Origin of the sequence: Pseudidiomarina atlantica, from assembly GCF_000753735.1 — a bacterium.
Taxonomy (GTDB): domain Bacteria; phylum Pseudomonadota; class Gammaproteobacteria; order Enterobacterales; family Alteromonadaceae; genus Pseudidiomarina; species Pseudidiomarina atlantica.
On the sequence record NZ_JPIN01000009.1, the window covers coordinates 1 to 57,671 of the forward strand.

A 57,671-nucleotide genomic window follows, 5' to 3' on the forward strand; every position below is an offset into this window, starting at 1 on the left:
TTCCTATCAACGTATATTATTGTTAATAGGTTGATAACAAGATGTGGCGCGAGCGTCAATTTATTTTACAAGCTTTACATTTATAATCGTTATGAAGCACATAAAAAAGCTGAGACGTTACCGCCTCAGCTTTTTTCATGGTCGCAAAGCACGTGTGTTAGTCGAGGTTTGCGAAGAATGAATCCGGCAACCAGCGTGGACGCTCAGCATCGTTGGCGATAGTTTGGCCGATTTCGTAGTTGATGTTGGTAAAGACAACGCCGGCTTCGTAATTGATTGGTAAGCTGGGTTGATCGCTTGGGCGATGGTAGTGCTCAGCAAAGAACTGGCCCCAAATTTCACCACCATTCTCATCTTCACCTTTGGCGGTGAAGCCGGTCATCAGGAATACCGCCGGTACGCCTTTTTTCACGAATGGATAATGGTCTGAACGGGTGAAAATAGCTTGTTCTGGCATTGGATCTTCACTCAGCTCGATGCCGTACTGGCCAGCGGCTTCAGCAACCGATTCACCCAGCGTCGAATGCGTTGAGCCAAAGGCTATCACATCGGCAAAATCATACAGCAACACCGGCATATCAAGGTTCACGTTCGCAACAATTTGCTGCAACGGCACGGTGGGGTAGTGTGCGAAATAATCAGCACCCAACAAACCACGTTCTTCGGCTGTCACTGACAAGAATAAAATCGAGCGTTTTGGCTGCGTATCGGCTTCGACAAACATCCGTGCGGTTTCAAGTAACACGCTGACACCACTGGCATTATCCATCGCGCCATTATTAATGTGGTCGTCTTGGCTTAAATCTTGGGTCATGCCGATGTGATCGGAGTGGGCGGTATACAGCACATACTCGTCGCGCAGTTCTGGGTCACTGCCAGGCAAAATCGCTGCTACGTTAGGGCTGGTAATTTCTTCGTGTTCAGAAGCCCGCTTTAAAGTCACCGATACGCCTAATTCGAATGGCTTCGGCTGCTCGCCTTTTTCCAACTGGGCAAAAACTTCATCCATGCTAATCGCAGCGTTCACAAACAACGGCTCTGCTGCGGCAAAATCGACATAAGCACTACCCGTTAAGTTCTTATACGCCAAATTCGGTTCACCATCGGCATTCACCCAGGTAACGCTCGGTGCACGTTGATACATAGCACTGACTTTGAACGGCCGTACTTCTTCACGCATTGGCGTGTGCAAGTTAATAATGCCTACTGCGCCGCGCTCTGCTGCAAATTTTGTTTTGCTGCTGTTGAGGTGCGCGCCCTCTTCGCTCGGCAAATCAGCCGGACGACCGCTGACCATCATGACAATTTTGCCATCGACGTCGACATTCGCGTAATCATTCAAACCGAACTCTTCTGAAACCAAGCCGTAGCCGACAAATACCACAGGTGCGGTGACTTCGGTTTGTTCAGCGTAGGCACTTGGCCCAGTTAAGAATTCTTTACCGTATTCAAGTTCAACTTGGTTGTCGCCGGTATCCACCACCATGGTCGCGCTACCTTCGACCAAGCTGCTGCGACGAAAGCGAATACGCTGATAGTAGGTGTCATCGTCGCCCGCAGGCTCAAGTCCCAGCTTCTTAAATTCAGAGGCAATGTATTGCGCGGCAATTTCATGTCCACGACTGCCCGTATCGCGCCCTTCAAGTGCATCGCTGGCGAGAAATTCGAGGTGAGCGCGCAAGGTTTGCGCATCGGCCGAGACCACTTGTGGTGCTGCTGATGTTGCCTCGCCACCACAGGCTGCGAGACCTGCTGCCAATACGGTAGCGCCAACAAGGCTTAGAATTCGCATAGTTCTTCCCATCGTTGTTTTTGTAAAAACAGCATTCTAACCAGATGCGCCAAGAGAAACGAGTTTTTGTTGCAGGGCTTTGTAATGGATTGTTTCAAATCTTAAAAAAGACTTGAATTGTTATAGTATAACATTACAATCAATTACACTCAGATGAACCACAGCTTCGAAACCTACCATCATTAGAGGACCTTAACATGTTGAAGTACAGTCCTGTTGCCCTGTTAGTTGCTCAAGTCTTGGCCTTGCCAGTTGCTGCGCAAGACACTCAAGAAACCAGCAAAGCGCAGCATGAGCATGACAACACCGAGGTAATCGTCATCACCGCATCGCCACTGGCCCGCACTGAGCTTAATTCAGCGCAACCGATTTCAGTGATTAGCGGCGACGAACTCCGCGAAAAGCAAGCACACACCCTAGGTGAGACCTTAGCGCAAGAGCCCGGCATTAATGCGACGCACTTTGCTCGTGTGGCCTCAAGTCCAGTGATTCGTGGCCTCGATGGCCCACGCGTGAAAATCACTCAAAATGGCCTCGATACTGGTGACGTATCGCGCGGCAGTCCAGACCATGCGGTCACCACCGAAACTTCTGTCGCTGAACAAATCGAGATTTTACGCGGTCCAGCCACCCTACTTTATGGTAGCGGTGCCATTGGCGGTGTCGTCAACGTGGTCGACGAACGTATTGCACAGGACTTTGTCGGCGGTACGCGAGGCTTTTTTGGCGGCAATCTAGCGACCGTTGATGATTTGCGTGATGCAACTTTTGGTATCACCAGCGATGTCGGCAATACGGTCTGGCATTTTGACGGTTTTACCCGCAGTAGTGACGACTACAGCACCCCGACCTTCCTCAATGAAGAAGGCGAAGCCGTCGACAGCGTCGAGAACTCTTTTGTTGACGCTATGGGCGGTACTGTTGGTGTTAGCTATATTCTCGATAACGGCTTTATTGGGGCTTCTTACGCGCGTCTCGAGCAAGAATATGGCATTCCTGGTCACGCGCATCATGAAGAAGAACATGAAGATGAGCACGGGCACGAAGAAGAACACGCCGATGAACATGACGACCACGAGGGTGAAGTACTGCCCTACGCTGACCTTGTGCAAGATCGCGTGCAGTTACATGCGGGCTTTGATCAGCCCTTCTCGGGCATCGAAAAACTCGATATTCGCTATGCGTTTACCGATTATCAACACCAAGAAATTGAAGGTGACGTCGCCGGTACAACCTTCACTAATGAACAGCATGAACTGCGCGTCACAGCGAATCATCACCTGACTGGCAACTGGTACGGCGCCATTGGTTACCACGGTTTTGACCAACAGCAGGCGGCCTTTGGCGAGGAAGCCTATACGCCAGCCAGCGATACCACGCGTCACGGTTTCTTTTGGCTCGCCGAAACGCGGGATGATGCCCTCAACTGGCAGACCGGTATTCGCTACGAGCTGGTCGATATCAGCGCACCCGGTCTTGAAGTCGGCGCGAGTGATTATGAATTCAAGCCGTTTTCAGCCTCATTTGGGGTGAGCTATCAGTGGCATCCGCTGGTGCGTTTTAATGCCAACCTGAGCCATGCCGAGCGCGCTCCTTCAGCCAATGAATTGTTTGCTAACGGTCAGCATTTGGCGACGCGTACCTACGAGCTGGGCTTAAACTATGAGTTACACGAAGAGGGCGACCACGCTTACGTCATTGAAGCAGCTGACCGTGCTCCAGCACTCGAAAAGTCAAACACGCTCGACCTTGGTACACACATCGAGTATGGCGACAATCACCTTGATATCACTCTGTTCGTGAGCCAAATCGATAACTTTATTTTCGAAAATGTGACCTCGGTCAATAGCGTCGATTTAATCCAAGACCATGGTCATGAAGATGAACATGAGGGAGAGCACGAAGGCGAGCACGAAGAGCATGCCGAGGAAGACGCACACGACCATAGCGAAGGCTTACCAGTCGTGCATTACCAACAAGTTGATGCGCTGTTGTTTGGTTACGAAATCAGTGGTTTGTGGCAGCTTACCGATGAGTGGAAACTGACCGCATTTAGCGACTACACCCGCGCCTACACGGAAGATTCACGCAGTAACTTGCCGCGTATTCCACAGCAACGCTTGGGTAGTGAAATTACCTATAACCAAGGCACTTGGGAAGCACGGGTGGGTTATATTTGGCACGCCGAGCAAAATCGGGTGGCCATTAACGAGACACCAACACCAAGTTTTGGTTTGCTTAACGCACAGTTTAACTACTTCCCGCAAACGTTTGCGGCGAACAACTTAAGCATTTACGTAAAAGCAGACAACTTGACTGACAAACTGGGCTATGTGCACACCTCTTTCTTGAAAGAACAAGCACCGCTAGCGGGTCGTAACTTTAGTATCGGTATTCGCGGCGAATTCTAGCGCATTGTCGCCGCGACTTATCGCACTCAGCGCAAGCATTGGCTCTGCTTTGGTAGACTTAGACAAGATTTCATCTCGTCGACAAGGAAACAGGCATGCGAATGTTCGCGCTGAGTTTTATTTTGGGTTTGATGATCACTGCACCTTGTGCCGCACAAGCGGTTACCAGTGCGGAAAACTTTGCCCAACAAGAACTCACCATTGAGCGCATTTTTTCTGCACCTGCGCTCACGCCTCCAGCACCTCAACAACTGCAATTTGCTCCCGATGGCAACCTACTGAGCTACGTCAAAGGCTCCAGCGAGACGCCCAACATCAATGACCTGTGGGTGTACGACATTCGCCAGCAACAGCATCGCCAGTTGCTAGCCGCCGCGCAACTTGTGGCAGACCCAACGGCCATGTCAGCCACCGAACAAGCACGCCGTGAACGGCTGCGTATTCGCGCTGGTGGCATCGTTGAATACCATTGGTCACCAGATGGCCAGCAGTTGTTGATCCCCCTCGCTGGACAACTTTTTCTGGTCAACGTCAGTGATGGGGCAGTAAAAGAATTAACCCCTGCTGACAGCGCAGTGACCGATGCACGCTTTTCGCCACGCGGAAACTACGTCAGCTATCTGGATGCGCAGGGTGCCTTACAGTTAATCCATCTTGCTGATGACAAACGCGTGCAAGTCACCCCAGCAAGCACTGCCACCACCAGCTATGCCGTTGCCGAATTCGTCGCGCAAGAAGAGATGAAACGCATGACGGGTTATTGGTGGAGCCCAGATGAATCAAGTATCGCCCTCACCCGAGTCGATACTAGCCCGGTCGAAGTCAGCGCACGCACCGACGTTTACGCTGATCGCACCGAATTGGTCGAGCAACGCTATCCGTTTACCGGCACGGCAAATGCTAAAGTGGATTTAGGCATTTATGAGCTCGACTCGACCCTGACGCGCTGGTTAGGACTCGAAAATCGACATCAAGCCGGCTACCTCGCGCGGGTGAACTGGCTACCGAACAGTTCGCAGCTCAGTTATCAGTGGCAAACTCGTGACCAGCAACAGTTGACGCTGTATTTACAGCCACGTAACCAAGCCGATGCGACGGCTGTGTTGAGCGAAACTGCCACTACGTGGATCAATCTGCATGACGACTTGGTATTTTTGAATGACTCGCGGCACTTTATCTGGGCCTCAGAGCGCAGTGGGTTCAAACATTTATACCTCTACCGTATTGACGGCAGCCTGATCCGCCAACTGAGCAGTGGTGATTGGCAAGTCGATGCAGTGAGCGCGGTCGATGACACCACCGGCTTCGTGTATTTTACTGGGCGCAAGGAAACCCCGCTCGAACGACATTTGTATCGCGTCAGTTTGAACACCACCACGCCAAGTCAACCAACCCGCTTAAGCCAACGCGCAGGTATGCACGAGATTACCTTCGCCAGTAATTATCGTAGTTACCTCGATAGCTTTTCCAGCAGTACCCAACCGCCGCAGGTGAGTCTGCACGGCCCGACCGGCGAACGCATTACCTGGCTGCATGAAAATGTGATTGATGCTAGTCATCCACTGGCGAACTATCTCCGCGACTGGGTCTACCCAGAATTTGGCCAACTGGCTGCTGCCGATGAGCAAACCTTGTACTACCAACTGTACAAACCCGCCAATATGGTCGATAACCAGCCTTATCCGGCCGTGGTGATGGTCTATGGCGGCCCACGTGCGCAGCGCGTCACCAATAGTTGGGGTGACTATTTTAGTCAGTATTTGGCGCAGCAAGGCTATGTGGTTTTCAAACTCGATAATCGTGGTAGTGGTCATCGCGGCAAAGCTTTTGAGAACGTGATCTATCGCCAGCTTGCGCAAGCCGAAGTGGCTGACCAAGTGTTGGGCGCTGAATTCTTGCAGTCGCTGCCGTATATCGATGACAAGCGGATTGGCGTATTTGGACATAGCTACGGTGGTTACATGGCGTTGCATTTAATTTTACGCGCGCCCGAACAGTTTGCCGCCGCGGTAGCCGGTGCACCGGTCACCGATTGGCGTCTCTACGACACCCATTACACCGAACGCTATATGGGTACGCCGCAAGATAATCCTGACGGTTACCGTGCGGCTGATGTGTTGACCTATGCCGAACAACTGCAACAGCCGCTGTTGATCTACCACGGCATGGCCGATGACAACGTGCTCTATACCCATACCGCCAAGTTATCCTATGCCCTGCAGCAGGCGATGAAACCGTTTGAGTTAATGGCTTACCCTGGCAAGCAACATGGTTTACGCGGACGTGAAACCTCTATTCATCGCTACCAGCTGATTGCAGACTTTTTTGCGCGGCACTTGCAATAAGATATACTGAGCGCATCAACCTAACGCCAAGGAGATTTTCAGGTGATGCGCTTTCTTTCCCGTCGTTTGGTCATGCCAAACGATCTCAATTTTGCTGGCTCATTGTTCGGTGGGCGGATCCTCGAATGGATCGATGAAGAATCTTATATTTTTGCCGCCTGTCAGCTGGATGCCAAAAGCCTAGTGACCAAACACATCGGCGCTATTAGCTTCGAAACCTCAGCGTATCAAGGCGATGTCGTTGAGTTTGGCCTCGGTGTACAAAAAGTTGGCCGCACGTCTATTACGGTGACCTGTGTGGTGCGCAACAAGCAAACCAAACAAAATATTTGTGTCGCTGACGATATTGTTTTTGTGCACATTGACCCGGCGACTCGCACCCCACAACCGCATCATAAGACCAAAGCGGAATTGGACATGCTGAAAATAGAAACGCCGGAATAATTCCGGCGTTTTTGACTCTGTTTCCGTTTATTTCGGGCTTATTTATGTAAATAAGCACCGGCAAAACAGGTAACCGGCGTAGCGGTCGGCTTACCATGCTGCCAATCGCCGTTTTCAACACCACTGCCAGCAATATCGACATGCACATAGGGCAATGGGTGGTCACTGTCATTTCCATGCTTATCCAAGCCAGACGCTATCGCCAAAAAGGCCATTGGGAACTGATGCCCGCGACGGGTTGTAGCGGACGGCCCGTTGTTGCTCGATAACACGTCGTCTGATTTGGTGCGCGGTGCGACGAAACTAAAGTCTTCGCGACGTGACCAGCTCACCTCAGTTGGATCGCCGTACACCTCACCCGCTTGCCAAAGTTTGTCATGCAAACCTTGCGCCACCGCTGCGCCATTCGGCACTAACGCCGTATACGGGCCCTTGGCTAATGCTGCGTGCCCCGTCAACGTTGCCACACTGAACAACTGCGGACGCGGATAATTCCCTGCTTGCACGCGCAAGTGCGAGAGCAAATCAGCTAACAGTAAGCGACCTTCGGCATCGGTATTGCCGATCCGCACGCGCACACCACTGTGGGCGGTGATAATTTCGTCAGCCACAAAGGCATCACTGCCAATGCTGTTACGTACGAGGCCTAGCTCGGCCACCGCACTGACTGTATCTGGACGCATTTCTGCCAGCGTCTTCATAAAGCCAGCTACACCTGCGGCGCCACCTTTATCGCGGCTCATGCCCGCCATATGGCCGCCTGTCTTCACATCGGCACCGCCGGTATCGTAAACAATGCCTTTACCGGCAAACATCAGGGTTTGTTCTGCCGCTGGTGCGTTGTACTCCAAGCGCACCACCACCGGCCAATGCCGCTCAACTTTGAGCGATGCCCGCGCTACCGACATCAACAACGGATACTCGTGCTGTAATTGCTGAATATCATCAATCACGGTGACTTTCACCGGCGTGTGCGCGAAGGTTTGCTGCAAGTACTCGGCAAACTTCGGCGGCGCCATGCGCTCGGGCTCGGTGCCACATAAGTCGCGTGCCACGCGCTTGCCAGATTCAACTGCGGTTAACCATTCGTTATCGAGCGTACCGACCACACCGATACTACGAATGGTTTCAAGTTCTTCTTCACCGAGCGCTTCCCGTGCTTCTAATGGCTCGTACAGTTCTTGGCAGGCGCCCCAATAAGCAACGGCTTCAGCTTGTCCGTAACGTGCATCATCGGCAGTACCAAACACCACCAATAATGGCATTTTAGCGCCAGCTTGTTGGGCGATACGGGCGCCCACCCCGGCGGCATCGGCGATACTGCGCACGTCATCGTAATCGCGCGTCAATGGCCCCGTTGGCGCCGTGATTAAACGTCCGCCAAAGACATCGGCGGTCAATAACAAAGGGTGCTTGCCGACGCGCTGATCAAGCTGTTGCGCACGTTCGACATAATCCGCAAATTCTGCAGGTAACTGTTGTGCAAAATCACCCACCAAAATCACTGCGTCGTAATCCTCATGCGCAGTGCTGTAACTTTCTACTACTTCAACTGTTGGAAATGCCATAGCTATCCTCGTTGGTTTAAGTGAAATTCAGGTGGAACGCTTACAATCGACGCCAGCGTGTTCCTTGTGGGGTATCTTCGAGTTCTATCCCCATCGCTGTTAAAGCGTCGCGCGCGGCATCTGCCGCCGCCCAGTCTTTGTTCGCGCGCGCAGTGCGGCGCGCTTCAATCAACTCTTCAATTTTCGCGGTATCCAGATCATCATTGCTAGCACCACCTTGTAAAAAAGCTTCTGGCGTTTGTTGCAACAGCCCAAGGATGCCGGCCAAATGTTTGAGTACGGCCCCTAGCGCATCGCATGTCGCAGCGCTATCGGCGCGATTGATTTCACGTGCCAAATCAAACAATACCGGAAGTGCTTCGGGCACGTTAAAGTCATCGTCCATCGCTTGGTTAAAGCGCGCAACATAAGGCGCTGCGACGCTATCATCAAAGTCGACGGCCTGGCACTCACGCAGTGCGGTGTACAAACGCTCCAGCCCTGCCCGCGCTTGTTCTAGGTTTTCGGTCGAGTAATTCAACTGCGAACGATAGTGACTCGAAAGCAGGAAGAAGCGCACTGTTTCAGCATCGTATTGCTTAAGCACTTCGCGAATGGTGAAAAAGTTGCCCAGTGACTTCGACATTTTTACTGCGTCGACCTGCACCATGCCGCTGTGCATCCAATAGTTCACATAGTCGTGATCGTTGGCGCAGCAACTTTGCGCAACTTCGTTTTCATGGTGCGGGAAGATCAAATCTGATCCGCCGCCATGAATATCAAAATTTTCACCTAAATGGCGTTTGTTCATGGCCGAGCACTCAATGTGCCAACCTGGGCGTCCTGCGCCCCAAGGTGATGGCCAACTCGGCTCACCTGCTTTGGCTTGCTTCCACAACACAAAATCGAGCGGGTCGGTTTTGTTCTGCGCTACGTCAACCCGCGCACCGGCTAGCAATTGTTCAAGATTCTGGCGGCTCAATTGACCGTATTTATCGAAGCTACTGACGTCGAACAACACATCACCATCGTCGGCAACATAGGCATGCCCACGCGCGATCAAGGTTTCAATCATGCTGATGATATCGCCCATATGCCCAGTTACGGTTGGCTCAATGTCTGGGCGCAGCAAATTCAAGGCGTCAAAATCATCATGCATGGCCTTGGTATAACGTTCGGTAACCGCATCGATCGCCTCGCCATTTTCGTGGGCACGACGAATGATTTTATCGTCGACGTCAGTAATATTGCGCACATAGGTCACTTTAAAACCTTTCGCCCGCAAATAGCGCACCACGACATCAAACGCGACATAAGTACGCGCATGACCAATATGACAGTAATCGTAAATGGTAACGCCACAGACATAGAGCTTCACCTCACCGGGGGTGATGGGTTGAAAGGCTTCTTTACTGCGACGCAAAGTATCATAAATGGTCAACATGCGAGATTAAGCTCCAGTTACGTGGGTCGTTTTACAAAATTTAGAGGCTAATGATACCGCATGGTGCCGCCTTGTCACAAACAATGCTAAACTGTGCGCAGCTAATTGAATTGTTAACCTTTATGATGGAGTCAGACTTATGCAAGTAACGTTGCACACCAACCATGGCAAGATTCGCCTTGAACTTTTTCCAGAACAAGCGCCGAAAACCGTCGAAAACTTTTTGAACTATGTGCGCGAAGGTTTTTACGATGAAACGTTATTTCATCGCGTCATCAAAGGATTCATGATTCAAGGTGGTGGTTTTAATAGTGAAATGGTACAAAAAACACCTACCCACGACGCCATCGAAAACGAAGCAGATAACGGCCTGAAGAATCTTAAAGGCACAGTGGCGATGGCGCGCACGCAAGATCCACACTCAGCGACCTGCCAGTTCTTCATTAACGTTGCGGATAACGAGTTTTTGAACTTCAAAAACGAAAGTGTCGGTGGCTGGGGCTACTGTGTGTTCGGTAAAGTGATTGAAGGTATGGATGTGGTCAGCGACATCGAGCAAGTCTACACCACACACGCTGGCTTCCATCAAGACGTGCCAAAAGACGATGTGGTGATCGAAAGCGCCACTATCGACAGCGAGTAATTAAACGTTATGGCGACATGGTTTATCGCAGATTTACATCTGTCGCCAGCGCGGCCCGACATCGTGCAGTTATTTTGCGATTTTTTGCGCGATGAGGCTCGGGCCGCCGACCAACTCTTTATTCTCGGCGATTTGTTTGACGCTTGGATTGGCGACGACGACAACAGTAGTTTTGCCCAACAAATTCAAGCCGAGCTAAAGCGTTACACCGAGCATGGTATTCCGACGTACTTTATTGCGGGTAATCGCGATTTTGCCATTGGCGAGCGCTTTGCTAAGCAAACCGGTATTGAAATCCTACCAGACCCTGCAGTGATAGAGCTCTACGGTACACCGACACTGATTCTGCATGGTGATTTGCTCTGCACTGACGACCACAGCTATCAGCGTTTGCGGCGCTGGATCCGCAAGCCCTGGTTGCTGCGCGGCTTGCTGGCCTTACCGCTCAGTTGGCGTATGCGGATTGCCAAAAAGTTACGGCAATCGAGCAAAACCCAAAAACCGTTAAGCGAACAAGAGCTGCGCATCATGGATGCCAATCCGCAAACGGTGCAGGATTATTTCGCGCAATATGGCGTGCAACGCATGATTCACGGACATACCCATCGCCCTGCAGTGCATCAATTAAGTGACCAAAGTGGTCAGTCCCTCACGCGCATCGTGCTCGGTGACTGGTACACGCAAGGCAGTATGCTCAAGGTTACCCATGAACAGCAGCAGCTAATGCAACGTCCGTTGCCAGCGGCCGTCCCGAGTGAAATTTAAAGTCGCTGTCAGGAGCTAAAATCAACGCTGCTTCAAGCTCCGCAAATTGCGCCACTCGCGCACTGATGTCCTGCCCTGCAATAGCTTCAGCCAAACTCAGATAATCTTGATAATGGCGTGCTTCTGAGCGCAACAAAGAGACATAGAACTGACTTAAACGCGCAGGCAAGTGTGGGGCCAACTTGGCAAAACGCTCACACGAGCGCGCTTCAATAAAAGCACCACAAATTAATTTGTCGACCAAAGTCGCCGGCTCATGGGTACGCACCTCGCGCAGCAGCTCACGCGCATAACGACTCGAAGTGATCTTGTCGTACGCAATGCCAAATTCATCAGCAACCTCTAAGACCTGATAGAAGTGATGCAGCTCTTCTTTAATCAGCATCACCATTTTGTCGATCAAATCCTGACTGTAAGGCTTATCGGCACGCCCCATCATGGTTTTGCGCAAACTCGTGGGTTGCGCCAGCGCGCGCCAATCCCCTTGCAAGCGATAGGTGTAGTCTTCATAAGGCGCCAACCATTGCAACAATGCTTCACCACTGGCGGTATCCACTGCATAACGACGTAACAGCAACATTGCGCTCTGTGCGGCTTTCAGCTCGCAGACCATGTGGTCGCGCAACAACACCGGCAACTGCTCCGGTTGGCACGCCATAGCGACCCATTCGGCAGGCGTTTCGCACAGTAAGAAGTTGCGGATGGGAGTAAGTAATCGATCGATTTCAGCAGACTGCATAGGAAATTTTGCGTGGCTTGTAAAAAGCCTATTTTACGCATCCCTTTAACTTAGAACAAGGTTGGAAGAAAAACCTCAGTTGTCACCGAAAAAGCCTTGACTATGGCGAAAATCCGACCATTATTGAATGTAAGTCGAATAAAAAATCGACGTAGCAAAAACAATAATAATATTTTACAAAACAACGAGAAGTAGAGGTTCATTATGATCTTGAATCATATTTGGGGACTGTACGCACACCCGCGGGAAGAATGGAAAACCATCGACGAGCGTCACGAGAGCATGACCTTTGCCTTAAGTCATATTCTTATTGTCGCTTTGATCCCCTGTGCGGCAGCATATTACGCATCAGCTCATTTAGGTTGGAGCATCGGCGCGCGTGAAGAAACCTTTTTAACGCAATCAAGCGCAACGATTTTGGCGGTGGCAATGTACATCGGTATTCTCGGCGCCGCATTTGCCTTGGGTTACCTCATTCATTGGATGGCGAAAACCTTTGGCGCACAACCCACATTTACGCAATCAATGGAGCTTGCCGCTTACACTGCGACGCCGGTGATCATGTCGGGTGTCAGTGCACTCTATCCGGAACTCTGGTTTGTCACCTGCGTGTTCCTAGCTGGTGTTGCCTACTCGGTCTATTTGCTTTATTCCGGGGTACCGATTCTGATGCATATTCCGGAAGAGCGCGGTTTTATTTACGCTAGTTCGGTGGTAACCGCAGGACTCATTATGATGGTCGTATTGATGGTAACCTGTGCGATTCTCTGGACCAACGGATTTGGCCCGCAGTACATGTAACGAAAGTAACCGCTCACCGAAAACGCCGACCCTGTCGGCGTTTTTTTATGGTAGTCTTTGCGGGTTCATTCTCATTCTTGTTTCATAACTTCAGGAAAACGTATGCGTGACAACAACAAAAAGCTCAGCTTAACAACGCGTATTGTGATTGGCATGTTCGCCGGGATCATCGTTGGCTTTCTACTAAAACTTTTATTCCCTGAAAGTGTTTTGGTCGAAGGCTACCTTACCAAAGGCTTGTTCCATGTCGTGGGTCAGATCTTTATCAGCTCGCTGCAAATGCTGGTTGTGCCCTTGGTTTTCGTTTCACTGGTGGTCGGCACGTGTTCGATTAGCGATCCGAGTAAGTTAGGCCGTCTGGGTGGCAAAGCGGTCAGTCTGTATATGGTCACGACTGCCATCGCCATTACCTTTGCGATTTTTGCGGCGGTTGTCATTCAACCGGGTGCCGGCGTCGCCATGCAATCGGATGCCACATTTGAACCGTCACAAGCACCATCGCTAGCTCAAGTCATTATCGACCTGTTCCCGAAAAATCCATTCTCAGCAATGGCGGATGGCAACATGCTGCAAATCATCGTGTTTGCCCTGTTGTTTGGTATTTCGATGGCCTTGATCGGCAAATCGGGCGACCGTTTGAAGGGGTTCTTTGATGACTTCAACGAAGTCATCATGAAGTTAGTCGTGATTTTGATGAACCTTGCTCCTTACGGCGTATTTGCGCTCATGGCAAAGCTGTTCAGCGAAACCGAATTCGAGACCATTTTCAGCCTTGGTAAATACTTCCTGCTGGTATTTGTCGTATTGATTTTGCATGGTGTGGTTACCTACTCACTCATCCTCAAAGGCATGACGGGTTTGAGCCCGTGGATGTTCTTGAAGAAAATGCGTGAAGTACAAATTTTTGGCTTTACCATTTCTAGCAGTAACGCCACCATCCCGGTGACCCTTGAAACCGTCACCAAACGCTTAGGTGTAAGCAACAAAATCGGCTCATTCACCGTACCTCTTGGCGCCACCATTAACATGGACGGCACCGCCATCATGCAAGGTGTCGCGACGGTGTTTATCGCCCAGGTGTACTTGGTCGATTTATCCATTGCTGATTACGCTATGGTAGTGCTCACCGCCACGCTCGCCAGTATAGGTACCGCAGGTGTGCCAGGCGTTGGCTTGATCATGCTTGCTATGGTGCTCGGCCAAGTCGGGCTGCCCGTTGAAGGTATTGGTTTGATTATCGGTGTTGACCGCTTATTGGATATGACGCGTACGGCGGTGAATGTCACCGGTGACGCAATGGTCAGTCTCATCGTCGCGAAAAGCGAGGGTGAACTTGATTACGCGATCTATAACGATGAAAACGCTGATATCGAAGAACGTGATGTCGGCGAACAGATCGATGAGAAAATGCACAAAAAAGAAAGTCAGTAATAAACAGTTGGGGGCGTTAGAACGCCCCCATTTCCCGCCACACAAATTGCGTCAAACCCTGCATATCGACCGTAACGGCATCCGTGTTGCCACGCATCGTCTGTTGAATAAGCTCGTTGAGTAACGGTCCCAACACACTGGTAACCCATTCGTCTGCAGTCTGCCCAGCTTTGATCTGCGGCAATTCTAATCGTGCTAAACGCACACTTAACAACGGCCGCCCGCGGTCAAACAAGTTCACCACTACATCTTCAAGCAGCACCTCATCGACTTGCCACAAAATATTTTGCTTGGCGCGTTGTACTGGCAAACGCGACTGCACACGCTCAATCACAGTATGCAAGTTCGATTGACCGGTACCATAGTAGGCAATGGTCAGCTGCGCATTCCGAATTGCAGCGCTGGCGAGCTGTAAGTTATCTTGCTGCTGCGATAACCAGTCTCCTTCTAAGCGCACTTGTTCAGCCCAGAGTAATTGGTTCAAGCCGGCATCGAGTTGCTCGACTTGGGTCGCTACCCCTAGTGCACTAGCGTTCAGTTCGGCGGTTAAGGTATTCAGCTCGAAACTGTCGTAACTAACAGTGACGCCCAACTGCTTATCGGCTCGTGCGACCAAGTCGCTGGCGACACGTTCCGATAGGGTTTGCTCTGGAACGGCTTCAGCGCAGCCAGACAGCAAAAGTGCAGTCAATGCCGTGGCGAGAATAGATTGCTTCATAATAACTCCTTGCGCAGGCTCTCAGCGCTTTTGGTGACGTTCGCGATTTTCCAACTTTTGCTCAGCGTTCTTGCGCAACATCACATACACCGAACCAGCCCCGCCATGCTGACGTTGTGCACTGTGAAATGCCATCACTGGCTCCAATTGCTTCAGCCACTTCACCACATAACTCTTTAACAGCGCTGGGTGCGGTTTTGAGTGGCGCCCCATGCCATGCACCACAATCGCACTGCGCACGCCGCGACGATGGCATAGCTGAATAAAATCAAATAATGCCTGCCGCGCTTGGCGCAGGGTGTGATGGTGTAAATCAAGACTCGCCTCGATACCGTAATGGCCCTGCTTCAAGCGCTTGTACACGCCGTGCTGCACACCATCACGACGGTACTCGACACTCTCCTCGGGTTCCACCAAGTCGACAAATTCCATCGACAAATAATTGATGTCATCTTCAAGCGCTTTTTCAGCAGCGGCGCGGCGCGCCTCAACATTGCCAATATGGGTCTTCTTTGGCAAAACTACTGTATCGTCTGGTGCTAACGGTTTGACATCCGCCATTTGTTGGCGAAACTCGTTCACATCATCGCTCATGCTGACTCCGCTATTGCTTCACTTAGGCTCTAATCGTTTAGGCTTTGCTCAAGAACGTCTTAATACTCTCTAATACGGCCGTAACGTTCTTTCCGATCCGTTCGCCGAGTGGACGTTTCTCACTGTAGTGTACCCGCAACAACGTATGGTCCTCAGCGCGTTGCTGCAACCACGCATCTCCGGTCGTGATTTCATCGACGAGTTGCAGATCGAGCGCTTGTTGCGCGGTCCAATATTCGCCGGTAGCTACTTTTTCGAGTACCAATTGCGGTCGATAGTTCGCTACGTGTTGTTTAAATTGCTGATGGATCTGCTCTAAGTCTTCTTTAAATTTATGCCGTCCTTCATCGGTATTCTCACCAAATACACTCAACGTACGCTTATATTCACCAGCGGTGATTTGTTCAAAATCTATGTCATGCTTTTGCAGAAAACGGTAGAAGTTGGGGAGCTGAGCCACTACACCAATCGAACCAATAATTGCGTAGGGTGCCGCAATAATATGTTCCGCCACGGCTGCCATCATGTAGCCACCACTCGCGGCCACTTTATCAACGCTGACAATGAGCTTTAACTGTGCGTCGCGTAAGCGTTGCAACTGGGCCGCACCGAGACCATAACCATGCACAACCCCACCCGGACTCTCCAAACGCACCAGCACCGTATCTCCGGCTTCGGCCGCACCGATAATGGCATTGACTTCACGAGTTAAATGGTCGACCTCGTGGGCGTCGACACTGCCTTTAAAGTCGATGACAAAGATCCGCTTATCACTCGGCTCAGCCTTTTTAGCTGCTTGCTTTTCTTGTTTCTGGGCTTGTTTGCGCTGCTTTTTCGTCAGCAATTCTGCACGTACCGCGCGCCCTGCGTTGCGAAAAACTTTGCTGAGGTTGGTAACCTGCAACTCTCCCTGCTGTTTACGCTGGCGTTGCGCCGCGTTAGCAAGTAGCGCGACCATCAAACCGAACGCCATAACAATAATGGCCGCTTTGATTAAAAAGTCGGCGATATCAAGTAAAAACGTCATCGTTTCCTCACTTTTGCTGTAGGCATAAAAAAGGGCCGACGAGCGGCCCTTTTTAGACTCATCTGAGTACAGTATACAGATTATTGCTGAATCACTGCAGGGTTGCTAATTGGAATTGCGGTCGCATCGGTGGTAAACCAACCTGCTGCTTGTAATTGCATTTCCATAGTTGCTGCAGCTGAGGCCGATGGGTCAACAATTGAACCATGGTCGCCCGCTATAAAGCGCACCGCACCTGAAATCGGCGTGCCATCAGTGCTCGCAGTCGTCTGCGTAATCGCAGGTAATTGCAAAGCGCTGATCAAGGCTTCGGTGCCGGCAAGAGGTTTGCCTTGTACAGTGTTTGGAATCACTTGGTCAGGCAAAACGTCAGCACCATTACCTACCACTTCGATAAGGTGAATTGGGCTTTCGTTGTTCACTGCTTGTGCCGCGAAGTTAATCGGGTCAGCTGAATCAACCACTGACTGTGCAGCAAATGCGAACTGTTCGAACACGCCGTTAATTTGCGCTTGCTCAGCCGCACTTAGGCTCGCCCAGAACTGGGTGTACACTTGCACCAATAAACCTTGGAACTGCGGCGATGTCGGTGACACACCAGCGTTCTGTGCAGCAGCATTGACTGCAGCTGCGAAGTCAGCATTTGCGGCATAAAGCAACTGACCTTTGATAACCGGACCAAATGCATTCGATGCCAACAAGAAGTTCGCAACACTTGCGCCTGGTGCCATCAAGGTACTTGCGTTAACGCTGAACAATGCTGATGCCGGAGCTAATGGGCCGCTCATCGGTTCGTTTGCTAGCGCGGTAAAACCAGTACCGGCAATCGCACCTAATGAGTGTCCAACGAAGAACACGTCTTGACCGTTCAAGTTAGCACCCTGTGCCGCGTTGAGGCTCAAGCGTAAACCTAGCAAGTCAGAAATCGACTGACGTAGGTTATCACGTGCTGTCAGTAAGCTGCCGAGGTTCATGTAGGCCGTCGCGCTACCGGTAGTTGCATTGATTGCACCAAAGCCACGGTCACCGTGCAACGGGTGGTCAATAGCTACGGTGGCAAAACCAGCCACTGCTAACGACCCAGCAATACCGAAGGCATTGGTTTTGTCACCGGTAATGCCGTGCTGGAAAATCACTACTGGCCAACCGTTTGCAGGCTCTTCAAGTGGTGCTAAGCCTTGCGCAGCACGCACCATATTCGCCATTTGTACGTTTGGCACCGTCACCACTGCAGGAATCGTTGCTTGCTGAGCAACCGCAGGAATTGGGTTGTACTTGGTGACATGGCGTTCTTCGTCAACACCAGGGAAGTCATAGCAATTATACGGCGGCAACAAGCGTGAAGGGTCTTCGAGTCCCAATGGATCGATTGCTGCAACTGGAATTAAACCCGCTTGCACGCCACCCAAAATTGATGCCGGGCTGTCGCACTGTGCGCGCCAGCGACCGCTCAATGGTGCCGTTGGATTCTCTGCGGTCGGTACTGGTGAGAAGTAAGGTAACGTCACCTGACCTTGATACAGCGACGCCGATGCGGCGGCTAAATACGCAGTGTTTTGTGGGTCAGCTTGTAACCGACCTGCCGCGACTAAAGCATCACCAACCGTCATGCCAGTTGCTTGTGCCATTAATGCCGGACCACCGCCTTGCGAGAACTGCTGTGCCATCAAGGCTTTGATCGCATTAAAGGCGTCGTTCACTGATTGTGTCGTAAAGCTTGAAGTGTAAATGATGTCTTCGCGATCAAGACCATAAGCCACTAACGCGTCTTCATGGCTGTTGATCAAACGTTGCAAGCCAACACCTGAAGCATCGCCTGATACCGGATCAGTGTCAGCGTCACGCTTCATCAAACCATAAGTTTGCGAAGGCAATACATCACGACCCATCTCGTCCTGAATGTTGCTGGTCAACACCGCAACGTAACCCGTTTTCGCTTTAAGCGGTCGTAATGGAATCACAGCAACACCATTTGGACCAGTGGCACGGACGATAAAATCAACGCCATGGGTGAGTTCACCGACAACTGCACAGGTCGCTGCAGGGCTTGCTGCCGCACAGTCAGGGCTGACCGCAGTACCACCCATAATAGTTTCGAAGACGCGCACACTGCCGGCAGCTTCAAGTGAAGCGGCAGTCACGCCAATCTGGTTGCCATTCTCATCGACAGGCAACGAGAAGCTGAAAGTTAAAGTTGAGTGTGTACCCCAGCCATCAAGACCGTTTAATGCAACCTGCGGGTCAGCATTATCTGTTGGATCGGCTACCGGAATATTTAAGGTACCGTCGACACTACCACTTAACAGAATATTTGAAGGCACAGGCACTGCGCCGCCACTTGGATCAAATACGACCCGTGTCGCATTCACTTGATAATCTTGCGTTGCTGTTGGTGGCGCTTCGTCACCGCTGCCACAGCCGACGAGGGTAAGAGCGCTACTAATCGCCGTTACGAGCAAAAGTTTTTTCATGAGGCTTCCCCAATCCTTGTTCGTGTTGTTATGTTTGGCGCACCTTTCTGATGCTTATATTGTTCTTGCCTATCATCGCCTTTTCTAACTGGTAGGACAAGACACGCACTTAACAAAATTTTATACACCGCTGCGGCTCGGTTTGAAAGTACTTTTCAAGAAATTCTCGTCACAAGCTGAGAATCTGAGCAAAAACCAGTAAACTAGCGGCATTATTAACTAGCTAGTGTAAGCCGAAAATGGAACAGATGCATAACGACGTAAAAAATTATGATTTAAGTGGCAAGGTAATACTGGTCACAGGCGCCGGCGATGGCATTGGCAAGCAAGCAGCTCTGACGTTCGCCGCTGCTGGCGCCACCGTTATCTTGCTGGGACGCACCGTCAGCAAGTTAGAACACACCTATGATGAAATCATTGCCGCCGGTGGTCCAGAACCTGCTATTGTCCCTCTCGACATGAAAGGTGCAACGAAAACCCACTATCAAGGTCTGTGTGCAACCATTGAAGAACAATTCGGACGCCTTGACGGTTTGTTGCAAAATGCCAGTTTATTAGGTGTTTTATCGCCGTTTGAGCACATTGACCACGACAGTTGGAACGACATCATGCAAGTGAATGTCACCGCGCAGTTTATGATGACCCAAGCCCTTATGCCGGCACTTAAAAAAGCGCCCCATGCCAGTATTGTCTTCACCTCTTCAGGTGTTGGCCGTAAAGGTCGAGCATTTTGGGGCCCTTACGCCGTCAGTAAATTCGCCACCGAAGGTCTCGCACAAGTTATGGCTGACGAATACGAAGGTTCAAATGTTCGTGTGAACGTCATTAATCCAGGCGCAACGCGCACCACCATGCGCTCCAAAGCCTATCCGGGCGAAGATCCGATGAAGTTGAAGACGCCGGCAGATCTGATGCCAACCTATTTATACTTGATGAGCGATGACAGCATCGCTATCACTGGTCAGTCACTTGACGCACAGTAACTGCTAAGGAGCCCTCGCCATGACGCAAAAAACAATCCAGTTACAATTAGCCGGAATGAGTTGCGCAGGGTGCGCTCGCAGCATTGAAAAAGCCCTTAACGCGGTTGACGGTGTGGCCTCGGTTAACGTCAATTTTGCTTCGGAGATTGCTACCGTTGAGGGCAGTAAGCTTGACTCTGCTCAGCTGGTTCACGCGGTCAAACAAGCCGGTTACGACGCTAGTGTGGTCAATCATGACGAACCCAACGATGACCCACGCGATCAGGCACAGCAGCTGCAGTTGTACAAATTTATTGCCGCGGCAGTGCTGTCGCTACCACTGCTCTATACCATGTTTGGTCATTTTAGCTGGACCCGCGCGGTGCCGGTACCCGATGTGTTGATGGCGCCATGGTTACAATTGCTCTTAGCTACGCCAGTACAATTCATTATTGGCTGGCAATTCTACCGTGGCAGCTACCATGCCTTGCGTGGCGGTGCCGCCAATATGGATGTACTGGTGGCACTGGGCACTTCGGCCGCTTATTTTTACAGTATCTATTTGGCTTGGTTCGCCGCTGATTATCACCCACATGAAGGACTCTATTTTGAGACCAGTGCGGTGCTCATTACGCTGATTCTCTTGGGTAAGTGGTTTGAAGCGCGCGCTAAAGGACGTTCCTCGACAGCGATTCGACAATTGTTGGAGTTGCAACCGCAACAGGCACTGGTCGAACTTGACGACGACACCACCCAAACCGTAGCTGTCGCCGAGCTCACTGTGGGCACTATTGTGCAAGTGAAGCCGGGACAGCAAATACCTGTCGACGGTGAAGTCATCAGTGGACAGTCAGCGGTCGATGAATCCATGCTCACCGGGGAGAGCATGCCGGTAAGTAAGCAAAGTGGCGACAAAGTCATCGGTGGCACACTGAATAGCACTGGCTTTTTACGCATTAAAGTGGCACACACCGGTAAAGACACCGCTTTAGCGAAGATTGTCGCCGTGGTCGAGCAAGCACAAGCCTCCAAGGCGCCAATTCAGCGGCTAGCCGACCGGGTAGCGGGCATCTTTGTGCCCGTCGTATTAGTGATTGCTGCCCTCACCTTAGTTACTTGGTATTTTTGGCTAGCGCCTGCCGATTGGCGACAAGCCTTTGAGGCCACCGTAGCCGTTTTGGTCATCGCTTGTCCTTGTGCGTTGGGTCTCGCGACCCCTACTTCCATTATGGCGGGTTCCGGTCGCGCTGCGCAGCTTGGCGTGCTCTTCAAGCGCAGCGATGTACTCGAACTCACCCAACAGGTCGATACCATCGTTTTCGATAAAACCGGCACCCTTACCGAGGGTAAACCCAAACTCACTGAATTCGAATTGCTGAGCCAGGTCTATCAGCAAGCCGAAGTTGCGGCACTGGTCTTAAGTATCGAGCAACAATCAGAGCATCCGCTCGCCGCAGCGCTGGTCGAAGGCATGCGTGCCCATACCGAAAGCACGCAAAGCATTACCGACTTCAATGCTGAACAAGGTAAAGGCGTGGTCGCAACTGCACAACTGCACGATACGCAGCAAACGGTTGCCCTTGGTAATCAAGCCTTGATGCAGCAACTCGGCGTTACCATCAATGAAAATGTCATTGCACGCACTGAAGAACTGCAACACGCCGGTAAAACCGTCATGTTGATCGCAGTAAGTGGTGAGCTCGTGGCCTTAGTCGCGGTTGCCGATACCCTGCGTAGCACCACTAAAACAGCGCTTGAGCGTTTGCGTCAACGCGGACTCAAGCTCGTTATGCTTACCGGCGATAACGCGCGCACCGCTGCCAGCATCGCCAATGAGCTCGGCATTGACGAAGTCATCGCTGATGTACTCCCCACCGCCAAAGCTGACCAAATCAAGCAACTGCAGCAACAAGGTCGCAAAGTTGCTATGGTCGGTGATGGTGTCAACGATGCACCGGCCTTGGCGACCGCAGATATCGGGGTAGCGATGGGAACGGGCACCGACGTTGCCATCGAAGCCGCTGATATCGCCCTTATGCGCGCCGATTTGGGCAGTTTGGTGGATGCGATCGAAATGAGCGAACTTACCGTAAAAAACATACGACAAAACTTATTCTGGGCGTTCGCATACAACACCCTCGGAATCCCCATTGCAGCCTCTGGACTCCTCGCACCTTGGCTTGCTGGGGGTGCCATGGCGCTAAGTTCGGTGTCCGTAGTGTTGAATGCCCTGCGGTTGCAGCGCGCGAAGCGTTAACGATAAGCGTTGTCGGTATCAAAACAATGGTTTATCGTAGGTAAAGATTCGACAACGGTGAGAAGAAAATGGTGTTAACGAGCGTGGTACTAAGTGCACTGTTAAATACCAGTGCGCTGCAGGTTGAACCTTTGGCGATTCGTCCAGACATCGACTGGATCGGCGTCAGCACGCCCAATACCGATGTGATTTGGGTCAGTGGCACTAAAGCAACCATCGCTCGTAGTATCGATGGCGGCAAAACGTGGCAATACAGCACGCCCACCAAAACAGAGCTTGAATTCCGCGACATCGAAGCACTTGATGCCCAACACGCCTATGCACTGAGTGTGGGTAATGGTGGCGATTCGCGAATCTACTACACCAATAATGGCGGCGCCAGCTGGCAAATGCGCATGCGCGCTGCCGGGAATCAGTTTCTTAACTGCCTAGCGGTAGCGCCACGCAGTAACGAAGCATGGGTCTACGGCGACAGCATCGATGGCAGTTGGGATTCGATGCGCAGCGCCGACGGTCGCAACTGGATACCATCCCGTAACGCTATTACCGGTACCCCTCTTGATGGCGAGGGCGGCCTTGCTGCGAGTGGTGCATGTGTGCGCTACAACAACGGTATATGGGCGATGGGCACGGCCAATGCCAGTACCGCACGTTTGCTGATTAAAGGCGAGTTCGGTATCCGCTTTCGCGCTATCGATACCCCTATCGCTGCGGGTCCTATGGCAGGTATCGCCAGTGTCTGGCCCTTTAGCGAAAAACATGTGCTGCTCGCCGGCGGTGATCTCAACAATCCAGAGCGCGAGCCACGTCTGGTAGAAATGCGTAATAGTAAATTTACCGAATTGGCTTCGCCGCCTATCGCCGGCGCATTATATAGTCTAAGTGTTACCGATAGCGGTGGCTTGATTGTCACTAACCCGAATGGCGCCGCGTGGTTACCCAATACTCAAAGCACCGATTGGCAACTACTGAGCGAAGAGAATATTTGGAATAGTAGTTGCGCGGGAGAATACTGCTACTTAGTCGGAAAAAAAGGCTTTGTTGGCAAGCTTAGCTTGCCAACAGCGCCATCCCGCCAGCCAAATGACTGACGTTACAAAAGCCGAACCGGCTCAGTACTTGGGCCGCAACTGCGCTGCGGTTGCCTGAACGACATAAGCACACAATTGGGCGATCTTTATATTCAGCACGGTGGTCATAAATAAACTGCACCAGCCGTGTAAGTGGCACGTTGACCACTTGCGCTGGCAACTCTAACGGCGTCACTTGATGTTCTTGTTGCTCTCGCACATCGAGCACCAAGGTTTCTGGGCGACGCAACCACTGCTGCTGTTGTTCAGGCGCAATGTCGACCAAAGCACAGCCACAGTCTTGTTGATTCAATTCGTGTAACTGCGTTGCAATTGCAAAGTTCTCGTCCCATTTGCGGCAAATTAAGGTCTGCTCGCCAACGGCTTGATTGAGGAGTGTCGGCGCTTCTTGCTCACCCACAAAAGCAAAATCCACATGTGCCTGGGCACTGGGTGAGATCGGCGAACTAAGCAAGTAAATCGGCTGCCGTGTTCCTACACGATAAAGACGACGATTACCGACCAGTAAGCAACCTTCCGGTGGCAAGTTACAATCTTCTGGAATAGTGCAATCGGCCTGCGCATGACGCGGCCAACCCACATTATCGCGCTCGGCATCACAGCCACTGGCGCAGACTAGTTGTGCTAACATCGCGGCGGTGCTATTTGCGCTTTGCGGTTCGGTTGTGACCACCGCTTTAACGCGATAGTGCTGGCACTCTACCAACTTCTCAATCCGCTCTGACAGTTGCGCAACGGGATCAATCACCACAAGTTCTCGTGCCGCGCGATCGATGATCAAATAGCAACACTGTGCGTCAAAACGTAACTGCACAACGCCATCGAGTTCACTGTCGAAATCTTCGTTGGTATCGCTGAGCAACAAACAAGAGTGCCACAACGCTTGCGCCGCTTCTTTGATACGCTGACAGGCAGCATCGATGGTGGCTTGCTCGGTCGCTGGACCAAAAGATAAACGAATTGCCGACTGCGAACGCCAATCCGCTAGTCCCATGGCATCCAATACAAAACTGCGGGTAACTTTTGAGCTACAGGCTGAGCCTGAGCTAACACGAATATTGGCAGCGTCAAAAACATCCATAATATCGCGCGATGGCACGCCGCGAACGGAAAAGTTAAGCGTAGTCGGTACCGAGTATTCAAACGCGTGATTCAATTCCAAAGTTGGAAATGCGGTGCGTAATGCACCTAATAGCTGCTCGCGATAGCCATTTAACTTCGCTACCGGTTTAAACACTTGCTGTTCGGTGTCGAGCAATAGCTCAAACAAAGTGTGCAAAGCGGCGATTCCGGGCAGATTCTCAGTGCCTGAGCGTAACCCCTGCTCTTGCCCACCACCGATAATCAAGGGTGTAAACGGCGCATGCTCGCGTACATACAAAAAGCCGATGCCCTTAGGACCATAAAGTTTGTGCCCGCTAAATGGCGCATAATCAATGGTGGTCGCAGCCAAGTTCAGCTGCCCTTTACCGAGCATTTGCACGCAATCAACCATCCACGGTACCTGCGATCCGTGCTGGCGAATCACTCGCTCAAGGGTGGCGAGATCTTGTCGGACACCGGTCTCGTTATTCACTGCCATAGTGCAGATCATCAAAGCGTGCGGAAGGTATTCAGTAATGAAATCCAGATCTAGCAAACCATTACCGTCAACCGGAATAGCTTTGAGCTCAGCGCCAATCCCCAGCAATTCATTCCAATGGGCCAGCGCCTGCGGTACTGCTTTATGCTCGGTGGCACCATACAACAAAACTTTCCCTACGGTGGCATGGCCTTGCTTGCGTGCATGACTTAAAGCCGACAGTACGGCAGTTTGAATGCCCTCAGTGGCGCCACTAGTAAACACCAAATGACCGCGCCCAGCACCGATGACTTCACGCCCTAAACGGCGCGTGTTATCTAGAATGTACCGTGCCTGTAGTCCGGTAATATGACTACTACTTGGATTACCAAACACCCGCTCCATGGTATGCGAAACCGCTTGTGCGATTTCCGGTAAGACTGGTGTTGTGGCGTTACAATCTAGATAAATTTCATCGGACTTTGGCCGAATATGTATTGGAGTTACCATGATCCCTGCTTAATGAATTCGATTTTTTTGCCATTCTTGTTCTTTTGCCATGCGCTCTTTTTTATCGTCACATGGTTCATCGCAGTCGCAGGCTTTATCCATGCCCAGCGCGGAAATACCGCCACAACTGCCAGAAATCGATTTCTTTTGCACGATAAACCCAACCGACATGGCTAACACCACCACTAAAAAGATGGCAAATACTAATAAAAATAACCCCATGCGGACCTCCTGAGTTACTGCAAATAAGGTTGAAACGCTGTACTAGTGTACTCTTTAAACGCGTCGTTTTCACGTGTAATGAGCATCACCGCAAGGCCTTTTTGTTCCGCGAATGTCAGCGCTTGCTCAGGCCCCATCACCGTCAATGCGGTCGCATAAGCGTCGGCATCCATACAGTTGTCAGTAATAACTGTCACCGATACCAAGTTATGTTGAATCGGTTTGCCAGTGCGCGGATCGATAATATGCGAATAACGCTGCCCGTCTTCTTCGAAGTAATTGCGATAATCCCCAGAGGTGGCAATTGCAGCATTGTTTATCTCTACGATACGTTGCGCAGCGCGCTGGGTCGCATCAGGCTTTTCTATCGCAATCCGCCAAGGTTGGTTCCCTGGTTTGCTGCCCTTGATTCGCATCTCGCCGCCAATTTCGACCAGATAATTCTGAATTTCCATTTGCTCTAACAAGCGTGCCACGCGGTCCACCGCATAGCCCTTAGCAATCGTTGATAAATCAACATAAAGCTCAGGAATGCTCTTTTGCAATTGGTGATTTTCAACGGTTAAATGCCGATAGCCTGTCATCTTCATAGCCGCTTCGAGCTCAACTGCGGTCGGCACCGATTCTGGGCGTTGTTGTGGACCAAAGCTCCACAAATTCACTAGTGGACCTACCGTCACATCAAGTAAACCATCGGTTTCTTCGGCAATCGCCAACGCACGGGCTACCACGTTCTCGAGCGAGCGCGACACCACCACAGGCTCGGTTGTCAATTTGCTGTTAAAGCGAGACAGTTCCGATTGCGGATCATAAGTAGACATTTGACTGTTGATTTGCGCTAACAAGCCATCCACTCGCTCCTGCAGTTGCTCGCTATCATGGCGAGGATCAGCAGTTACATAGCGAATATGATAGGTCGTCCCCATGGTATCGCCCTGAACAGATAGCTGCTGCGGCGCATGGGTGCATGAAACGAAAAAGGCTAGCCCCACTAGGGCTAGCCAAACAAAACGTAATGATGAGAAGGTCACCTTACTTATCCACCAAAGTCGTCCAACATGATGTTTTCGTCTTCTACGCCCAAGTCTTTGAGCATGTTGATCACAGCGGCGTTCATGACCGGCGGACCACACATGTAGAATTCGCAATCTTCTGGCGCTTCATGGTCTTTCAGATAGCGCTCATAAAGCACGTTGTGAATAAAGCCAGTATCGCCATCCCAATCGTCTTCAGGTTGCGGATCTGACAATGCCACGTGCCATTCAAAGTTCTCATTTTCACGTTGCAACATATCGAAGTCTTCAACGTAGAACATTTCTTTCTTCGAACGTGCACCGTACCAGAAGCTGATCTTGCGCTTCGAGTGCAAGCGACGCAACTGATCGAAAATGTGTGAACGCATTGGCGCCATACCAGCACCACCACCAATAAACACCATTTCCGCGTCAGTATCTTTGGCAAAGAATTCACCGAACGGGCCTGAAATGGTGACTTTATCACCCGGTTTCAAACTAAAGATGTACGATGACATTTTGCCTGGTGGCAGGCTCAAGTTGTTTGGCGGCGGTGTTGCTGCACGCACGTTCAACATAATAATGCCTTTTTCATCTGGGTAGTTCGCCATTGAGTAGGCGCGAACCGTTTCATCATCAACTTTAGACTCGAGATCTAAGAAGCCGAAACGCTCCCAGTCACCACGGAATTTCTCAGCAATATCAAAATCTTTGTATTTGATATGGTGCGGTGGCGCTTCAATCTGAATATAACCACCGGCACGGAAAGGTACTTCTTCGCCTTCAGGCAACTGCACTACGAACTCTTTGATAAAGGTCGCAACGTTGTCATTCGACTTAACAGTACAATCCCATTTACGAATACCGAATACCTCTTCTGGCAATTCGATTTTCATGTTTTGCTTCACGTTTACCTGGCATGACAAACGCACACCTTCACGTGCTTCTTTCTTGTTAATGTGGTCTTTTTCAGTTGGCAGGATATCACCGCCACCTTCTAATACCTTAACGGTACACTGACCACATGAACCACCACCACCACATGCTGATGATACGAAAATACCAGCGTTTGCCAGCGCGCCTAGCAGCTTACCGCCAGGTTGCGTGGTGATTTTTTTATCTTCATCGTCGTTGATCAAAATCTCGACATCACCCTGAGGGACTAATTTTGATTTTGCGAACATAATGACCGCAACCAAAATCAGTACAATCACGGTAAACATGCCTACGCCAAGCGCTATTAACGTCAAATCTTGCCCTTGCATCGACTTTTACCTCTTAATTTAGCGTTACTTGTTGCGTTGTCATTATAGGGATACGCCAGAGAATGACATAAAGCCCAAACCAATCAGACCTACGGCCATGAAGGTGATACCGAGACCACGCAAACCATCCGGCACATCTGAGTATTTCATTTTTTCACGCACTGCTGCCAAAGCAACAATTGCGAGCGCCCAACCAACACCGCCACCGATACCGTAAACGATACTCTCAGTGAAGTTGTAGTCACGCTCAACCATGAAGGATACACCACCGAAAATTGCGCAGTTCACCGTAATCAATGGTAAGAAAATACCCAATGCGTTGTACAACGCAGGCACGTATTTATCGAGCGCCATTTCGAGGATCTGAACCAGAGCCGCAATAACACCGATAAAGGTTAAGAAACGCAAAAAGCTTAAGTCGGCATCTGGAAAGCCAGCCCAACCCAACGCACCCGGAGCCAAGATGTTGTGGTAAACCAAGTTATTCACTGGTACCGAGATGCCCAGTACCACGATAACCGCAACACCTAGACCAAAAGCAGTGCTCACTTTTTTCGATACTGCCAAGAACGTACACATCCCCAAGAAAAACGAGAGGGCGAGGTTCTCAACGAACACCGATTTAATAAATAAACTGATATATGCTTCCATGATCGGCCCCTTAATCCTTCGGTTCTACTTGTTCAGGACGGAAGGTACGCAGTACCCAGATAAACCCGCCAATGATGAAGAATGCGCTTGGTGGCAGAACCAACAAGCCGATCGGTTGATACCAACCGCCTTCAGAAGCGAGTTGTAAGATCTGATAACCAAACAAGCTACCTGAACCAAAGAGTTCCCGGATGAAACCGACGGTCAACAGCACTACTGAGTAGCCTAAACCGTTACCGATACCGTCAAGGAACGACAAGCCCGGAGGACTCTTCATCGCAAACGCTTCGGCACGACCCATCACGATACAGTTGGTAATAATCAAACCAACGAACACCGAGAGTTCTTTCGCGATGCTGTACGCATAGGCACGCAAAACTTGGTCTACAACGATTACCAAACTGGCGATGATGGTCATCTGCACGATGATCCGAACGCTAGATGGAATGTGATTCCGAATCAAAGAGATAAACAGGTTCGAAAAGGCGGTTACCAAGGTAAGTGCGATACACATTACCACGGTGTTTTCCATTTTCGAGGTCACTGCCAATGCCGAACAAATACCAAGGATTTGCAGGGCAATCGGGTTATTCGCGAAAATCGGTCCAAACAGGACTTCTTTCATTTCTTTTGCGCTGCTAGCCATTGTTCAGCTCCCCCTTGCGAATTTTGTCTAATAATGGACCATAGGCCTTATCGCTGAACCAGTAGGCAACGAGATTATCGACCCCGTTACTGGTTAAGGTCGCACCTGAAAGTGCATCAATATCGTGATTCTCTTGTGACGGGTTCTTCATAATGTCGAGCTCGATTGAAGCGTGCTCGTCACCATAAATTTCTTTACCCTGCCACTGTGCAACCCATTTTGGATTCTGGATTTCACCACCGAGTCCAGGTGTTTCGCTGTGTTCATAAAAGTTGATGCCCTTCACTGTGTTCATGTCTGACTCAAGTGCGAGCAATCCATACATGGTGCCCCACAAGCCATAACCACGAACGTAAAGAACAGCTGTTGCGAGTTCACCGTCGGCACCCTTGATCAGATACACCTTAGTGACGTTCTCACGCGTACCAATGCCGGCAATATCTGCAGATTTTTCCAGCTTAGTGCTCCACTCCGGCTTGTTCGCCGCAGCAATCGGGTCATAAGCAACTGGATCTTGACCGTTGGCACTGTCAACAACTTCTAAGGTGTCCAAGTTAACCAGTTTAGTCTCAACCCGCTCGTTGAAAACGGCAACTACGTCGGTATCTGCTTCCAATAAACCTGCTGCATCCAACACGTTACGCTGCATATCAAGCGCTGCATTTTTCTGCTGAATCGGCTTCAAGCCAACTGCCGAGCCGGAAACGACGATCGCGCACACCAAACAGAGTGCAACAACGACAAATAAAGTTTTGCCGAGTGATTCATTTTTCTTAGCCACGAGCTAACCTCCGCTTGATGTTCGCTTGTACTACAAAATGGTCAAACAATGGCGCGAACACGTTAGCAAACAAGATAGCTAACATGATGCCTTCTGGATAAGCTGGGTTTACCACCCGAATCAATACGGTCATCGCACCAATCAAGAAGCCGTAAGCAAATTTACCTTTGTTAGTAAATGATGCTGAGACTGGGTCAGTCGCCATGAACATCATACCAAAAGCAAAACCGCCTACTACAAGGTGCCAGTACCATGGCATAGCAAACATGGTATTGGTGTCACTGCCGATGGCATTGAATAATAACGATAGAGCAACCATGCCGGCGAATACACCGCCAACAATGCGCCAAGATGCGATGCGGAAGTAAATCAGTGCCAAACCACCGATGAGAATCATCAGCGTTGAAACTTCACCCATTGAACCTTGGATATTGCCAAGGAAGGCGTTCCACCACAGGTCCATATCGGCAAAGTAGTTTTCACCGATGGCAGCTTGACCAAGCAAAGTTGCGCCCGAGAAACCATCTACTGCGGTCCAAACTTTATCGCCTGAAATCTGCGCTGGAAAAGCGAAGTACAAGAACGCACGGCCGGTCAGCGCTGGGTTTAAGAAGTTACGCCCAGTACCGCCAAAGATTTCTTTACCGATAACGACACCGAAGGTAATACCTAAGGCGACCTGCCACAATGGGATAGTCGCGGGCAAGGTTAACGCAAACAGTACCGAGGTGACGAAGAAACCTTCGTTGACTTCGTGCTTACGTACGGTTGCAAATAACACTTCCCAGAAGCCGCCAACGATAAAGGTCGTAGCGTATACAGGCAGGAAGAAGCAAGCACCGTACCACATTTTGGTACCCCAACCGGCGTTGGCCATATCGCCACCAAACAGCTGGAACAAACCTACTTGCCAAACGTCCGCTAGTTCATAGCCGTTGCCCAGTGCCAAGAAGGCTTGGTTACCCACGTTGTACATGCCCCAGAACATGGCTGGGAAAGTCATCATCCAAACTAAGATCATGATGCGTTTCAGATCGACGTTATCGCGAACGTGAGTGGTTTTCTTCGTTACTTTGCCAGGGGTGTAGAGAATGGTCGCCACCGCTTCATACAGGGCATACCACTTTTCATACTTGCCACCTTTTTCAAAGTTCGGCTCAATCCGCTCAAGGTAGTTTTTTAAGCTCATGATTAGCCCTCTTTCTCAATCGTGGTCAACACGTTACGTAATACTGGACCGTACTCGTATTTGCCCGGGCAAACATAGGTACATAGCGCCAAATCTTCTTCGTCCAACTCGAGACAGCCAAGTTGCTGTGCTTCGTCGGTGTCACCAGAAAGCAGGTCACGCAGCAAGATAGTCGGCAGAATATCTAACGGCATCACGCGCTCATAGTTACCAATTGGCACCATTGCACGGTCAGAACCGTTGGTCGATGTGGTCATCGCGAACAATTTCTTCGGTGACAAATGGCCAGCGAATGCGCGGGTGATCGAGTGCTGATCCGTACCCGGTTTAATCCAGCCGAAGAGTTCTTTTTGATCACCTTCTAACAACACGCTGACTTGCATGTGGAAGCGACCTAGCCACTGGTGTGCGTCATCAACTTTATGACCATTCAACACCGAGCCTGAAATAATACGTTGCTTACCTTCGGCAAGTTCACCTTTGGTCAGCTCGACCAAGTTGGCGCCCATTTGGGTACGCAACAAACGCGGTTTATTGACGCTAGGACCACCTAGGGCAACCACACGACCGGTGTAGACTTCACCCGTGGTGAACAATTTACCGTAGGCAATAACGTCTTGATAATTAATGTGCCAAACGTGCTTTTTCATGCTCGCAGGCTGCAAGAAGTGAATATGCGTTCCGACCAAGCCAGCTGGGTGTGGGCCTTTAAAGCTCTCCAGTTGAACTTTGGCATCACCGGTCTCAACTTTAGCGTCAGCCGCCTTAGTTACGTAGACCTTGCCTTTGGTTAAGGTGGTGAGTACTTGCAAACCATCGACGAACGCTTGTTGTTGCTCGGCGATGATGACGCTCGGATCAGCTGCCAATGGATTGGTATCCATCGCGTTCACGAAAATCGCTACAGGTTCTGCATCTAGTTTTGGCGAGCGACTGAACGGACGGGTGCGTAAGGCTACCCATTGCCCTGAGTTGTTTAACTGTTCAACAACTTGTTCGCGATCTAGGTTGGCAAGCTCTTTGCTGTCGTACTTGGTGAAGGTTTCTTGCTCATCGCCATCGATTTCTATAACAACAGCTTGCAAGACACGCTTCGCACCACGTAAAACGTCTTTAACGACGCCAGCAGCAGGAGCGGTAAATTTGACGCCTGGGTTTTTCTTGTCTTCGAAAAGTACTTGGCCTTTTTTAACGCGGTCTTCAACCTTGACATGCATGGTTGGACGCATACCGACGTACTCTTCACCCAAAACGGCAACGGTGGTGATGGATTGACCATCTTCGATAGTTTGCTGGGGTGCACCCTTGATTGGGATGTCCAGCCCTTTCTTGATCGTAATCATACGCGTTTGCACTACTCGTTAGGGAAGATGAATCTTTCTCCAGCTACGTGTTTCTTGTAACTGAAACCTGATAAATCAAAGGGTTAGCGCAATAATTCCCGTAAGCCGAGCAGCTATTGCGCTGACCAAATTTTATACATAGTCACCTAGGGCGGGCATTTTAGCACTTTTGTGCCGCAGGTTGCCACCTTAGACGGCACAAAAATTGTGGATTTATGACAGTTCTTTTGGGGTAGTTTGCCCGTAAAACTTTACGACCAAGTTACCACCGGATCGACATCAGCTTCATAGTCGACACCGGCAAGTCCAAAGCCAAACAGCTTCAAGAAATCAGCGTGATATTCTTTGTAATCAGCCAACTCATGGAAGTTGTCTTGATTAACCTGATCCCATAAGGCTTTAACTTTGGCTTGAGTGGCATCATTGGTCTCTTTACCGTCCATGCGTAAGCGGCCATCTTCATCAAGCGTCGGCTCAGCTGCATAAAGACCTTCGGTAAACAGGCGATAGATTTGCTCGATACATCCTTCGTGCGTGCCCTCTTCTTTCATTACCCCGTAAATCAGCGAGATGTAGAGTGGCATTACTGGAATCGCCGAGCTGGCTTGAGTGACCAAGGCTTTCAACGATGACACATAAGCTTCAACATTAAGTGCGCTGTGGTCTTGACGAATCGCCGCCGCCGCACGGTCTAAGTCTTCTTTCGCTTTACCGATAGTCGCATGTCCATAAATCGGCCAAGTGAGTTCTTTACCGATGTAGGTGTACGCCGTCGTTTTCGCATTTGGTGCCAACACTCCGGCCGCATCGAGCGCTGATAGCCAACGTTCCCAGTCTTCACCACCCATAACTTTTACCGTATTGGCGATTTCTTCGTCATTAGCTGGTTCGAGGGTGATTTCCTTGACTTCATCTTTGTCAGTATCGTAGGTTTTCGTGGTATATGCCTGCCCTACTGGTTTCAAGGTTGAGCTATACACTTCACCCGTTTCTGGGTCCTTGCGCTTGGGCGATGCCAAACTATAAATCACCAAATCTACCTGACCTAAGTCAGCTTTAATTTGTGCAATCGTCTGCGCTTTAATTTCGTCAGAAAACGCGTCGCCATTGATACTATGAGCATACAAGCCCGCTTTGTTCGCCTCTTCATGGAACGCCGCGGTATTGTACCAACCGGCAGTGGCGGTTCGCTTTTCGGTCGGCTCTTTCTCAAAACACACGCCGATGGTTTGTGCGCCAGCGCCGAACGCCGCAGTGATGCGCGATGCAAGACCATAACCGGTCGAGCAACCAATCACCAAAACGCGCTTCGGTGCATTGTCTATTTTCGGCTGTTGCTGAATGTACTCGATTTGCTCACGCACATGCGCAGCACAGCCCACTGGATGTGCGTTGGTGCAAATGAAACCACGAATTTTGGGTTGAATAACCATTGCTGATCCCTGTTTTTCTCGATAATTACGTGCAGTTTAACCGACCCATGTCGGAAAACACATCTGATTAGTTTAGCTGGCTACCGCCACGACAAGCAGGTGATGCTGGTACCTTACCAAGCTCCTGCCACTCTTCTGGACTGTAGGTGTGCAAAGCGAGCGCATGAATGGGGCCTGCTAATAATTCGGCGACCACCTTATTTACGCTACGGTGGCGCTGCAGCAATCGTTGTCCAGCGAAGCTTTCACTGACTATAACTAACTTGAAATGGGAGTCGTCGGTCGGTGTGCCATGCATGTGGCTTTCGTTGATCACCTCGAGATGCGCGGGTTGTAAGGCTGCTGTTAGAAGTTCTGTCAATTGCTGCTGAGTACTCATCTCAATCCTCCGCCAAAGTATTATCCAGAGCACTAAAACAAATTGTGTCATCACGCCCCAAACGTGCAAGCGCATCAAATACTGAGGGCTCAGTCTCGCCATAGGGATAAGCGATGCGATAAAACTGTGAGCTCTGAGTCCCCCACTCTTGATACAGCAGTACCCCATGTTCGTGATACAAATTCGCCACTTGATTCAATCCCTCTGCTCGGTAGTCCGGAAATGCCGAAACTTCACCGGTCAGGCGCCAGCGATTTAAATCACCAGGCTCAGCTAACAGAGCGGTATTAACGCGATTGCGGCAAAAGCTAAGTTGCAAGGTTGCAGCGCTTACTTGCCAGTCGCGATTGGGCAACTGTAACAGGTCAATCTCAGCAATTAGCGCTGCAGCTGAGGCATCATCTGCTGGTTGTGGCGTGCAAGCGCTTAAGCTCGCACATGCGATAAGGGTCATGACAAAGTGTGAAGATCGAACCACCTGCGCAGCCTCGTAAACGTTGAGAGGAATAGTGCAGCATGATACCGAAGTTGGGGGAAGATGAAAGTGGGAACATCCGTGTCCCTGTGAAACGGTGTTGCTCCTTAACTCCGTTTCGTAATCCTGAAAACAATTTTAAACAGCATGTTTACAAATTGCAACCTTCATCACAACATTTTATAAACGTCCGTTTATTCTTTTTCTTTGTGTTGGTTAACTGATTGTTCTGCCGCAGTTTCTTCTGCGGTTACTAGGGCAATGATATGCCAGCCAGCCTTCGGCTCAAATTTATGATCGCTAGTAAAGACATGACAAAAACCACGATCATCGAGCGCAAACATAGGTGTCGCGCGGTTACCATAACGCTCTTGATAGTCGCGAAAAGTAAAGCTCTCGGTCAACGAGGTGGTTTTCATTTGCGCACCTTGAAACGCCAAACTCGCTAACTTTGAGAACGTCACGCCCTTGCCGAATAACTTCAAACGCGCGCGGTAACTTTCCGATAATTGATTACGCGCTGGCGCATCGTGCTCGTTGCTCGGTAAACCGAAGATTTTTTCACTATTGAACCAATCCATGAAATGCAGGGCGACAACGGGGTTTAGCTGCTTGTATGGCGACATAATCAAGACACGGCCGATACCGGTCAAATCCATATTATTTTCGGCATGTTCCGACGTCGGGTTACCAAAATACACGGGTAAATTTTCCATCCGTGCCTGTTTCACATTCTCCCAGTTGGTATCTGCCAATAGCACTGGCAAATCATGGTCTTTTAATGCTTTTGCTACCCGCCGCGCCATCACATTGGCACCAAAAATCAGAAAGCCGTGAGCGGGTGGTTCGCGCAGCTTTAATAAGTGCGCAAAAGGTTTCGCAGTAAGGCTTTGCAATACTACGGTACTCATGATCACGAGGAACACTAACGGCACTAGCAGTTCTGCTTCGGCCCAACCGTTTTGCTGAAGCTTAAGCGCAAATAATGCTGACACCGCTGCCGCCACTATCCCGCGTGGTGCTATCCAGGACAGCAAGGCTTTTTCTTTAAAATTCAACTGCGTACCGATGGCAGAAATCCAGACGCTCAACGGACGTACCACGAAGATAATAATCGCCAACAGCACCACTGCAGGCATTCCAAGTTGGCTAAACGTTTCGATATTGAGGCGGGCAGCCAAAATAATGAAGAGTCCAGAGATCAGCAATACACTCAAGGTTTCTTTGAACTCGAGGATATCGTCCAAATCCAAATTCTTGGTGTTGGCCATGACCATGCCCATCACCGTAACCGTGAGCAGTCCCGACTCATGTTGCAGCGCGTTCGATAGCGCAAACACACCAAGCACACACGCCAAGGTCGCGACATTATTTAAATAGTGGGGGAACCAACCTTTGGTAAGCGCAATACCTAACACTTTGCCCGCCGCATACCCCAAGGCAAAGCCGACGCCAATGGTAATCGCAAAAGCTTGCATGGCATGCGCCATACCGGCGCCTTGGCTCGCAATAATGAATTCATAGACGAGTACGGCTAGCAACGCACCGACGGGATCGATGATAATGCCTTCCCAGCGCAAAATATTGGCAATATTGGCTTTTGGCCGCACTGAACGTAGCATCGGCATGATCACCGTGGGTCCCGTAACCACCACGAGCGCACCGAACAACGCCGCCAGCTCCCAACCAAAGTCCAGCAACAGATAAGCCACGATTGAGATACTCACCCAGGTGACCAGCACGCCAATGCTGACAAGATTCGTGACCATTCGACCATGACCGCGAATCTCTTCCATTTTGAGCGTCAAACTGCCCTCAAAAAGAATGATGGCAACCGATAACGAAACTAACGGAAACAACACATCGCCAAACACCGCATCCGGGTCGAGCCAGCCAAGTCCTGGGCCGACCAACATCCCCACCAATAGCAGTGGCAAAATTGCTGGAATTTTTAATCGCCAAGCCGACCATTGACAGAAAATGGACAGCACGCCGATAAGCGCAAGTGCAGACATATTCGACATAAAATTTAATTCTCCCTGTCATGGCAACGACTTAGCATGGAGTCACCGATGAATAAGTTGTAAATCCAAGTTTACTTGCAAAAAATGACTCTCGAAAGAAATACCTACAATGGTTTGTTGATAATCATTCGCATTTGCGTACAATAACGGTATCAGATTTGCTTCATGCACCATTACGAGGGTAACAATTTATGCGATTACCGAAAATGCAAAAACTTCTTTCTTTGAGCGCAGTTGCGCTCGCCTGTTCTGCTACTTTAGCACAGGCTGCTACGCTTAACGTCTACTCGGCACGTAAAGAAGCTTTGATTAAACCAGTACTCGAACAGTTTACCGAGCAAACCGGCATCGAAGTACGCCTGCTCACTGGTAACGGGAATGCGCTGTTAGCGCGGCTCGAAAATGAAGGTGAGAACAGCCCTGCAGATCTGTTTTTAACTGTCGATGCTGGTAATTTGCATCGTGCTGCCGAAGCAGGAATCTTCCAACCCATTACCAACGATGAAGTACTCAAACAAGTGCCCAGCTATTTGCATGGTAGCGATAACTTGTGGATTGGCTTAAGTTTGCGCGCCCGGCCGATTTTTTATGCAAAAGATCGTGTCGACCCAACCACCCTTAAAGGTTATGAAAGCCTTGCCGACGCAGCTTGGGAAAATAAAGTCTGTATTCGTTCGTCAGACAACATTTACAATCAGTCGCTGACCGCAGCACTCATTGAGCATTGGGGCGAAGCGAAAACGGAAACTTGGGTGGAAGGTCTAGTCAGCAACTTTGCTCGGCCACCGGTCGGCGGTGACCGCGACCAAATTAAAGCAGTTGCAGCTGGTATTTGTGACGTCGCAGTCGCGAATACGTATTACTTTGGCTTAATGCAAACTTCCAGCGATGCTGAAGAACGTGCAGCCGCCGAGAAAGTCAGCATTTTCTGGCCAAATCAAGATGAGTTCGGCACTCACGTGAACGTATCTGGTATTGGCCTGACCCAGCATGCGAAAAACAAAGCCGAAGCTGAACAACTTATCGCCTTCTTATTGTCGCCAGAAGCACAAGCTTGGTATGCTGCCACCAACAACGAATACCCCGCTGTAACCGACGTTGAATGGAGCGAAACCTTGCAAGCTTGGGGTGAGTTTAAAATGGATGATCTCGAAATGCGTTATCTTGGCGAAAACAATGCCGATGCCGTGAAACTGATGAACCGCGCGGGCTGGCGTTGATTCCACAAAGAATGTCACAAAGCTGGCGCCAGTGGTCCTTGATAGCCTCAGCCATCGTGTTGGGGCTACCCTTGTTGGTGATTGTCTTGGCTTTGCTGAAGCTACCATTTGGCGGTGACTTCAGCACCCTATCTCACTTATGGCAAACGGTTATTCCTGAGTATGTCCAGCATTCCCTAACGCTCATGGTGGGGGTTGCCTTAGGAGTAATTTTGCTCGGTGTTAGCACCGCTTGGCTGACAACGAGCTGTCGCTTTCCCGGGCAAAAACTGTTGAGCTGGGCGTTGTTATTACCGCTCGCTATGCCCGCTTATATTACTGCCTACACTTATACCGGCATGCTTGATTTCAGCGGCCCAGTACAAAGCACTTTGCGCGATTGGTTTGATTGGGGCTATGGCGATTATTGGTTCCCACAAATTCGCAGTATTGGCGGTGCCATCGCCGTCTTAAGTTTAGTGCTTTATCCTTATGTTTATCTTATTGCGCGGGCAACCTTTTTACAGCAATCGGCGACCACCTTAGAAGCGGGCCGCAGTCTTGGTTTATCGCCGTGGCAATGCTTTTTGCGCATCGCCCTGCCGCTGGCGCGCCCAGCCATTGTTACCGGCACTACCCTCGCCCTAATGGAAACACTCGCCGATTACGGCACCGTGCAATACTTTGGCGTTACCACATTTACCACAGGTATTTTCCGCACTTGGTACGGCTTAGGCGACCTGAATGGTGCGTTGCAGCTTGCGGGGCTGCTATTAAGTGCGGTTATAGCGCTTATTTTACTGGAGCGTTGGTCGCGCAATAAAGCGCGTTACGATCAACGTAATCCACGCCCCGCTGCGGCATTCGAGCTGCGTGGCGGCAAAGCATGGTTAGCCAGTCTTGCTTGCTGGTTGCCGCTGCTATTTGGCTTTTTACTGCCAGCGTTACAGCTTACGGTATGGTCAGTTGAGCGTTGGCAGGTTTGGACTGACGCTGATTTCTGGGGCCTTGCTTGGAACAGCTTTAGTCTAGCTCTCATCGCTGCCATGCTGGTTGTTATTATCGCCCTATGGCTTGCCTATGGTCGCCGCCAATTGCCGGTACGCGCCGTGCGTATAAGTGTCGGTTTTGCCGGTTTAGGTTACGCGATCCCTGGCCTTGTCATCGCCGTAGGTCTACTAGTGTTGCTCACCGCAGTTGATCACGCAGTCATTGCCACCAGTAAGCAACTTTTCGATTGGAATCCGGGCTTACTATTATCCGGCACCCTTTTCGCGTTGTTGTTTGCATACACCGTTCGCTTCCTGAGCGTTGCTATTCAAACTTTGCAAGCAGGCTTAGCCGAAATTCGTCCGAGCATGGACGAGGCAGCGCGTATTCATGGCTATCGACCGTTCCAAGTATTGCGACACATTCATTTACCGCTGTTGCGACCCAGCGTCCTCACGGCCATTATTCTTGTCGGCGTTGATGTACTTAAAGAACTCCCGGCAACACTGGTGTTACGCCCGTTTGATTTCAATACGCTGGCGGTAAGAGCTTACGAAATGGCGGGCGATGAACGACTTGCCGACGCTGGACCACCGGCGCTGATGATGGTCCTAGTGGGATTATTACCGGTTATTCTGCTGTCTCGCGCTATGCTAAAATCGCAACAAAATGCTTTGAAGGAGCCTGATTTTGTCCCTGTTACAGCTTGATCACTTGCAAGTAAATATTGGTCAGCAAGCTATTGTGCGCGGTGTGACGGTCACCTTGCAAGCAGGCGAGATCGGCTGTCTACTCGGCCCCAGCGGCTGTGGCAAGACCACCTTATTGCGCGCCATAGCTGGCTTCCAACCTGTTGCCGCCGGCAGCATCAGCTTAGCGGGACAAACTGTCTCAACGCCTGCCTTTACCCAAGCGCCCGAGCGCCGTGGTATTGGCATGGTATTCCAAGACTTTGCTTTGTTTCCGCACCTGACAGTTGCGGAAAATATTAGCTTTGGCATGCGCCACGCAAGCACCCAAGAAAAACAACAACGCGTCGACGAACTCCTTAATCGCATCGGTCTGCCGGGGTATCAAAAACGTTATCCGCATGAGCTCTCCGGTGGTCAGCAACAACGCATCGCACTTGCCCGAGCACTCGCGCCAAAGCCACGCTTGTTGTTGCTTGACGAGCCCTTTTCGAGCCTAGACGCCGAATTGCGTGAGCGTTTAGCTGTAGAAGTTCGCGAATTGTTGAAACAAGAACAAATCACCGCCTTATTGGTGACGCATGATCAGCAAGAAGCGTTCGCTATGGCTGACAAAGCTGGAGTCATGTACCAAGGTGAGTTGCTGCAATGGGAAACTCCTTACCAACTGTATCATCAGCCACGCCATCAAATGGTCGCTGACTTCATTGGCCATGGCGTATTGCTGCAGGGCACGGTGACCGCGAGCGGCACTATGGCGTCACCCCTAGGCATGCTTGAGCATCCCAGTCTTACCAACGTTGAGGGCGGCACCCCGGTGAGCTTCTTAGTGCGCCCTGATGATTTGGTTCCTGACCCGGATTCGCGCTTGCGTGGGCGCATTAAAGCGCGCGGCTTCCGTGGCGCGCACAACCTCTACAGCGTGGAACTCAGCAGTGGCATTGAGATTTTGACCTTGAGTCCGTCGCATGAACAGATGGAAGTGGGCAGTGAAATCGGCCTGCGCCCTGATTTCGATCATTTGGTAGTTTTTGCCGCAGATCACTGCGAACTGCCAGGCTTTCAGAATACCGCGCCTGCGTTTCGCCCGGTGTTACCAAAAGCGCAATCGGCGTAGCAGCAAGAATTCAACCACAGCGATAATCGCTAACGCACCGCAGAAGATCCAGAAGGCGTCAGCATTTTCCACGCCCGGCATACCGCCAATATTGATGCCAAACACGCCCGTCAAAAAGCTGATCGGCAAGAACACCCCGGCAATCACCGACAACCAGTAGGTGTTACGGTTCATCTTCTCAGCGACTTCTTGTTGCAGGTGTTCACGCAGCATCCACACCTGCTCAAGCAGCATTTCCAAGGATTCCAGCTCGCGCTGAATTGCATCGCGCTCATTAACGAGCCATTGTACGTTCTCCGCATCGAGCCATTTGTGCGCTTCACTACCAAAGCGCTCGATAGCCGTTAGCTGTGGGCGTACAAACCGCGTCAACCGCAGCATACGGCGATGCAGCTCAGTCAACTTGCGTTGCCGCTCTGAAGTGGTGCCGATAGCGTCATCCTCAAGCTGCTCCATTTGCACTTCGATTTGATCGAGCAGCTCCTCCAGACGGTTGTTCATTTCTTCGATCAACATCACCAAGAAGTCTTGCAGCGACTCAGGCCCGTCTTGCTTCTGTAGGCGCTCACGAATCACTCCAACTGAGCGAATCGGGCGCTTTCGAAAGCTATAAATGTTGCCTTTGTAAAACAGCACCCGCAAACTCAGCATGTCCTCAGGACGCTCGCCCTCGGCCAAATTTACACCGCGCAAAATTAATAAAAATCCTTCGTTGGTGCGCTCAAACCGTGGTCTTGTATCCTCTTCGAGTACCGCGTCAATGAGTGGATCTGGAATACCCGATGCAGTGAGCCAATCAGCAATCCCCGGTAGATCGCGCTGAATGTGATACCAGCATTGCTGCCGGTCATGCAGCTCGGAGCTGATACTCAAGGCTGGATGCTGACTGAAGTCCCAGCTATCGATAATAAATTCTGGGCGTTGCTGTGACATAAATCTTCCTTTTGCTTAATTCCCAATTCATTTCATTTAACGTTACAATAGCGGACTCTGCAACTCTCTGAAGAAAAGGGATTCTATGCTGTTCGCTGTTTTTGCAGTCATTTTTGGGCTGGCACTGCTAGTTTGGAGCGCTGATCGCTTTGTCGATGGTGCCGCGTCAACGGCAAATCATTTAGGCATGCCGCCGTTGCTCATAGGTATGGTGATCATCGGTTTTGGTACCTCTGCACCAGAAATGGTGGTCTCAGCGCTAGCCTCAATGCAAGGCAACCCCGGCCTCGCGCTCGGTAACGCATTCGGTTCAAACATTACCAATATCGCTTTGGTACTTGGCCTTACCGCGGTGTTGGCACCGATTGCGGTAAGTAGCCAAGTGTTGAAGCGTGAAATGCCACTGCTGCTGGCGTTTACCTTACTCATGGCTTGGCCTCTCTATGACTTGGTCATCACTGAAATTGAAGCCTGGATTCTATTAGCGATGTTTTCGGCTTATATGGGCTGGAGCATCTATCAAGGTATGCGCGGCAAAGACGACGCACTTGCAGCTGAGTATGATGAAGAGATTCAAGCGCAAAAGATGTCACTCAAACAAGGTATCAGCTGGCTTATCGTTGGCTTAGTTTTGTTGGTGATCAGCTCGCGCATTCTGGTCTGGGGCGCAGTTGATATTGCCACAGCCCTCGGTGTCAGCGACTTAGTGATTGGTTTAACCGTAGTGGCCATAGGTACTTCGTTGCCGGAATTGGCGTCATCTATTGCCGCCGTGCGTAAAAACGAACACGATTTGGCCGTCGGCAATGTCATCGGTTCGAATATGTTTAATACCCTGGCGGTGGTCGGTATCGCTGGCGTGATTCATCCAATCGACCTCGATCCGCTGGTGCTCAGCCGTGACTGGCTAACCATGACGGTACTTACGTTCTTACTCGCGGTGTTTAGCTTCCGTTTGAATCGACCCACACGAGTGAACCGAATTCAGGGTATTGTGCTATTACTGTGTTACGCAGCTTATACCATTTACCTATTGCAAACAGGATTCTAAAGCATGCAACAAGCCGCTATTGATCGCGCACAAAAACTTGGTTATGCCGGTTTACTGCCCTTTTTGTTATTCACCATTGGGGCGCTGCTCGACGTTTATGCGGATCATGCATTACGATTATTTGTCATTTACAGCGCGCTCATAGTGAGCTTCTTGGGTGGCGTGCATTGGGGACTCGCAATCACACGTGACGACGCCCCGACACGCCAACTCAGTTGGAGCATGTTGCCGACCATTATCGCGGTAGTGTTATTTTTCGCTGGCGTCTGGGTGACGCCGCTCACTATGCTCAGCGTGCTAGCGTTAACACACCTGTTCTGGCTCAACTTCGAAAAACGCCACTTGCAGACGCACCCTTGGTACCTCGAACTTCGCGGTCGCTTAACCTTTACCGTCGTAGCGCTGCACGTCATTTTGATCATTATCTCGTTGTAGTGAGTTCCACTTACCCACAAAGACTGTTGCGAATCGTTCGCATTTGTATTACCATTCATAGGAATTCGTTAATGAGGTTCCTATGTACGTTTGTCTCTGCAAAGGCGTTACTGACAAAACCATTCGCAATGCGGTGCACGATGAAGGCATCAGTAGCATGCGTGAATTGCGCCAGCAATATGGCGTCGCGTCGCAGTGTGGCTGCTGCAAAAGTTGTGCGAAAGAAGTACTGAGCGAAGCAGTCAAAGAACGTAATCAACGCTTTTTAGAAGAAACCTTGTTGCCAACCACGGTGTGCTACACTTAAGCTAGGTTTATCAATACCTAGGTTAGGAGTAGTGCATGCAAGGCGAAGCCAAAGTTCTGCAAGAACTAAATCGAATTCTCACCCGCAAATTAACCGCGATTAACCAGTACTTTTTACATGCGCGCATGTACAAAAACTGGGGTTTTGAAGCGTTAAACCACACCATTTATAAAGCCTCCATTGAAGAAATGAAGCACGCCGATGACATCATCGAGCGGTTGTTATTCTTGGGCGGCCTGCCAAATCTACAAGACTTGGGCAAACTCTATATCGGTGAAGACCCACGTGAAATGCTAGAACTCGACCACAAAGTTCAACATGCCGATGTACTCGCTATTCGTGAAGCCATTGCCGTATGCGAAAAGCATCGCGATTACGTAACGCGCGATGAACTTGAAGAGATTCTTGAGCAACAAGAAGAGCATCTTGACTGGCTAGAGACACAACTCGAACTGATCAGTCACTTAGGTCTGAGCACCTACTTGCAAACCAAATTACACAAGGAGTCGTAACATGGCACTCGATTCTGCCGCTGTTGTTGAACAACTCAACCGCCTCTTGGCTTTTGAACTTACCTCAATCGACCAATACACCGCCCATTCGCGTCGTTACGAAGATATGGGGCTGGAAAAGCTTTATGAACGTATCAACCACGAAGTTGACGACGAGCGCGGACACGCTGACTTGTTGATTCGCCGCATGTTGTTCCTCGGGGGGCGTCCGCAAATGGATAACCGCGAAGCACACTCTATCGCGGACGACGTACCGACCATGCTGCGTAACGATCTTGAACTAGAGCGAAATAACGCAAAAACGTTGCGTGAAGTGATTAACTTTTGCGAAGAAGCTGGCGATTTTGTCACCCGCGACATGCTGGTTGGCATCCTCAAAGATACCGAAGAAGATCATGCGTATTGGTTGCGCCAGCAACTTGAATTGATCGACCGCTTAGGACTGGAGCTTTATTTACAGGCACAAATGTGAACGAGTTTTTAACCTCTCTAAAGCAGGCTTTCGAATGGTTGAATACCGAGCTATTCGCGGTTGGTGAAACTGCAATCACTTACGGCTCGGTGTTTCGCTTTATTGCGATCCTGTTTGTCGCATGGATCGTCTCGCGTTTACTGCAAAGCGTCATTCAGCGCTTCGCCAGTTATCGCCACACCCTTGCGCCATCGTCGGTCTATGCGCTTAAACGCATTACCCACTATGTGGTGCTCGTGGTCGGCGCATTGATTGCGGTCGCCTCGATTGGCATTGATCTAACCAAGTTTGCGATTTTTGCCAGTGCACTTGGTATTGGTGTGGGTTTTGGCTTACAAAACCTAATCAGCAACTTTACCGCTGGCATTATGTTGCTGTTCGAAAAAACCTTGAAAGTCGGCGATTTCGTCGAACTTGAATCTGGCGTCACCGGTGAAGTTAAAGAAATTAATATTCGCAGCACTATCATCACCACCAACGACAATATCGACATCATCGTGCCCAATTCAGAATTTGTCGCCGGTCGAGTGACGAATTGGACCATGCGCGATACCTATCGTCGCATTAAGGTGCCGTTTGGCGTTGCCTACGGTACCGACAAAGAAGTGGTGAAAAAGGCCGTACTGGAAGCCGCTGAGCGCGTTCCGCACACGCTTACGGACGGCACGCGGCGGCCACCGCAGGTCTGGCTGGTAGAGTTTGGCGAAAGTTCGCTGAACTTCGAATTAGTCGTGTGGCTCAAACCAGAAGCAGTAAACCGACCTAGCGCCGTGCAAGCTGCGTTTTTATGGGAAATTCACAGTTCACTGCTGGAATACAACATCGAGATTCCATTCCCACAACGCGATTTGCATATTCGTAGTTGGAGTGAAAATGGAGCAGTACGGATGGCACACGCTAAGCCCGCCAAGCCAGAATCTGCCCCAGCACCTGAGACACCTTCAAAAAACGATGCCGCAGAAGAGCTGTAACGCCTAGCGTTGCAGCTGCTCGCGCAATTCATCCACACAGTTCGGATCATCGATCGTCGAAGGAATCGCCAATTGCTGCTCACCATCAGCAAGTTGCCGTAACAAGCGCCGTAAGATTTTGCCTGATCGCGTTTTCGGTAAGCGCGGCACTACATACACTTGACGTAAACAAGCAACCGCACCAATCGAATCACGCACGCGCTGGACCAAGCGCTGCGACAATTCATCAGGGTCGACGTTGCTACCATCTTTGACAATTACAAGGCCCAAGGGTATCTGGCCCTTTAGTTCGTCGGCAACACCAATCACCGCACATTCAGCCACGGCTGGGTCCATGGCCAGAATTTCTTCCATTTCACCGGTCGACAGCCGGTGTCCGGCAACGTTAATCACATCATCGGTGCGGCCCATAATAAACACGTAGCCGTCGTCATCCTTGTAGCCGCCATCGCCGCTGCTGTAATAACCGGTAAACTCACTCAGATAGCCCTTGATAAAACGTGGCTCATCGCCCCAAATAGTAGTTAGACAGCCCGGCGGTAACGGTAACTTAATCGCGACAGCACCCTGCTCATTCGCCTCTACCTCACTGCCGTCTGGCGCGAGAATACGAATATCATAGCCGGGCACCGGTAACGTCGACGAGCCTGGCTTCACCGGGTATTCGGTGATACCGACCGGATTTGCACAAATCGGCCAACCTGACTCGGTTTGCCACCAATGGTCAAACACCGGCTTACCAGTGACCTCCTGCGTCCATTCAAGCGTCGGTGGGTCGAGTCGTTCACCGGCCATATAAATGCGCTCGAGCGAAGTTAACCGGTAGTTTTCCAAGAGTTTGGCTTCGGGATCTTCTTTCTTAATCGCACGAAACGCAGTCGGTGCCGAAAACAACACTTTAACTCGATAATCATCGCACATCCGCCAAAACGCACTTGCATCAGGCGTGCGCACCGGCTTGCCCTCGTACAAAATCGTGGTCGCGCCGCGTAGCAACGGACCGTACACGATATACGAGTGGCCGACCACCCATCCTACGTCTGAGGCTGTCAGCATTACGTCTCCAGCACCAACGCCATACACCGTGTCCATCGAGTAGTGCAGTGCCACGGCATAGCCGCCAGTATCACGCACCACGCCTTTGGGTTTCCCAGTGGTGCCAGATGTATACAAAATATACAGCGGGTCAGTCGCTTGCATGACCGTGCATTCAGCGGGTGTCACCTCGCTTACTGCACTTTGCCAATCGATATCACGTGGTGCCTGCAACTCGGCTTGGCATTGCTCGCGTTGCCATACAATCACGTTACCAGGTTTATGGTCTGCTTGCGCAATCGCGTCATCAACCATGGGCTTGTAAGGAATGACCCGATTCACCTCGATTCCGCACGATGCGGTAATGAGCAATTTCGGCTGCGCATCATCAATGCGCACAGCAAGCTCGTGCGGTGCAAAACCGCCAAATACCACCGAGTGCACGGCACCCAATCGCGCACAAGCCAGCATGGCAATCGCAGCTTGCGGAATCATTGGCATGTAGATGACCACGCGATCACCTTTTTTCACATGCTGTTTCTTCAGCAGACCAGCAAACTGCGCCACAGCGTCACGCAACTCTCGATAGCTGTAGGTTGCTTTGCAGTCCGCCACCGGCGAGTCGTAAATCAGCGCCGTTTGCTCACCACGCCCATCATCAACATGATAATCCAACGCACAGAATGCGAGATTCAACTGGCCGTCAGGAAACCATGCCGCAGTGCCATTACTCCGCAGCTCAAACCCTTGTTGCGGCTCTTGAAACCAATGCAGACGTTGTGCTTGCTGGAGCCAGAATTTTGCCGGTTGTTGGAGCGAAGATTCGTACTCATGTGGATAGGTGTTCATGCTGAAATTTCCTTGGCGTACTGCGATGTTGTTAACTTTAGCGCAACAACCGCAAATTCCTATTCGACTTGAGTCGTACAAGAGCGGTTACTCGTTAATCGTTAATCGTTAATCGTTAGGGGTGCACGTTGGAACCTCCCCCTAACGATTAACGATTAACGAATCACGGTTTTGGTGTTTATAGCCTTGTTTTTGACGGGCTGATGCCCTATCATTCCGCCCACTTTTAGGAGAGGTGTCCGAGTGGCTGAAGGAGCACGCCTGGAAAGTGTGTATACGGTAACCCCGTATCGAGGGTTCGAATCCCTCTCTCTCCGCCAGATACAAAAAGACCGCCCTTGTGGCGGTTTTTTTGTATGTGGTGGAGGGAGCGGCTTTGGTGAGAACTCTTGGGTTCGACAAAACGGCAGGATAGCCGTTTTGCACAGCGCAACGCGCTGCCCGTAGGGCGAGGGCCATGGATGGCCCGAGTGAATCCCTCGATCGAAGCCAGATACAAAAAGACCGCCCTTGTGGCGGTTTTTTTGTATGTGGCGGAGGGAGCGGCTTTGGTGAGAACTCTTTACGCCGACCTATATCAATCCAACCATTCAATTTTTACGTAAACATTGTACTAACTTCAGAATTGGCTAAGATACCAGTGATGAATTTTTCAGCGAGGAGTTGTAGCTATGTTACAGAAAGTAGTAGGTGGTTCGATTGTATTGGTTGGCTTGTTGTTCGCAGGTAATGTGCAAGCGAATGAAGAAGCTGAAAAACTGGCACAGCAAAATGCTTGTACTGCGTGTCATGGTATTGATAACAAGATTGTAGGTCCTGCTTATAAAGACGTTGCGGCCAAATATGCTGACGACGCCGACGCACTTGCGAAAGTAAAAGACTCAATCAAGAACGGTGGTAAAGGTAAATGGGGCGAGATTCCAATGCCTGCGCAACCACAATTATCTGATGAGCAAATTACCCTGCTCGCCGAGTGGATCTTAAGTCTGAAATAAGGCTGTTTATCGTTCAACGCTTGACGTTGGACGCGAATGCTACCCTCCTCGTCACGTCCTCGTTATAGTGGGGCACATCTAACGTGACGAGGAGATTTTCATGAAACCTTTCCTAGTATCTCTTACCTGCGCTGCAACGCTGTGTGTAAGCACTATGGCTGCGGCAGCAGATCGCATTACTGGCCATCATTTTGCCACCCGTTCGGAAGCCATGGCACCGAATGCGATGGCCGCTACCAGTCAACCGCTGGCGACCCAAGTCGCGCTCGATATCATGCAACAAGGCGGCAATGCCATTGACGCAGCGATTGCTGCGAACGCGGTGCTCGGCTTGGTCGAGCCAACCGGCAATGGTATTGGCGGCGATCTATTTGCCATTGTTTGGGACGCTGAAACAGAACAGCTTTATGGTTTGAATGCATCAGGACGCTCGCCACAGAGCCTGACACTGGATTACTTTAAGCAACGCGGACTCGACAAGATCCCAGCGCGCGGTGTGTTACCCCTCTCGGTACCTGGAACTGTAGATGGTTGGTTTGAGCTGCATGAAAAATTTGGCGCACTGCCGATGGCACAAGTGCTTGCTCCGGCCATTGAATATGCCCGTCAAGGATTCCCAGTCACTGAAGTGATAGCTTATTATTTCGAACGCAACGCCGCGGTGATTGGTGAGCAACCTGGTTTTGCCGAGGTGTTTCTAAAAGACGGCCAGCCACCGCAAAAAGGTGAGCGTTTCCGCAATCCTGACTTGGCTAACACTTTAGAAAAGATAGCTAACGAAGGTCGCGACGTTTTCTATCGCGGTGAGATTGCGCGCACCATTGATGCTTTTGTCGCAGAACATGGCGGTTTCTTAAGCTACGATGACCTAGCAAATCACACCTCGACCTGGGTCGAGCCGGTATCGACCAATTATCGCGGTTATGACCTTTGGGAACTCCCACCTAACACCCAAGGTATCGCAGCACAGCAAATTCTCAACATACTCGAGAACTATGATCTAGCCGCGATGGGCTTTGACAGCGCTGAGTACATTCATCATTTTGTTGAAGCGAAAAAGCTGGCCTTCGAAGACCGCGCCAAATACTACGCTGACCCAGAGTTTAGTGCTGCACCGGTGACTGGGCTGCTCGACAAAGATTATGCCAAGGAACGTGCCAAACTGATCGATCCAAATCGCGCCGGCAAAGCGTATGAACCAGGTAATCCGCCGACCGAAGGCGATACGATTTATCTGACGACCGCGGATCAGCAAGGCAACATGGTGTCACTGATTCAAAGTAATTACCGTGGCATGGGGTCTGGCATCACGCCAACGGGTTTAGGCTTCGTTATTCAGAATCGTGGTGAGTTGTTTGCTTTACAAGAAGGCCATGCGAACGTCTACGAACCCGGTAAACGGCCGTTCCATACCATTATTCCGGCATTTGTGACGAAAGATAGTAAGCCACTGATGAGCTACGGCGTGATGGGTGGCGCAACGCAACCGCAAATGCACGCGCAGATTCTGATCAATATGATCGATTTTGGCATGAATCTACAAGAAGCGGGTGACGCGCCACGCATTTTGCATACGGGTTCAAGTCAGCCGACTGGCGAAATCATGGCTGACGGTGGTGTGGTGAGCCTAGAGAACGGCTTCTCGGCGGCAACGCGACGCGAGTTAATCAAAATGGGACACACCCTGCAAGAGGCAGTAGGTCCGTACGGTGGTTACCAAGCGATTTGGAAGAACCACGAAGAAGATGTGTATTATGGTGCCTCGGAGAGTCGTAAAGACGGCCACGCGGCAGGATTTTAACTTGGAGGTAGGACGTGCGCTGGTGGGTTGGTTTGTTTGCTATCGCTGTGGTGATTTTTGCGGTTTCATCGGGTAGCTCACCAGGGCGCTTTGCCGACCGCAACCCCTATTTACAACCTAAAGATACCAACGCGATTGATTTCTTTATGATGAGGTGGTTTGGCGATGACGTTTGGGCCGATCAAGTCGCTGAACTTGCGGTCCAACCGGAACTGGTGGCGCAACAAACTGTGAACCTCGGTGCGCTATTGGCGCCGGGTCCGCAACCGCAAATCACCTGGTTGGGGCATGCCACCTTTCTGCTCCAATATCGCGGTCTGAATATCCTTACCGACCCGATTTTTAGTGACCGCGCATCACCTCTGAGCTTCGCCGGACCTGAGCGTTTGCAGGCACCACCGACTCAAATTGCCGAGCTACCAAGCATTGATTACGTAGTGATCAGCCATAATCACTACGACCATCTAGATACCGCCACGATTCGTGCTTTGGGTTCTGATGTCATTTACTTAGTGCCACTGGGGTTAACCCCATGGTTTACTGAGTTAGGCATTCCGGCGACCAAGGTTCGAGAGTTCGATTGGTGGGACGAACGCTCGTTCGGTACGCTGCGCGTTACCGCGACACCAAGCCAACACTGGTCGGCACGCAGTTTATGGGATAAAAACGATACGCTCTGGGCTAGTTGGCATTTAGCCATTGGCGACTGGCAAGTATGGTTCGCCGGCGACACTGGCTATAACGACAAACAATTTAAAGAAATCGGTCAACGTTTTCCGAAAATCGATGATGCGCTCTTGCCTATTGGTGCTTATTTGCCGCGTTGGTTTATGCAACCTCAACACATTAATCCCGAAGAAGCGTTACGCATGCATCGCGATGCTGGCGCACAACGCTCGTATGCAATGCACTGGGGCACCTATCAACTTGCCGCGGAGAGCCTCAACCAGACGCGCGCAGATCTAGATGCAGCCAAGCAAAAGCTCGGGGCGAACAGCACAACGGTACAGCTAATGGCCATTGGTGAAACGCTGAGCATTAGTCACTGATATGAGACATTAAGTAAATAAGACTTTACTTTTAGTAAGAATGGATCAACTATAAGTCAACTTTACTTTACTTATAGGTGTTTTATGTCTCAACAACAAACAAGAAAACGTACACTTTTACTCGCCATCTGGACTGCACTTTGGGTGTTATCGACGGCGTTAGTGACTTACGTCAGTACCCAACATCAAACGGATTACACAACTTTGAAAGCTGGGTTTTTAGCGCTTAATCTAGCGATTGGCATCATCATGATCGAAATGAATCGGCGCTATGTCCTTGCACTTGACGAACTGCAGCAGAAAATCCACTTGCAAGCAATGGGCATTAGTCTCGGTGTCACGCTCATTGGCGGTATCGCTTATAGCCTTGCGGATGTAGGAAATCTAATTCAAGGTGATGCTGAAATTGGTTACCTAATTATGCTCATGGGCATCAGCTATCTGATCAGCGTGGTCACGGGTGCACGGAAGTACGCATGAAGAATCGTTTAAAAGTATTGCGCGCGGAGCGCAACTGGACCCAAGCCGATCTTGCTGCAGCAGTTGATGTGTCGCGCCAGACCATCAACGCGATTGAGAAAGGCAAATTTGATCCCAGCTTATCGCTCGCATTTAAGTTTTCGCGCTTGTTCGATGCGCCCATCGAATCTTTATTTTTCGATGATAGCGATAGCAAAAACTGAGTGCCATTTTAATCTAGCCTAAGGTAAGCTGTTCCCATTGTAGGTAAAAGGCGATGAGAACAGCATGGATTTAGTACTAACGGCCTTACTTGCGAGTACCGTAACCGGTGCTCTCACTGCCGTAGGAGCGCTGCCAGTATTATTCGGTAAGCGGCCGTCTGAGCGCTTCAATGACACGCTACTTGGCTTTGCTGCCGGCGTTATGCTGGCGGCATCGTTTTTTTCACTAATCGTACCCTCGATTGATATTTCGACCGAGCTATATGGCGCCGGACCTACGCCTGCGCTAATTGCGGTATTTGGCATTCTGCTCGGCGCCGGTGCTATTGCCGTGATGGATCGCCTATTACCACATGAGCATTTCATCTCGGGTCCAGAAGGCATCGCCAGTGAAAAGATTTCTGGCGTGTGGCTGTTTGTCTTTGCCATTGCCATTCACAACTTCCCCGAAGGTCTGGCCGTCGGCGTTGGCTACGGTAGCGGCGAAACAGATACCGCCTTTTCGTTAGCGCTCGGCATAGGCTTACAAAACTTGCCTGAGGGGCTTGCAGTAGCTGTTGGCTTAATGGCAGTTGGCTATTCGCGCGTGAAGAGCTTCTTGGTAGCGGCACTTACTGGTCTGATTGAGCCAATTGGCGGTCTGGTCGGCGGTATTTTCGTTAATTTGTCGCAAGTTCTACTGCCGTGGGGGCTAGTTTTCGCCGCAGGTGCTATGCTATTTGTGATCAGTCACGAAATCATTCCAGAAACGCATCGGCGCGGCCACCATCAACGCGCGACCGCAGGCTTGATGGTCGGTCTCGTAATTATGTTATTCCTTGACGTGTGGTTAGCAGCATGACAGCAGTCAGTTTTATTGGATACGGTGATATCGCAACGCGCACCAGCACAGCGTTGATTTTAAGTAGCTACACTAAGATGCGTGGCTTGTGCCGCTATCCTGAACTTAAAGATAACCCAGCGCATGTTGAGCTGATTGCTGGCGATGCCGCCAACGCGGCTGACATCGAACGCGTAGTGACGGCAGAAACTGAAGTCATCATCATGACGTTAACGCCAAACCGGCAGAGTGACGATAGCTACCACAATGGTTATGTTGTGCCCGCTCGAATATTGCAAAATCACCTGCAAACCAACGGTTGGCAGCCGCGTATTATCTTTGTTTCAAGTACTGGCGTGTATGGCCAGCGCGATGGCAGCTGGATCGATGAAAGCACTCCAGCAGAGCCCAGTGACGGTGCCGGTAAAAGTTTACTGCAAGCTGAACAGATTATTGCCAGTGCGAGTCCCCACACCACGATTCTGCGCTGTTCTGGTATTTATGGTCCAGAACGGACGCGCTTAGCGGAATTATTGATTTCTGGTGAAGGTGTGATAACCCCAGCGTGGACCAATCGTATTCATGCCGACGATGTCGCTGGATTTATCGCGTACTTAGTCCAAAATCCTGAACGGTCACAGCCGATATTTTTAGTGAGTGACGATGAGCCGCTGCTACAAGAGGATGCTTACGGACGTTTAGCAAAACGTTTGGGTATCGATTTGCGCACGATTGCGCGCAGCGAAGAAATTGGTCGCCGCGGCAGCAAGCGTGTCAGTAACCGCTTGCTACATGCCAGCGGTTACCAACTCACTCACCCAACCTACGAGCCGCGTTAACCTTTTTTGAAATTCAGCATGCGTGTGAGCGGCTGCATCGCCCGCTCACCCAATGCTGGGTCAACATGAATCTCGTGCGCCTTACCGCCGTGCTCGAGCGCATCAGCAATAGCGACCAAGCCATTCATTGCCATCCATGGACAGTGTGCACAACTACGACAGGTAGCGCCGTTGCCCGCCGTTGGCGCTTCAATAAAATGCTTATGCGGTGACAACTGCTGCATTTTGTAAAAAATACCGCGGTCGGTCGCGACAATAAAGGTGTCATTTGGCAATTCTTGACTCGCTTTGATCAACTGCGAGGTAGAACCTACGGCATCGGCGAGTTCAACCACTGCTGCCGGTGACTCCGGGTGCACCAAAATCGCCGCTTCTGGGTAAACTTTTTTAAGGTCTTCCAGCGCTTTCGTTTTAAATTCATCATGCACCACACAAGCACCCTGCCACATCAGCATATCGGCACCAGTTTGCTTCTGAATATAATTACCCAAGTGTTGATCTGGCGCCCATAAAATCTTTTCACCCTCGGCATCCAGATGATCAACGATATCCAGAGCGATGCTTGACGTGACGACCCAATCCGCGCGCGCTTTCACCGCTGCCGAAGTGTTGGCATACACCACCACAGTACGGTCAGGATGCGCGTCACAGAAGGCTGAGAACTCTTCAATGGGGCAACCAATATCAAGTGAGCAGGTCGCTTCTAAAGTCGGCATCAGCACGGTTTTATGTGGCGTTAGTATTTTGGCGGTCTCGCCCATAAACTTAACACCTGCAACAATCAGGGTTTCAGCTGCATGGTTTGCGCCAAAGCGAGCCATCTCCAACGAATCTGAAACGCAACCACCGGTTTCTTCCGCCAGTGCTTGGATTTCAGGATCGGTATAGTAATGCGCCACTAGCACCGCATTTTTCTCTTTTAAGAGCTTTTTGATGCGAGCAATGGTGTCAGCTTTCTCACGCTCGTTGAGTGGCTTAGGCTTGGCTGGAAACGCATAATCAAGCTTATCGATGACACGCGCTTGAATTTCTTCAGTGATACTCATACGACTACTTCACTACAAGGAATAAGTTCGGGGATTATAGCGAAAAAAGCGAACGGGGTAAAAAATAGTGGTGGGTCGTGCAGGATTCGAACCTGCGACCAATTGATTAAAAGTCAACTGCTCTACCAACTGAGCTAACGACCCACTAAAAAAACAGAATGGGGATGATGAGAAGATTGGTGGGTCGTGCAGGATTCGAACCTGCGACCAATTGATTAAAAGTCAACTGCTCTACCAACTGAGCTAACGACCCAATCTCATCGGCTGCTGCTTATCAGCGGCAACGGCGGCATAGTTTACTGAAAAAGCCGCTCGTTGCAACTGTAAATTGCAGATAGATGGTGCGTTTGCTCAATTTGCGAGCATTCGCGGCAAATCCTTACAAGGTTGTTACAAATTAGCGAGACGTTGGCGCGCTAAATCAGCCGGTGTGCTGCTTGGATATTCCGCAATGACTTTATCAAAGTAACTTTTCGCAAGCTCTTTTTCGCCCTGTTGTTGCGCAACGATTCCAAGCTTCAACATGCTGTCTGCACGCTTGTTGCTGTCTTCGAACTGCTCAACCACAGCGGTGAACTCAGCTTTCGCCTCGGCAAAATTGCCTTCCGCGTACAACAACTGACCTAGCCAATAATGCGCGTTAGGAACGTAGGTAGAATTAGGAAAGTTTTCGATAAACTTTCTAAACTCGGGAATCGCCGCGTCATAGCGACGGTCTTCCATCACCATACGAATGGCTTTGTCGTAAGCGTCGTTCTCGCTTAAGTCACTTGAATAGTCGCTACCACCATTGTTGCTACTTCCGGCTGCCGGCATCTCTGTCGAAACCGCAGTGTCGTTGCTAGCAGGTGGTGGAGTTGCATTCAACCGGCGGTCAATCTCTTGATAAATCTCCCGCTGCCGTTGCAAAATTTGTTCAAGTTGGTAGGCGTGCTCTTCCGTTTGACCGCGCAATTCCGCAACTTCGGACTGCAACGATGCCATTTGGTCTAACAACGCCATTTGTGCAGCATTACGTGCATCCATGACGCGTTCAAGTTGCTCTAAGCGTTCTTCAACGCTGCCACTGCCTAATTTAGATACCGGTGCCTGCGCAAGCACGACACCGGGAATCAAAAAGGCCAACACGAGAATTAATTTTTGCATTGGCTTACCATTTATTGCTTGTTAGTGCGACTTAGTATACCAAAACGCCACGACGGTTTTTCGCGTACGCAGCTTGCGTAGACGCATTTACCAATGGCTTTTCTTCACCGTAAGAAACAGTTTCGATTTGGTTTGAGCTAACACCTAAGTTTTGTAGGTATTGTGCAACTGCTTTCGCACGACGTTCACCCAACGCGATGTTGTATTCTGGTGTGCCGCGCTCGTCACAGTGACCTTCAATCGTCACAGTTACATTCGGATTTTGTACCAAGAACTCAGCATGCTCAGAAAGCATTGAGCCGTACTCTGAACTGATGCGCGAATCATCGAAAGCAAAGTAAACAATGTTTTCTTGACGCAAGGTTTCCATTTGCTCAGCACGAATTTCTTCAGGCGTTTTCGCACGATCAGCTGAGTCAATCTCTACACCTGATCCATCTTGTTCTTGCTGCTGCTGGTTAGTCTGTTGATTTGCCGCATCGTCAGCGCTTTGGCTTGAGCTACAAGCTGCCAAGGTCAGCATAGGTACAGCGATAAACAGGCTTTTTAATAACTGATTTGCGTTCATGTCCGCGTTCCTTTGTTCAAAATGTTCAAAAATGACTGAAATTGTAGGTATTCATGCTAATGCACTAGCGTAAAAACGGCGACCACGCAGGTGATTTAACTTCACCTTTACGGGCTGGAAGACGCGCTTTAAAGCGGCCGTCCACCGAAACCAACGCCAGTACTTGTTGGTTATTATGTGTTGTACTATAAATCACCATGCTGCCATTTGGCGCTAGGCTTGGTGACTCATCCAACATTGTTTGGGTCAATACTTGCATGCCGCCTGATGGATAGTCTTGCTTGGCAATATGATAATTACCTTGCGTACGATTCACCATGACTACTTGCTGACCGTCTGGAGTCCAAGTTCCCCCCAAGTTTTGCTCACCTTCGAAGGTGACTCGGCGAACCTGACCTGAATCTAAATTTACGCTATAAAGTTGCGGTCTTCCACCTCTTTCTGACGTAAAAATCAGCGATTTACCGTCCGGTGCCCAACTTGGTTCCGTATCAATTGAATAGTGCTGAGTCACCCGCTCTAAACGCTTCGTTGCAATTTCCATGACATAAAGTTCTGGATTGCCATCTTTCGATAACACCATAGCCAACTTTTTGCCATCTGGCGAGAAAGTCGGACTACTATTAATACCAGAGAATGAGGTGATCTTCTCACGACGTGTAGTGTAGATGTCCTGAATGAAAATTTCTGGACGCTTGTTCTCAAAACTTACGTAGGCCAGCTTATTGCCATCTGGTGACCATGAAGGTGACATGAGCGGCTCTGGGCTACGCAGCAAAACTTTCTCGTTGTAACCATCGTAATCGGCAACCACTAACTCGTATGGCTTATCATTGTCGTGATTGACAGTTACATATGCGATGCGGGTCATGAAAGCGCCCGGCTCGCCGGTCATAGTTTCATAAAACACATCAGAAATGCGGTGTGCGTATTGACGGAATTGATCACCACCAATCACACTGCGACGCGCATCAAGAATATGGTCTTGTGAGTCCACTAACTGACCATTGCGCAACTGGCGCGAACCACTGGTAATCTGACCACGCAAGATATCGATGATTTGGAATGAGACGGTGTAGCGGTCGACCGCATAAGGTTCAACCGTTCCCACTAACACAGCTTCAACACCCAGGCTCGCCCAGCTGGGATAATCGATTTCCGTTTCATTGCTGGGCATTTGTGGCATACCG

The 57,671-nt window shown here is 50.4% G+C and carries 53 protein-coding genes and 3 tRNA genes (1 of these 56 running past the window's edge); 27 read left to right on the forward strand and 29 right to left on the reverse strand.

Features of this window, described 5'->3' with window-relative positions; genetic code table 11:
• Positions 1–157 precede the first annotated feature (157 nt).
• Positions 158–1,792 carry a M28 family metallopeptidase gene (locus IDAT_RS09440; protein WP_034733176.1) on the reverse strand — a complete coding sequence of 545 codons (1,635 nt, stop codon included), beginning with the start codon at positions 1,790–1,792 and terminating at the stop codon, positions 158–160.
• Between the two features lie 197 nt (positions 1,793–1,989).
• Here IDAT_RS09440 and IDAT_RS09445 point away from each other — a divergent pair, with 197 nt between their 5' ends.
• The 3 genes from IDAT_RS09445 (at position 1,990) to IDAT_RS09455 (ending at position 6,992) form a co-directional block, all read left to right on the forward strand.
• Positions 1,990–4,203, forward strand: a complete 2,214-nt coding sequence (locus IDAT_RS09445) for a TonB-dependent receptor (protein WP_034733178.1) — start codon at positions 1,990–1,992, stop codon at positions 4,201–4,203.
• 95 nt (positions 4,204–4,298) lie between these two features.
• Positions 4,299–6,548, forward strand: coding sequence for a S9 family peptidase (locus IDAT_RS09450; protein WP_244441633.1), 2,250 nt, complete (start codon positions 4,299–4,301; stop codon positions 6,546–6,548).
• Positions 6,549–6,593: 45 nt separating this feature from the next.
• Positions 6,594–6,992, forward strand: a complete 399-nt coding sequence (locus IDAT_RS09455) for an acyl-CoA thioesterase (protein ID WP_034733180.1) — start codon at positions 6,594–6,596, stop codon at positions 6,990–6,992.
• A 38-nt stretch (positions 6,993–7,030) separates the two neighbouring features.
• On the opposite strand, the gene IDAT_RS09460 is transcribed toward IDAT_RS09455, so the two are convergent.
• Together IDAT_RS09460 and cysS are read right to left on the reverse strand one after the other, a co-directional pair.
• Positions 7,031–8,560, reverse strand: coding sequence for a M17 family metallopeptidase (locus IDAT_RS09460; protein ID WP_034733182.1), 1,530 nt, complete (start codon positions 8,558–8,560; stop codon positions 7,031–7,033).
• Between the two features lie 40 nt (positions 8,561–8,600).
• Positions 8,601–9,983, reverse strand: a complete 1,383-nt coding sequence (cysS, locus tag IDAT_RS09465; RefSeq protein WP_034733184.1) for a cysteine--tRNA ligase — start codon at positions 9,981–9,983, stop codon at positions 8,601–8,603.
• 139 nt (positions 9,984–10,122) lie between these two features.
• Here cysS and IDAT_RS09470 point away from each other — a divergent pair, with 139 nt between their 5' ends.
• Both IDAT_RS09470 and lpxH read left to right on the forward strand, forming a co-directional pair.
• A complete protein-coding gene (locus IDAT_RS09470) occupies positions 10,123–10,626 on the forward strand; it encodes a peptidylprolyl isomerase (protein ID WP_034733185.1) in 504 nt (167 codons plus the stop codon).
• A gap of 9 nt (positions 10,627–10,635) precedes the next feature.
• Positions 10,636–11,391, forward strand: coding sequence for a UDP-2,3-diacylglucosamine diphosphatase (lpxH, locus tag IDAT_RS09475; RefSeq protein ID WP_034733186.1), 756 nt, complete (start codon positions 10,636–10,638; stop codon positions 11,389–11,391).
• On the opposite strand, the gene miaE is transcribed toward lpxH, so the two are convergent.
• On the reverse strand, positions 11,327–12,130 hold the full coding sequence (gene miaE, locus IDAT_RS09480) for a tRNA isopentenyl-2-thiomethyl-A-37 hydroxylase MiaE (RefSeq protein WP_211250597.1): 804 nt from the start codon (positions 12,128–12,130) through the stop codon (positions 11,327–11,329). The genes lpxH and miaE overlap by 65 nt on opposite strands.
• 204 nt (positions 12,131–12,334) lie before the next feature.
• Between miaE and IDAT_RS09485 the strand changes: the two genes are divergently transcribed.
• Both IDAT_RS09485 and IDAT_RS09490 read left to right on the forward strand, forming a co-directional pair.
• Positions 12,335–12,931, forward strand: a complete 597-nt coding sequence (locus tag IDAT_RS09485) for a Yip1 family protein (RefSeq protein WP_034733187.1) — start codon at positions 12,335–12,337, stop codon at positions 12,929–12,931.
• 102 nt (positions 12,932–13,033) lie between these two features.
• A complete protein-coding gene (locus tag IDAT_RS09490; protein WP_034733188.1) occupies positions 13,034–14,362 on the forward strand; it encodes a dicarboxylate/amino acid:cation symporter in 1,329 nt (442 codons plus the stop codon).
• Positions 14,363–14,378: 16 nt separating this feature from the next.
• Here IDAT_RS09490 and IDAT_RS09495 read toward each other — a convergent pair whose 3' ends face one another.
• The 4 genes from IDAT_RS09495 to IDAT_RS09510 form a co-directional block, all read right to left on the reverse strand.
• Positions 14,379–15,080 (reverse strand): hypothetical protein, encoded by a 702-nt coding sequence (locus IDAT_RS09495; protein WP_051986687.1) that lies wholly within the window; start codon positions 15,078–15,080, stop codon positions 14,379–14,381.
• A gap of 21 nt (positions 15,081–15,101) precedes the next feature.
• Positions 15,102–15,674, reverse strand: a complete 573-nt coding sequence (gene smrA / locus IDAT_RS09500; protein WP_034733193.1) for a DNA endonuclease SmrA — start codon at positions 15,672–15,674, stop codon at positions 15,102–15,104.
• A gap of 37 nt (positions 15,675–15,711) precedes the next feature.
• Entirely contained in the window at positions 15,712–16,701 is a 990-nt protein-coding gene (sohB, locus tag IDAT_RS09505) for a protease SohB (RefSeq protein ID WP_034733195.1), read from the reverse strand.
• Positions 16,702–16,781: 80 nt separating this feature from the next.
• On the reverse strand, positions 16,782–19,172 hold the full coding sequence (locus IDAT_RS09510) for a VolA/Pla-1 family phospholipase (protein ID WP_034733197.1): 2,391 nt from the start codon (positions 19,170–19,172) through the stop codon (positions 16,782–16,784).
• Positions 19,173–19,420: 248 nt separating this feature from the next.
• Between IDAT_RS09510 and IDAT_RS09515 the strand changes: the two genes are divergently transcribed.
• The 3 genes from IDAT_RS09515 to IDAT_RS09525 all read left to right on the forward strand — a co-directional run bounded on the left by IDAT_RS09515 (position 19,421) and on the right by IDAT_RS09525 (position 23,482).
• Complete coding sequence (locus tag IDAT_RS09515) at positions 19,421–20,155, forward strand: YciK family oxidoreductase (protein ID WP_034733199.1); 735 nt, start codon at positions 19,421–19,423, stop codon at positions 20,153–20,155.
• Positions 20,156–20,174: 19 nt separating this feature from the next.
• Positions 20,175–22,391 carry a heavy metal translocating P-type ATPase gene (locus tag IDAT_RS09520; RefSeq protein WP_034733200.1) on the forward strand — a complete coding sequence of 739 codons (2,217 nt, stop codon included), beginning with the start codon at positions 20,175–20,177 and terminating at the stop codon, positions 22,389–22,391.
• Positions 22,392–22,459: 68 nt separating this feature from the next.
• Entirely contained in the window at positions 22,460–23,482 is a 1,023-nt protein-coding gene (locus IDAT_RS09525; RefSeq protein ID WP_034733201.1) for a WD40/YVTN/BNR-like repeat-containing protein, read from the forward strand.
• Here IDAT_RS09525 and IDAT_RS09530 read toward each other — a convergent pair.
• The 13 genes from IDAT_RS09530 to IDAT_RS09590 form a co-directional block, all read right to left on the reverse strand.
• Complete coding sequence (locus tag IDAT_RS09530) at positions 23,442–25,553, reverse strand: aminotransferase class V-fold PLP-dependent enzyme (protein WP_034733202.1); 2,112 nt, start codon at positions 25,551–25,553, stop codon at positions 23,442–23,444. The two genes, IDAT_RS09525 and IDAT_RS09530, sit on opposite strands and share 41 nt — an antisense overlap.
• A gap of 9 nt (positions 25,554–25,562) precedes the next feature.
• On the reverse strand, positions 25,563–25,775 hold the full coding sequence (nqrM, locus tag IDAT_RS09535) for a (Na+)-NQR maturation NqrM (protein ID WP_034733203.1): 213 nt from the start codon (positions 25,773–25,775) through the stop codon (positions 25,563–25,565).
• 14 nt (positions 25,776–25,789) lie between these two features.
• Positions 25,790–26,806, reverse strand: coding sequence for an FAD:protein FMN transferase (locus tag IDAT_RS09540; RefSeq protein ID WP_244441634.1), 1,017 nt, complete (start codon positions 26,804–26,806; stop codon positions 25,790–25,792).
• Positions 26,807–26,811: 5 nt separating this feature from the next.
• A complete protein-coding gene (gene nqrF, locus IDAT_RS09545) occupies positions 26,812–28,038 on the reverse strand; it encodes an NADH:ubiquinone reductase (Na(+)-transporting) subunit F (protein ID WP_156099513.1) in 1,227 nt (408 codons plus the stop codon).
• A 57-nt stretch (positions 28,039–28,095) separates the two neighbouring features.
• Positions 28,096–28,704: an NADH:ubiquinone reductase (Na(+)-transporting) subunit E gene (nqrE, locus tag IDAT_RS09550; protein ID WP_034733206.1), complete on the reverse strand. Its 609-nt coding sequence runs from the start codon at positions 28,702–28,704 to the stop codon at positions 28,096–28,098.
• Positions 28,705–28,714: 10 nt separating this feature from the next.
• Positions 28,715–29,350, reverse strand: a complete 636-nt coding sequence (locus tag IDAT_RS09555; RefSeq protein ID WP_034733208.1) for an NADH:ubiquinone reductase (Na(+)-transporting) subunit D — start codon at positions 29,348–29,350, stop codon at positions 28,715–28,717.
• The gene (locus tag IDAT_RS09560; RefSeq protein WP_034733211.1) at positions 29,343–30,131 is read right to left on the reverse strand and encodes a Na(+)-translocating NADH-quinone reductase subunit C; all 789 of its coding nucleotides are present in this window, start codon (positions 30,129–30,131) and stop codon (positions 29,343–29,345) included. The genes IDAT_RS09555 and IDAT_RS09560 overlap by 8 nt, the downstream gene beginning before the upstream one ends.
• Positions 30,124–31,320, reverse strand: coding sequence for an NADH:ubiquinone reductase (Na(+)-transporting) subunit B (locus IDAT_RS09565; RefSeq protein ID WP_034733213.1), 1,197 nt, complete (start codon positions 31,318–31,320; stop codon positions 30,124–30,126). Before IDAT_RS09565 ends, IDAT_RS09560 begins: the two co-directional genes overlap by 8 nt.
• A gap of 2 nt (positions 31,321–31,322) precedes the next feature.
• Complete coding sequence (locus IDAT_RS09570) at positions 31,323–32,663, reverse strand: Na(+)-translocating NADH-quinone reductase subunit A (RefSeq protein WP_034733215.1); 1,341 nt, start codon at positions 32,661–32,663, stop codon at positions 31,323–31,325.
• Between the two features lie 251 nt (positions 32,664–32,914).
• A complete protein-coding gene (fabV, locus tag IDAT_RS09575) occupies positions 32,915–34,096 on the reverse strand; it encodes an enoyl-ACP reductase FabV (RefSeq protein WP_034733217.1) in 1,182 nt (393 codons plus the stop codon).
• Between the two features lie 67 nt (positions 34,097–34,163).
• Positions 34,164–34,475, reverse strand: a complete 312-nt coding sequence (locus IDAT_RS09580) for a BolA family protein (RefSeq protein WP_034733219.1) — start codon at positions 34,473–34,475, stop codon at positions 34,164–34,166.
• A gap of 1 nt (position 34,476) precedes the next feature.
• Positions 34,477–34,953, reverse strand: coding sequence for a hypothetical protein (locus IDAT_RS09585; RefSeq protein ID WP_156099511.1), 477 nt, complete (start codon positions 34,951–34,953; stop codon positions 34,477–34,479).
• 191 nt (positions 34,954–35,144) lie between these two features.
• Positions 35,145–36,974 carry a cation:proton antiporter gene (locus IDAT_RS09590; RefSeq protein WP_034733222.1) on the reverse strand — a complete coding sequence of 610 codons (1,830 nt, stop codon included), beginning with the start codon at positions 36,972–36,974 and terminating at the stop codon, positions 35,145–35,147.
• 191 nt (positions 36,975–37,165) lie between these two features.
• Here IDAT_RS09590 and IDAT_RS09595 point away from each other — a divergent pair, with 191 nt between their 5' ends.
• From IDAT_RS09595 to IDAT_RS09605, 3 genes are read left to right on the forward strand one after another with little or no spacing between them, the layout of a single operon-like run.
• The gene (locus IDAT_RS09595; RefSeq protein WP_244441635.1) at positions 37,166–38,194 is read left to right on the forward strand and encodes a Fe(3+) ABC transporter substrate-binding protein; all 1,029 of its coding nucleotides are present in this window, start codon (positions 37,166–37,168) and stop codon (positions 38,192–38,194) included.
• Between the two features lie 11 nt (positions 38,195–38,205).
• Entirely contained in the window at positions 38,206–39,873 is a 1,668-nt protein-coding gene (locus tag IDAT_RS09600) for an ABC transporter permease (protein WP_051986689.1), read from the forward strand.
• Entirely contained in the window at positions 39,860–40,969 is a 1,110-nt protein-coding gene (locus IDAT_RS09605) for an ABC transporter ATP-binding protein (RefSeq protein ID WP_211250601.1), read from the forward strand. The genes IDAT_RS09600 and IDAT_RS09605 overlap by 14 nt, the downstream gene beginning before the upstream one ends.
• On the opposite strand, the gene IDAT_RS09610 is transcribed toward IDAT_RS09605, so the two are convergent.
• Entirely contained in the window at positions 40,946–41,902 is a 957-nt protein-coding gene (locus IDAT_RS09610) for a CorA family divalent cation transporter (protein ID WP_034733226.1), read from the reverse strand. The two genes, IDAT_RS09605 and IDAT_RS09610, sit on opposite strands and share 24 nt — an antisense overlap.
• Before the next feature lie 85 nt (positions 41,903–41,987).
• Here IDAT_RS09610 and IDAT_RS09615 point away from each other — a divergent pair, with 85 nt between their 5' ends.
• The 6 genes from IDAT_RS09615 to IDAT_RS09640 all read left to right on the forward strand — a co-directional run bounded on the left by IDAT_RS09615 (position 41,988) and on the right by IDAT_RS09640 (position 45,650).
• A complete protein-coding gene (locus tag IDAT_RS09615) occupies positions 41,988–42,953 on the forward strand; it encodes a calcium/sodium antiporter (RefSeq protein WP_034733228.1) in 966 nt (321 codons plus the stop codon).
• 3 nt (positions 42,954–42,956) lie between these two features.
• Positions 42,957–43,388, forward strand: a complete 432-nt coding sequence (locus tag IDAT_RS13010; protein WP_051986690.1) for a DUF3429 domain-containing protein — start codon at positions 42,957–42,959, stop codon at positions 43,386–43,388.
• Positions 43,389–43,470: 82 nt separating this feature from the next.
• The gene (locus tag IDAT_RS09625) at positions 43,471–43,695 is read left to right on the forward strand and encodes a bacterioferritin-associated ferredoxin (RefSeq protein WP_034733230.1); all 225 of its coding nucleotides are present in this window, start codon (positions 43,471–43,473) and stop codon (positions 43,693–43,695) included.
• A 35-nt stretch (positions 43,696–43,730) separates the two neighbouring features.
• A complete protein-coding gene (gene bfr, locus IDAT_RS09630) occupies positions 43,731–44,207 on the forward strand; it encodes a bacterioferritin (RefSeq protein ID WP_034733232.1) in 477 nt (158 codons plus the stop codon).
• Position 44,208: 1 nt separating this feature from the next.
• Positions 44,209–44,679: a bacterioferritin gene (bfr, locus tag IDAT_RS09635; protein ID WP_034733235.1), complete on the forward strand. Its 471-nt coding sequence runs from the start codon at positions 44,209–44,211 to the stop codon at positions 44,677–44,679.
• Positions 44,676–45,650 carry a mechanosensitive ion channel family protein gene (locus IDAT_RS09640; protein ID WP_051986691.1) on the forward strand — a complete coding sequence of 325 codons (975 nt, stop codon included), beginning with the start codon at positions 44,676–44,678 and terminating at the stop codon, positions 45,648–45,650. The genes bfr (IDAT_RS09635) and IDAT_RS09640 overlap by 4 nt, the downstream gene beginning before the upstream one ends.
• Positions 45,651–45,653: 3 nt before the next feature.
• Here the strand turns inward: IDAT_RS09640 and IDAT_RS09645 are convergent, their stop codons facing one another.
• The gene (locus tag IDAT_RS09645; protein ID WP_034733237.1) at positions 45,654–47,534 is read right to left on the reverse strand and encodes an acetate--CoA ligase; all 1,881 of its coding nucleotides are present in this window, start codon (positions 47,532–47,534) and stop codon (positions 45,654–45,656) included.
• Positions 47,535–47,763: 229 nt separating this feature from the next.
• Here IDAT_RS09645 and IDAT_RS09650 point away from each other — a divergent pair.
• The 8 genes from IDAT_RS09650 to IDAT_RS09685 all read left to right on the forward strand — a co-directional run bounded on the left by IDAT_RS09650 (position 47,764) and on the right by IDAT_RS09685 (position 53,721).
• Positions 47,764–47,854: transfer RNA gene (locus IDAT_RS09650), tRNA-Ser, on the forward strand.
• A gap of 351 nt (positions 47,855–48,205) precedes the next feature.
• Positions 48,206–48,529: a c-type cytochrome gene (locus IDAT_RS09655; protein WP_034733239.1), complete on the forward strand. Its 324-nt coding sequence runs from the start codon at positions 48,206–48,208 to the stop codon at positions 48,527–48,529.
• A gap of 100 nt (positions 48,530–48,629) precedes the next feature.
• On the forward strand, positions 48,630–50,330 hold the full coding sequence (gene ggt, locus IDAT_RS09660) for a gamma-glutamyltransferase (RefSeq protein ID WP_034733241.1): 1,701 nt from the start codon (positions 48,630–48,632) through the stop codon (positions 50,328–50,330).
• Positions 50,331–50,344: 14 nt separating this feature from the next.
• A complete protein-coding gene (locus tag IDAT_RS09665) occupies positions 50,345–51,379 on the forward strand; it encodes an MBL fold metallo-hydrolase (RefSeq protein ID WP_051986692.1) in 1,035 nt (344 codons plus the stop codon).
• Positions 51,380–51,463: 84 nt separating this feature from the next.
• A complete protein-coding gene (locus IDAT_RS09670) occupies positions 51,464–51,859 on the forward strand; it encodes a hypothetical protein (RefSeq protein ID WP_034733243.1) in 396 nt (131 codons plus the stop codon).
• Complete coding sequence (locus IDAT_RS09675) at positions 51,856–52,062, forward strand: helix-turn-helix transcriptional regulator (protein ID WP_034733245.1); 207 nt, start codon at positions 51,856–51,858, stop codon at positions 52,060–52,062. The genes IDAT_RS09670 and IDAT_RS09675 overlap by 4 nt, the downstream gene beginning before the upstream one ends.
• A gap of 64 nt (positions 52,063–52,126) precedes the next feature.
• Positions 52,127–52,903, forward strand: a complete 777-nt coding sequence (locus IDAT_RS09680) for a ZIP family metal transporter (RefSeq protein WP_034733247.1) — start codon at positions 52,127–52,129, stop codon at positions 52,901–52,903.
• The gene (locus IDAT_RS09685) at positions 52,900–53,721 is read left to right on the forward strand and encodes an NAD(P)H-binding protein (protein WP_034733248.1); all 822 of its coding nucleotides are present in this window, start codon (positions 52,900–52,902) and stop codon (positions 53,719–53,721) included. Before IDAT_RS09680 ends, IDAT_RS09685 begins: the two co-directional genes overlap by 4 nt.
• On the opposite strand, the gene nadA is transcribed toward IDAT_RS09685, so the two are convergent.
• The 6 genes from nadA to tolB form a co-directional block, all read right to left on the reverse strand.
• Entirely contained in the window at positions 53,718–54,767 is a 1,050-nt protein-coding gene (gene nadA, locus IDAT_RS09690) for a quinolinate synthase NadA (protein WP_034733250.1), read from the reverse strand. The two genes, IDAT_RS09685 and nadA, sit on opposite strands and share 4 nt — an antisense overlap.
• Positions 54,768–54,835: 68 nt before the next feature.
• A tRNA-Lys gene (locus tag IDAT_RS09695) sits at positions 54,836–54,911 on the reverse strand.
• A gap of 33 nt (positions 54,912–54,944) precedes the next feature.
• Positions 54,945–55,020 (reverse strand) — tRNA-Lys (locus IDAT_RS09700).
• Positions 55,021–55,157: 137 nt separating this feature from the next.
• Positions 55,158–55,913, reverse strand: a complete 756-nt coding sequence (gene ybgF / locus IDAT_RS09705; protein ID WP_034733252.1) for a tol-pal system protein YbgF — start codon at positions 55,911–55,913, stop codon at positions 55,158–55,160.
• A 31-nt stretch (positions 55,914–55,944) separates the two neighbouring features.
• Positions 55,945–56,481 (reverse strand): peptidoglycan-associated lipoprotein Pal, encoded by a 537-nt coding sequence (gene pal / locus IDAT_RS09710; protein WP_034733254.1) that lies wholly within the window; start codon positions 56,479–56,481, stop codon positions 55,945–55,947.
• Between the two features lie 64 nt (positions 56,482–56,545).
• Positions 56,546–57,671, reverse strand: the 3' portion of a protein-coding gene (gene tolB, locus IDAT_RS09715; protein WP_425277396.1) for a Tol-Pal system beta propeller repeat protein TolB. Its footprint extends 233 nt past the window's final position; the window shows 1,126 of its 1,359 coding nt (coding positions 234–1,359); its start codon lies off the right edge, out of view; the stop codon is at positions 56,546–56,548.

Bases quoted from the DNA above. Each gene is read 5' to 3' on its own strand.
- IDAT_RS09440 (WP_034733176.1), bottom strand. From the start codon at position 1,792: ATGCGAATTCTAAGCCTTGTTGGCGCTACCGTATTGGCAGCAGGTCTC.
- IDAT_RS09445 (WP_034733178.1), top strand. From the start codon at position 1,990: ATGTTGAAGTACAGTCCTGTTGCCCTGTTAGTTGCTCAAGTCTTGGCC.
- IDAT_RS09450 (WP_244441633.1), top strand. From the start codon at position 4,299: ATGCGAATGTTCGCGCTGAGTTTTATTTTGGGTTTGATGATCACTGCA.
- IDAT_RS09455 (WP_034733180.1), top strand. From the start codon at position 6,594: ATGCGCTTTCTTTCCCGTCGTTTGGTCATGCCAAACGATCTCAATTTT.
- IDAT_RS09460 (WP_034733182.1), bottom strand. From the start codon at position 8,560: ATGGCATTTCCAACAGTTGAAGTAGTAGAAAGTTACAGCACTGCGCAT.
- cysS (WP_034733184.1), bottom strand. From the start codon at position 9,983: ATGTTGACCATTTATGATACTTTGCGTCGCAGTAAAGAAGCCTTTCAA.
- IDAT_RS09470 (WP_034733185.1), top strand. From the start codon at position 10,123: ATGCAAGTAACGTTGCACACCAACCATGGCAAGATTCGCCTTGAACTT.
- lpxH (WP_034733186.1), top strand. From the start codon at position 10,636: ATGGCGACATGGTTTATCGCAGATTTACATCTGTCGCCAGCGCGGCCC.
- miaE (WP_211250597.1), bottom strand. From the start codon at position 12,130: ATGCAGTCTGCTGAAATCGATCGATTACTTACTCCCATCCGCAACTTC.
- IDAT_RS09485 (WP_034733187.1), top strand. From the start codon at position 12,335: ATGATCTTGAATCATATTTGGGGACTGTACGCACACCCGCGGGAAGAA.
- IDAT_RS09490 (WP_034733188.1), top strand. From the start codon at position 13,034: ATGCGTGACAACAACAAAAAGCTCAGCTTAACAACGCGTATTGTGATT.
- IDAT_RS09495 (WP_051986687.1), bottom strand. From the start codon at position 15,080: ATGAAGCAATCTATTCTCGCCACGGCATTGACTGCACTTTTGCTGTCT.
- smrA (WP_034733193.1), bottom strand. From the start codon at position 15,674: ATGAGCGATGATGTGAACGAGTTTCGCCAACAAATGGCGGATGTCAAA.
- sohB (WP_034733195.1), bottom strand. From the start codon at position 16,701: ATGACGTTTTTACTTGATATCGCCGACTTTTTAATCAAAGCGGCCATT.
- IDAT_RS09510 (WP_034733197.1), bottom strand. From the start codon at position 19,172: ATGAAAAAACTTTTGCTCGTAACGGCGATTAGTAGCGCTCTTACCCTC.
- IDAT_RS09515 (WP_034733199.1), top strand. From the start codon at position 19,421: ATGCATAACGACGTAAAAAATTATGATTTAAGTGGCAAGGTAATACTG.
- IDAT_RS09520 (WP_034733200.1), top strand. From the start codon at position 20,175: ATGACGCAAAAAACAATCCAGTTACAATTAGCCGGAATGAGTTGCGCA.
- IDAT_RS09525 (WP_034733201.1), top strand. From the start codon at position 22,460: ATGGTGTTAACGAGCGTGGTACTAAGTGCACTGTTAAATACCAGTGCG.
- IDAT_RS09530 (WP_034733202.1), bottom strand. From the start codon at position 25,553: ATGGTAACTCCAATACATATTCGGCCAAAGTCCGATGAAATTTATCTA.
- nqrM (WP_034733203.1), bottom strand. From the start codon at position 25,775: ATGGGGTTATTTTTATTAGTATTTGCCATCTTTTTAGTGGTGGTGTTA.
- nqrE (WP_034733206.1), bottom strand. From the start codon at position 28,704: ATGGAAGCATATATCAGTTTATTTATTAAATCGGTGTTCGTTGAGAAC.
- IDAT_RS09555 (WP_034733208.1), bottom strand. From the start codon at position 29,350: ATGGCTAGCAGCGCAAAAGAAATGAAAGAAGTCCTGTTTGGACCGATT.
- IDAT_RS09565 (WP_034733213.1), bottom strand. From the start codon at position 31,320: ATGAGCTTAAAAAACTACCTTGAGCGGATTGAGCCGAACTTTGAAAAA.
- IDAT_RS09570 (WP_034733215.1), bottom strand. From the start codon at position 32,663: ATGATTACGATCAAGAAAGGGCTGGACATCCCAATCAAGGGTGCACCC.
- fabV (WP_034733217.1), bottom strand. From the start codon at position 34,096: ATGGTTATTCAACCCAAAATTCGTGGTTTCATTTGCACCAACGCACAT.
- IDAT_RS09580 (WP_034733219.1), bottom strand. From the start codon at position 34,475: ATGAGTACTCAGCAGCAATTGACAGAACTTCTAACAGCAGCCTTACAA.
- IDAT_RS09590 (WP_034733222.1), bottom strand. From the start codon at position 36,974: ATGTCGAATATGTCTGCACTTGCGCTTATCGGCGTGCTGTCCATTTTC.
- IDAT_RS09595 (WP_244441635.1), top strand. From the start codon at position 37,166: ATGCGATTACCGAAAATGCAAAAACTTCTTTCTTTGAGCGCAGTTGCG.
- IDAT_RS09600 (WP_051986689.1), top strand. From the start codon at position 38,206: ATGTCACAAAGCTGGCGCCAGTGGTCCTTGATAGCCTCAGCCATCGTG.
- IDAT_RS09610 (WP_034733226.1), bottom strand. From the start codon at position 41,902: ATGTCACAGCAACGCCCAGAATTTATTATCGATAGCTGGGACTTCAGT.
- IDAT_RS09615 (WP_034733228.1), top strand. From the start codon at position 41,988: ATGCTGTTCGCTGTTTTTGCAGTCATTTTTGGGCTGGCACTGCTAGTT.
- IDAT_RS13010 (WP_051986690.1), top strand. From the start codon at position 42,957: ATGCAACAAGCCGCTATTGATCGCGCACAAAAACTTGGTTATGCCGGT.
- IDAT_RS09625 (WP_034733230.1), top strand. From the start codon at position 43,471: ATGTACGTTTGTCTCTGCAAAGGCGTTACTGACAAAACCATTCGCAAT.
- bfr (WP_034733232.1), top strand. From the start codon at position 43,731: ATGCAAGGCGAAGCCAAAGTTCTGCAAGAACTAAATCGAATTCTCACC.
- bfr (WP_034733235.1), top strand. From the start codon at position 44,209: ATGGCACTCGATTCTGCCGCTGTTGTTGAACAACTCAACCGCCTCTTG.
- IDAT_RS09645 (WP_034733237.1), bottom strand. From the start codon at position 47,534: ATGAACACCTATCCACATGAGTACGAATCTTCGCTCCAACAACCGGCA.
- IDAT_RS09655 (WP_034733239.1), top strand. From the start codon at position 48,206: ATGTTACAGAAAGTAGTAGGTGGTTCGATTGTATTGGTTGGCTTGTTG.
- ggt (WP_034733241.1), top strand. From the start codon at position 48,630: ATGAAACCTTTCCTAGTATCTCTTACCTGCGCTGCAACGCTGTGTGTA.
- IDAT_RS09670 (WP_034733243.1), top strand. From the start codon at position 51,464: ATGTCTCAACAACAAACAAGAAAACGTACACTTTTACTCGCCATCTGG.
- IDAT_RS09675 (WP_034733245.1), top strand. From the start codon at position 51,856: ATGAAGAATCGTTTAAAAGTATTGCGCGCGGAGCGCAACTGGACCCAA.
- IDAT_RS09680 (WP_034733247.1), top strand. From the start codon at position 52,127: ATGGATTTAGTACTAACGGCCTTACTTGCGAGTACCGTAACCGGTGCT.
- IDAT_RS09685 (WP_034733248.1), top strand. From the start codon at position 52,900: ATGACAGCAGTCAGTTTTATTGGATACGGTGATATCGCAACGCGCACC.
- nadA (WP_034733250.1), bottom strand. From the start codon at position 54,767: ATGAGTATCACTGAAGAAATTCAAGCGCGTGTCATCGATAAGCTTGAT.
- ybgF (WP_034733252.1), bottom strand. From the start codon at position 55,913: ATGCAAAAATTAATTCTCGTGTTGGCCTTTTTGATTCCCGGTGTCGTG.
- pal (WP_034733254.1), bottom strand. From the start codon at position 56,481: ATGAACGCAAATCAGTTATTAAAAAGCCTGTTTATCGCTGTACCTATG.